The 57,671-nt window shown below is 42.2% G+C and carries 52 protein-coding genes, 1 tRNA gene and 1 pseudogene (1 of these 54 running past the window's edge); 32 read left to right on the top strand and 22 right to left on the bottom strand.

What is annotated here, in order from left to right; genetic code table 11:
* The 11 genes from AAEY75_RS07350 to AAEY75_RS07300 all read left to right on the top strand — a co-directional run.
* Positions 1–696, top strand: the 3' portion of a protein-coding gene (locus AAEY75_RS07350) for a porin (protein ID WP_201591867.1). The gene continues 354 nt to the left of window position 1, outside the view; 696 of the gene's 1,050 nt are visible here — the last part of the coding sequence; the start codon falls outside the window, past its left edge; the stop codon is at positions 694–696.
* 279 nt (positions 697–975) lie between these two features.
* Positions 976–2,019, top strand: a complete 1,044-nt coding sequence (locus AAEY75_RS07345; RefSeq protein WP_197216735.1) for a porin — start codon at positions 976–978, stop codon at positions 2,017–2,019.
* Positions 2,020–2,211: 192 nt separating this feature from the next.
* Positions 2,212–3,846 carry a CTP synthase gene (pyrG, locus tag AAEY75_RS07340; protein ID WP_197216736.1) on the top strand — a complete coding sequence of 545 codons (1,635 nt, stop codon included), beginning with the start codon at positions 2,212–2,214 and terminating at the stop codon, positions 3,844–3,846.
* Between the two features lie 339 nt (positions 3,847–4,185).
* On the top strand, positions 4,186–5,061 hold the full coding sequence (gene kdsA / locus AAEY75_RS07335; protein ID WP_197216737.1) for a 3-deoxy-8-phosphooctulonate synthase: 876 nt from the start codon (positions 4,186–4,188) through the stop codon (positions 5,059–5,061).
* Positions 5,062–5,100: 39 nt separating this feature from the next.
* Positions 5,101–5,355 (top strand): heavy-metal-associated domain-containing protein, encoded by a 255-nt coding sequence (locus AAEY75_RS07330; protein ID WP_197216738.1) that lies wholly within the window; start codon positions 5,101–5,103, stop codon positions 5,353–5,355.
* Between the two features lie 103 nt (positions 5,356–5,458).
* Positions 5,459–5,683 (top strand): heavy-metal-associated domain-containing protein, encoded by a 225-nt coding sequence (locus AAEY75_RS07325; protein WP_197216739.1) that lies wholly within the window; start codon positions 5,459–5,461, stop codon positions 5,681–5,683.
* A 227-nt stretch (positions 5,684–5,910) separates the two neighbouring features.
* Entirely contained in the window at positions 5,911–8,271 is a 2,361-nt protein-coding gene (locus AAEY75_RS07320) for a heavy metal translocating P-type ATPase (protein ID WP_352259245.1), read from the top strand.
* Positions 8,272–8,592: 321 nt separating this feature from the next.
* Entirely contained in the window at positions 8,593–9,909 is a 1,317-nt protein-coding gene (eno, locus tag AAEY75_RS07315; RefSeq protein WP_352259244.1) for a phosphopyruvate hydratase, read from the top strand.
* A gap of 125 nt (positions 9,910–10,034) precedes the next feature.
* Positions 10,035–10,343, top strand: a complete 309-nt coding sequence (locus AAEY75_RS07310; RefSeq protein ID WP_194197808.1) for an FtsB family cell division protein — start codon at positions 10,035–10,037, stop codon at positions 10,341–10,343.
* Positions 10,344–10,494: 151 nt separating this feature from the next.
* On the top strand, positions 10,495–11,253 hold the full coding sequence (gene ispD, locus AAEY75_RS07305; RefSeq protein WP_352259243.1) for a 2-C-methyl-D-erythritol 4-phosphate cytidylyltransferase: 759 nt from the start codon (positions 10,495–10,497) through the stop codon (positions 11,251–11,253).
* Positions 11,254–11,635: 382 nt separating this feature from the next.
* Complete coding sequence (locus AAEY75_RS07300; protein ID WP_197216742.1) at positions 11,636–12,259, top strand: BLUF domain-containing protein; 624 nt, start codon at positions 11,636–11,638, stop codon at positions 12,257–12,259.
* A gap of 311 nt (positions 12,260–12,570) precedes the next feature.
* Here the strand turns inward: AAEY75_RS07300 and AAEY75_RS07295 are convergent.
* The 4 genes from AAEY75_RS07295 to pyrC all read right to left on the bottom strand — a co-directional run bounded on the left by AAEY75_RS07295 (position 12,571) and on the right by pyrC (position 15,195).
* Positions 12,571–12,646: transfer RNA gene (locus AAEY75_RS07295), tRNA-Glu, on the bottom strand.
* A 54-nt stretch (positions 12,647–12,700) separates the two neighbouring features.
* The gene (locus AAEY75_RS07290; RefSeq protein ID WP_197102895.1) at positions 12,701–12,898 is read right to left on the bottom strand and encodes a hypothetical protein; all 198 of its coding nucleotides are present in this window, start codon (positions 12,896–12,898) and stop codon (positions 12,701–12,703) included.
* 294 nt (positions 12,899–13,192) lie between these two features.
* Positions 13,193–13,912, bottom strand: a complete 720-nt coding sequence (gene rnt / locus AAEY75_RS07285) for a ribonuclease T (RefSeq protein WP_110923139.1) — start codon at positions 13,910–13,912, stop codon at positions 13,193–13,195.
* Positions 13,913–14,124: 212 nt separating this feature from the next.
* A complete protein-coding gene (pyrC, locus tag AAEY75_RS07280; RefSeq protein ID WP_352259242.1) occupies positions 14,125–15,195 on the bottom strand; it encodes a dihydroorotase in 1,071 nt (356 codons plus the stop codon).
* A gap of 393 nt (positions 15,196–15,588) precedes the next feature.
* Between pyrC and AAEY75_RS07275 the strand changes: the two genes are divergently transcribed.
* On the top strand, positions 15,589–16,827 hold the full coding sequence (locus AAEY75_RS07275; protein WP_352259241.1) for an argininosuccinate synthase: 1,239 nt from the start codon (positions 15,589–15,591) through the stop codon (positions 16,825–16,827).
* A 136-nt stretch (positions 16,828–16,963) separates the two neighbouring features.
* On the opposite strand, the gene AAEY75_RS07270 is transcribed toward AAEY75_RS07275, so the two are convergent.
* The gene (locus AAEY75_RS07270) at positions 16,964–18,226 is read right to left on the bottom strand and encodes a hypothetical protein (protein WP_352259240.1); all 1,263 of its coding nucleotides are present in this window, start codon (positions 18,224–18,226) and stop codon (positions 16,964–16,966) included.
* Positions 18,227–18,431: 205 nt separating this feature from the next.
* Between AAEY75_RS07270 and AAEY75_RS07265 the strand changes: the two genes are divergently transcribed.
* Entirely contained in the window at positions 18,432–18,947 is a 516-nt protein-coding gene (locus AAEY75_RS07265; protein ID WP_352259239.1) for a L,D-transpeptidase family protein, read from the top strand.
* A 258-nt stretch (positions 18,948–19,205) separates the two neighbouring features.
* Here AAEY75_RS07265 and AAEY75_RS07260 read toward each other — a convergent pair whose 3' ends face one another.
* Positions 19,206–20,849 carry a CYTH and CHAD domain-containing protein gene (locus AAEY75_RS07260; protein ID WP_352259238.1) on the bottom strand — a complete coding sequence of 548 codons (1,644 nt, stop codon included), beginning with the start codon at positions 20,847–20,849 and terminating at the stop codon, positions 19,206–19,208.
* 295 nt (positions 20,850–21,144) lie between these two features.
* Here AAEY75_RS07260 and AAEY75_RS07255 point away from each other — a divergent pair, with 295 nt between their 5' ends.
* Positions 21,145–22,419: a DUF4349 domain-containing protein gene (locus tag AAEY75_RS07255; RefSeq protein ID WP_352259237.1), complete on the top strand. Its 1,275-nt coding sequence runs from the start codon at positions 21,145–21,147 to the stop codon at positions 22,417–22,419.
* A gap of 284 nt (positions 22,420–22,703) precedes the next feature.
* On the opposite strand, the gene AAEY75_RS07250 is transcribed toward AAEY75_RS07255, so the two are convergent.
* On the bottom strand, positions 22,704–24,290 hold the full coding sequence (locus AAEY75_RS07250; protein WP_201550189.1) for an isocitrate lyase: 1,587 nt from the start codon (positions 24,288–24,290) through the stop codon (positions 22,704–22,706).
* Positions 24,291–25,045: 755 nt separating this feature from the next.
* On the opposite strand from AAEY75_RS07250, the gene AAEY75_RS07245 reads away from it, so the two are divergent.
* Positions 25,046–26,035: a LysR family transcriptional regulator gene (locus tag AAEY75_RS07245; protein ID WP_110923131.1), complete on the top strand. Its 990-nt coding sequence runs from the start codon at positions 25,046–25,048 to the stop codon at positions 26,033–26,035.
* A 397-nt stretch (positions 26,036–26,432) separates the two neighbouring features.
* Positions 26,433–27,806, top strand: coding sequence for an NAD-dependent succinate-semialdehyde dehydrogenase (locus AAEY75_RS07240; RefSeq protein WP_352259236.1), 1,374 nt, complete (start codon positions 26,433–26,435; stop codon positions 27,804–27,806).
* Between the two features lie 163 nt (positions 27,807–27,969).
* Here AAEY75_RS07240 and purN read toward each other — a convergent pair whose 3' ends face one another.
* Entirely contained in the window at positions 27,970–28,656 is a 687-nt protein-coding gene (gene purN / locus AAEY75_RS07235) for a phosphoribosylglycinamide formyltransferase (protein ID WP_352259235.1), read from the bottom strand.
* Positions 28,656–29,705, bottom strand: a complete 1,050-nt coding sequence (gene purM, locus AAEY75_RS07230) for a phosphoribosylformylglycinamidine cyclo-ligase (protein ID WP_352259234.1) — start codon at positions 29,703–29,705, stop codon at positions 28,656–28,658. Before purM ends, purN begins: the two co-directional genes overlap by 1 nt.
* A gap of 340 nt (positions 29,706–30,045) precedes the next feature.
* Between purM and AAEY75_RS07225 the strand changes: the two genes are divergently transcribed.
* The 3 genes from AAEY75_RS07225 (at position 30,046) to AAEY75_RS07215 (ending at position 33,025) form a co-directional block, all read left to right on the top strand.
* Entirely contained in the window at positions 30,046–31,152 is a 1,107-nt protein-coding gene (locus AAEY75_RS07225; protein WP_352259233.1) for an AI-2E family transporter, read from the top strand.
* A 329-nt stretch (positions 31,153–31,481) separates the two neighbouring features.
* Positions 31,482–32,285 carry a DnaA regulatory inactivator Hda gene (gene hda, locus AAEY75_RS07220; RefSeq protein ID WP_197216760.1) on the top strand — a complete coding sequence of 268 codons (804 nt, stop codon included), beginning with the start codon at positions 31,482–31,484 and terminating at the stop codon, positions 32,283–32,285.
* Positions 32,286–32,341: 56 nt separating this feature from the next.
* Positions 32,342–33,025 (top strand): DUF2057 family protein, encoded by a 684-nt coding sequence (locus AAEY75_RS07215; RefSeq protein WP_197216762.1) that lies wholly within the window; start codon positions 32,342–32,344, stop codon positions 33,023–33,025.
* A 101-nt stretch (positions 33,026–33,126) separates the two neighbouring features.
* Here the strand turns inward: AAEY75_RS07215 and AAEY75_RS07210 are convergent, their stop codons facing one another.
* Both AAEY75_RS07210 and AAEY75_RS07205 read right to left on the bottom strand, forming a co-directional pair.
* Positions 33,127–33,606 carry a Dps family protein gene (locus AAEY75_RS07210; RefSeq protein ID WP_110923124.1) on the bottom strand — a complete coding sequence of 160 codons (480 nt, stop codon included), beginning with the start codon at positions 33,604–33,606 and terminating at the stop codon, positions 33,127–33,129.
* A 230-nt stretch (positions 33,607–33,836) separates the two neighbouring features.
* Entirely contained in the window at positions 33,837–34,496 is a 660-nt protein-coding gene (locus AAEY75_RS07205) for a YcxB family protein (RefSeq protein WP_197216764.1), read from the bottom strand.
* A gap of 209 nt (positions 34,497–34,705) precedes the next feature.
* Here AAEY75_RS07205 and AAEY75_RS07200 point away from each other — a divergent pair, with 209 nt between their 5' ends.
* From AAEY75_RS07200 to AAEY75_RS07150, 11 genes and pseudogenes are all read left to right on the top strand, one after another.
* Positions 34,706–34,900, top strand: coding sequence for a hypothetical protein (locus tag AAEY75_RS07200; RefSeq protein ID WP_197216766.1), 195 nt, complete (start codon positions 34,706–34,708; stop codon positions 34,898–34,900).
* 17 nt (positions 34,901–34,917) lie between these two features.
* Complete coding sequence (serS, locus tag AAEY75_RS07195; RefSeq protein WP_197216768.1) at positions 34,918–36,204, top strand: serine--tRNA ligase; 1,287 nt, start codon at positions 34,918–34,920, stop codon at positions 36,202–36,204.
* A 36-nt stretch (positions 36,205–36,240) separates the two neighbouring features.
* A complete protein-coding gene (locus AAEY75_RS07190) occupies positions 36,241–36,657 on the top strand; it encodes a hypothetical protein (protein WP_352259232.1) in 417 nt (138 codons plus the stop codon).
* A 32-nt stretch (positions 36,658–36,689) separates the two neighbouring features.
* The gene (locus AAEY75_RS07185) at positions 36,690–37,040 is read left to right on the top strand and encodes a hypothetical protein (protein WP_197216772.1); all 351 of its coding nucleotides are present in this window, start codon (positions 36,690–36,692) and stop codon (positions 37,038–37,040) included.
* Between the two features lie 246 nt (positions 37,041–37,286).
* Entirely contained in the window at positions 37,287–39,284 is a 1,998-nt protein-coding gene (gene tkt / locus AAEY75_RS07180; RefSeq protein ID WP_352259231.1) for a transketolase, read from the top strand.
* Between the two features lie 284 nt (positions 39,285–39,568).
* Positions 39,569–40,090: a hypothetical protein gene (locus AAEY75_RS07175; protein ID WP_194197828.1), complete on the top strand. Its 522-nt coding sequence runs from the start codon at positions 39,569–39,571 to the stop codon at positions 40,088–40,090.
* Between the two features lie 274 nt (positions 40,091–40,364).
* On the top strand, positions 40,365–41,882 hold the full coding sequence (locus AAEY75_RS07170; RefSeq protein ID WP_352259230.1) for a hypothetical protein: 1,518 nt from the start codon (positions 40,365–40,367) through the stop codon (positions 41,880–41,882).
* Between the two features lie 164 nt (positions 41,883–42,046).
* On the top strand, positions 42,047–42,463 hold the full coding sequence (locus tag AAEY75_RS07165) for a hypothetical protein (protein ID WP_352259229.1): 417 nt from the start codon (positions 42,047–42,049) through the stop codon (positions 42,461–42,463).
* 36 nt (positions 42,464–42,499) lie between these two features.
* Positions 42,500–42,685, top strand: a pseudogene (locus AAEY75_RS07160) (transketolase-like TK C-terminal-containing protein); the annotation flags it as partial.
* A gap of 281 nt (positions 42,686–42,966) precedes the next feature.
* A complete protein-coding gene (locus AAEY75_RS07155; protein WP_352259228.1) occupies positions 42,967–43,509 on the top strand; it encodes a hypothetical protein in 543 nt (180 codons plus the stop codon).
* 60 nt (positions 43,510–43,569) lie between these two features.
* On the top strand, positions 43,570–44,649 hold the full coding sequence (locus AAEY75_RS07150; RefSeq protein ID WP_352259227.1) for an NERD domain-containing protein: 1,080 nt from the start codon (positions 43,570–43,572) through the stop codon (positions 44,647–44,649).
* Between the two features lie 56 nt (positions 44,650–44,705).
* On the opposite strand, the gene AAEY75_RS07145 is transcribed toward AAEY75_RS07150, so the two are convergent.
* Complete coding sequence (locus tag AAEY75_RS07145) at positions 44,706–45,644, bottom strand: LysR family transcriptional regulator (RefSeq protein ID WP_352259226.1); 939 nt, start codon at positions 45,642–45,644, stop codon at positions 44,706–44,708.
* 161 nt (positions 45,645–45,805) lie between these two features.
* On the opposite strand from AAEY75_RS07145, the gene AAEY75_RS07140 reads away from it, so the two are divergent.
* Both AAEY75_RS07140 and AAEY75_RS07135 read left to right on the top strand, forming a co-directional pair.
* Positions 45,806–46,225 carry a nuclear transport factor 2 family protein gene (locus AAEY75_RS07140; protein ID WP_352259225.1) on the top strand — a complete coding sequence of 140 codons (420 nt, stop codon included), beginning with the start codon at positions 45,806–45,808 and terminating at the stop codon, positions 46,223–46,225.
* A 45-nt stretch (positions 46,226–46,270) separates the two neighbouring features.
* On the top strand, positions 46,271–46,498 hold the full coding sequence (locus AAEY75_RS07135; RefSeq protein ID WP_352259224.1) for a DUF2798 domain-containing protein: 228 nt from the start codon (positions 46,271–46,273) through the stop codon (positions 46,496–46,498).
* Positions 46,499–46,598: 100 nt separating this feature from the next.
* Here AAEY75_RS07135 and AAEY75_RS07130 read toward each other — a convergent pair whose 3' ends face one another.
* From AAEY75_RS07130 to AAEY75_RS17535, 10 genes are all read right to left on the bottom strand, one after another.
* Positions 46,599–47,570, bottom strand: coding sequence for a DUF4424 family protein (locus tag AAEY75_RS07130; protein ID WP_352259223.1), 972 nt, complete (start codon positions 47,568–47,570; stop codon positions 46,599–46,601).
* Positions 47,563–48,534 (bottom strand): peptide ABC transporter ATP-binding protein, encoded by a 972-nt coding sequence (locus tag AAEY75_RS07125; protein ID WP_352259222.1) that lies wholly within the window; start codon positions 48,532–48,534, stop codon positions 47,563–47,565. The genes AAEY75_RS07130 and AAEY75_RS07125 overlap by 8 nt, the downstream gene beginning before the upstream one ends.
* Positions 48,531–49,598: an ABC transporter ATP-binding protein gene (locus AAEY75_RS07120; protein WP_352259221.1), complete on the bottom strand. Its 1,068-nt coding sequence runs from the start codon at positions 49,596–49,598 to the stop codon at positions 48,531–48,533. The genes AAEY75_RS07125 and AAEY75_RS07120 overlap by 4 nt, the downstream gene beginning before the upstream one ends.
* 1 nt (position 49,599) lies before the next feature.
* Entirely contained in the window at positions 49,600–50,514 is a 915-nt protein-coding gene (locus AAEY75_RS07115) for an ABC transporter permease (protein WP_197216786.1), read from the bottom strand.
* 156 nt (positions 50,515–50,670) lie between these two features.
* Positions 50,671–51,687 (bottom strand): ABC transporter permease, encoded by a 1,017-nt coding sequence (locus tag AAEY75_RS07110; RefSeq protein ID WP_110923113.1) that lies wholly within the window; start codon positions 51,685–51,687, stop codon positions 50,671–50,673.
* Between the two features lie 164 nt (positions 51,688–51,851).
* Positions 51,852–53,492, bottom strand: a complete 1,641-nt coding sequence (locus AAEY75_RS07105; RefSeq protein WP_352259220.1) for an ABC transporter substrate-binding protein — start codon at positions 53,490–53,492, stop codon at positions 51,852–51,854.
* Between the two features lie 469 nt (positions 53,493–53,961).
* The gene (locus AAEY75_RS07100; RefSeq protein WP_352259219.1) at positions 53,962–55,605 is read right to left on the bottom strand and encodes a GMC family oxidoreductase; all 1,644 of its coding nucleotides are present in this window, start codon (positions 55,603–55,605) and stop codon (positions 53,962–53,964) included.
* A gap of 218 nt (positions 55,606–55,823) precedes the next feature.
* Positions 55,824–56,150, bottom strand: coding sequence for a DUF779 domain-containing protein (locus AAEY75_RS07095; protein WP_110923110.1), 327 nt, complete (start codon positions 56,148–56,150; stop codon positions 55,824–55,826).
* A 319-nt stretch (positions 56,151–56,469) separates the two neighbouring features.
* The gene (gene adhP / locus AAEY75_RS07090) at positions 56,470–57,498 is read right to left on the bottom strand and encodes an alcohol dehydrogenase AdhP (protein WP_110923109.1); all 1,029 of its coding nucleotides are present in this window, start codon (positions 57,496–57,498) and stop codon (positions 56,470–56,472) included.
* A gap of 96 nt (positions 57,499–57,594) precedes the next feature.
* Positions 57,595–57,671: hypothetical protein (locus AAEY75_RS17535; protein WP_502944368.1), on the bottom strand; the 77-nt coding region annotated here is incomplete at its 5' end.

The following is a 57,671-nucleotide window of genomic DNA, read 5'->3' as shown; positions in this document are numbered from 1 at the left end:
TACTCAGTGACTGACTACATCAATAACGTAACTGTTACTGAAGGTTTTTGGGATAATCTAGGTGTTAGTAACCTTGACATGGAAGACGATATCCTTGATGCAGTAACCATGGCTGATGGTGGTCGTGTTAATAACTCAATCGTATGGATTGCACCTAAATACAATGGTCTACCATTAGAACTTGCACTTCAGTATGGTGCTGATGAATCTTTTGTATCTGATGATGATGACCGTGACAGTGGTTTTGGTGCATCGTTGATGTTTGACCAAGGTACTGGCTTCACTGCTGGTGTTGCTTATGATAAAGACATGAGCCAAGCAGGCGAGCTTTTACGTGGTAGTGCAACGGTTGATCTAGGTAAATACATGGCGGCGCCAGTTACTTTAGGTGCAATGTATCAAGTAGCTGATTTTGATGGCGGCGAAAAAGACGAAAAAGGCTTGGTTGTTAGTGCTGAAATGGGTCTAACTAACTTTGCTCGTCCAGCATCTGTTTATGTTCAATATAACGGCACTAAAAACCTAGCTGGTTTCGAAGACCGTGATTCAGACCAAGTTGTTCTAGGTGGTAAATACAACTTCAAAGACAACATGATTGCTCATGCTTATATTGGTGACAACTCTGCTGACGATAAAGCTACTAATACTGATCTTGATGTATTCGCAATTGGTGGCGGTCTAGAATACTTATTCTAGTATCAGCTGCTAATAGCTAATATATAAAAACTCACCCTTCGGGGTGGGTTTTTTTATGATAAAAATAAAATATTAAATACAAAGAATAGTAATATTGAATAATCACAGTCATGTAAATTTTGTTTTTTCACCTTACTGTAATATTTGTTCGGTAAAGTAGTGTTTAAGCAGTTTTCATGACTCGTTATATATAGTGGTTTTGAGTATCTTTGGATACACCATTATATACATCAACTACTTAGCCAACTTATCACTCAAATCGTAAAGTGGAGATATCCTTTGAAAAAATTACTTTTAGCTACAGCAGTTGCCGCTTTATCTGTATCTGCAGCCAATGCAGCACCTACCTTATATGGTAAAGCATTCGTTACTACTGACTATGTAAATGCTGAACGTGATGGTACATTGTATGACGTCGACAGCGACTCAGTGCAAATCAACTCAAACAGTTCACGCCTTGGTTTCAAAGGCTCTGAAGCAATGACTGCTAACACTGATGTGATTTATCAATTAGAATATGGCATTGCTGTCGATGACAGTGGTGATGAGAATATTGCTTTAAAGAGCCGTGATACTTACCTTGGTCTGGATAACAAAAACTTAGGTCAGTTCCGTTTTGGCCGTAATTATTCAGTGACTGATTACATCAATAATGTAAGCGTTACTGAAGGCTTTTGGGATAACCTAGGCTCTAGTAATCTTGACATGGAAGGCGATGTTTTAGATGCGGTAACTATGGCTGATGGTGGTCGTGTTAATAATTCTATCGTATGGATTGCACCTAAATATAATGATCTACCACTAGAGCTCTCACTTCAGTATAGTGCTGATGAAGCTTTTGTATCTGATGATAATGACCGTGACAGTGGTTTTGGCGCTTCGTTGATGTTTGACCAAGGTACTGGCGTTACTGCTGGTGTTGCTTATGATAAAGACATGAGCCAAGCAGGCGAGCTTTTACGTGGTAGTGCAACGGTCGATCTAGGCAAATACATGGCAGCGCCAGTTACTTTAGGTGCAATGTATCAAGTAGCTGATTTTGACGAAGGTACTAAAGACGAAAAAGGTTTGGTCGTCAGTGCTGAGATGGGTCTAGCTAACTTTGCTCGTCCAGCTGCTGTTTACCTTCAATATAACGGTACTAGAAACTTAGCTGGTGTTGAAGATCGTGATTCAGACCAAGTCGTTCTAGGTGGTAAATACATGTATAAAGACAACATCATTGCTCACGCTTATGTTGGTAACAACTCTGCTGAAGATGGTGCTACTGGTGCTGATCTTGATGTATTCGCACTTGGTGGTGGTCTAGAGTACAAATTCTAATCTAAGCATTAGAATCTGATTATAAAAACTCATCCTTCGGGGTGGGTTTTTTGTTGGTTAGCATTTAAATTGCAGAAAAATGTTGATTACCAACACAAAAACAGAAGAGTTTCTGACAGTTTGCATTTTTGCCCTATATTTTATGGCGTATTTTTAGTAAAATCCTTCTTTACCAATTACCGAAAGAGTACTATGACCAAGTTTATATTTGTGACCGGTGGGGTAGTGTCCTCACTAGGAAAAGGTATCACCGCAGCATCTCTTGCCGCTATCTTAGAAGCACGTGGCGTAACAGTCACGATGACCAAGATGGATCCGTACATCAATGTCGATCCAGGTACGATGAGCCCATTCCAACATGGCGAAGTTTTCGTTACCGAAGACGGCGCAGAGACAGATTTAGATTTGGGCTACTACGAGCGCTTTTTACGTCATTCAAAAATGAGTAAAAGCAATAACTTCACCAGTGGTCGCATCTACCAAAACGTTTTAAACAAAGAGCGTCGTGGTGAGTATCTCGGCGGTACAGTACAGGTTATCCCGCACATCACTGATGAAATCAAGAGTAAAATCTTGGCCAGTGGTGAAGGCTATGATATCGCTATTATCGAGATTGGTGGTACAGTCGGTGACATCGAGTCACTGCCTTTCATGGAAGCCGTACGCCAAATGCAAGTAGAGCTTGGCCGTAACAGAGCCATGTTGATGCATTTAACGCTAGTACCTTATATTGCTAGTGCTGGTGAAACCAAAACCAAGCCTACCCAACATTCTGTAAAAGAGCTGCGTTCTATTGGTTTGCAGCCTGACATATTGATTTGCCGTTCTGAACATCATATCTCACAAGACAATCGCCGTAAGATTGCGCTATTCACTAATGTGGAAGAGCGTGCAGTCATTATGTGTGAAGATGCCCAAAGTATTTATCAAATACCGCGCACTTTGCATGAGCAAGACCTTGATGACTTGATTTGTGAGCGTTTCGGCATTGATGTACCTGAAGCAGACTTGAGCGATTGGGATAAAGTTGTTGAAGCGCAGCTCAATCCTGAGACGACTGTGACCGTAGCGATGGTTGGCAAGTATGTCGAACTGCCTGATGCGTATAAGTCTATCAATGAAGCATTGCTCCATGCTGGTATCACACATAAAGCAGACGTAAAGATTGATTATATCGATGCCGAGCGTTTGGAGAGTGATGATAGTTTATTCGCGCAGCTAAATAACGCTGATGCTATCTTAGTACCAGGCGGTTTCGGAGAGCGTGGTACTAATGGCAAAATGAAAGCCATTACTTATGCACGTGAAAACAGCGTACCTTATCTAGGTATCTGCCTCGGTATGCAGTTGGCAGTGATTGAGTATGCTCGTAATGTGCTTAATATTGATGCTAACTCTTCTGAGTTTGATCGCAAGACTGCTGAGCCGATCATCGGTCTCATCACTGAGTGGCTAGATGAGCGCGGTGAGCTACAGATTCGTAGTGATGATTCAGATCTTGGTGGCACTATGCGTCTAGGTGCACAGCAAGCCGAATTAGTTGCTGGCAGCAAATTAAGCCAAATCTATGGCGCGAGCAATATTACGGAGCGTCATCGTCATCGCTATGAGATGAATAACCGTTATATCGAGCCACTAGAGCAAGCAGGTATGACCATATCTGGTTATTCAGCCAAGCAGCATTTGGTTGAGTCAGTTGAGATTTCTGAGCATCCATGGTTCGTTGCTGTACAGTTCCATCCTGAATTTACTAGCTCGCCACGCGGTGGTCATCCACTGTTCAACAGCTTTGTAAAAGCGGCGAAAAACTATAACGAAGCCAGATAGTTCAAACCAAGTCGTTATAAACGCCTGACATATTTACATGTATAAAAAAGACTGATTTTCGAATCGGTCTTTTTTTGAGCCTATATTTTAGAATTAGAGAACATGGTTATCGCAATATAATTGTCCATTACACCTTAATTACGGATAACACCAAACCCAAAAAATATCATTAACCACGTGAAAAGTGATTAGTCTAATAAATGAGGCAGTTGCACTCATTTCTCGGACTATTCTGATTTTTAGGAATGGTATGATTACGCTTGGATACTTTTATTAATTGGGCTATCGGTTACAATATGCGATAGAACCACTGATAACAATAAAGAGGATAGTTGTTTAATGGAAAATTTATTAAAAGCACAATCACATATTCAGCTTAATACGCCTAACAATAACACTATTAATATTGGTAACGATCAGCCGTTTGTATTGTTCGGCGGTATGAATGTTTTGGAATCTAAAGAGTTAGCGTTTGAGATTGTTGAACAGTATATTGATATATGCCAACGTTTGGGCATCGATTATGTCTTCAAGGCCAGTTTTGACAAGGCCAACCGTTCAAGCCTGCACTCTTATCGAGGCCCAGGATTGGCGAAAGGCATTGACTGGCTTGGTCAAATCAAAGAGAAGTTCCAAGTACCTATCATTACTGACATTCATGAGCCTCATCAAGCAGCACCTGTCGCTGAAGTAGCTGACATCATCCAGTTGCCTGCATTTTTGTCACGTCAGACTGATTTGGTCCATGCAATGGCGAAGACAGATGCCATTATTAATATTAAAAAAGCCCAGTTTTTAGCCCCTCATGAGATGCGTCATATCGTCAATAAATGCTTGGAAGGTGGCAATGACAAACTGATATTGTGTGAGCGTGGCAGTGCTTTTGGTTATAACAATTTGGTCGTCGATATGCTTGGTTTTGATACGATGAAGCAGATGGATATTCCTGTATTTTTTGATGTGACACATAGTTTGCAACAGCCGGGTGGGCGTAGCGATAGTGCGGGTGGTCGCCGCGAGCAAATCACGACGCTTGCACGTTCAGGTATGGCAGCAGGGTTGGCAGGGTTGTTTTTAGAAGCACACCCAAGCCCAGAAACAGCCAAATGTGACGGTCCTTGTGCACTACGTATGAGCCAGTTAGAGCCGTTTTTACGCCAACTTAAGCAGATTGATGACTTGGTCAAAGGTTTCGAAACGTTAGACACTCATTAGTAGTACTAGCTAATAGGTCAAAGATAGGAGGATAATGTAATGGCGATTCAAACCGCACAAGTAAGTATCGAAAATATCGATGACGCGGCAGGACTAAATAGCGTGATGACGGCATTGAAGAATATCACTGGCGTAACAGCTATTGATTTAGATACCACTCGCCATGTTGCTAGTGTGCGTTATGAAGATACCGATACGAGTATCCATGCTCTGACGGCGGCAATCAGTATGGTTGATTATGTTACTCAGCCGTTTCCTATCGATGCACCACAAAACTCACATCATGATGATTAATCTTTGATATCGGGTATTATTCCTCGAATGATCCTCAGATAGTATCTGCGCATCATTTATTTAAAACAGTATTATATTAATAAATAAAAAAAAGGAGTCTCATATGACAGACCAAACTCGTGTTATAAAAATCGACGGCATGACTTGCGGTGGCTGCGTAGCCAGTATATATAACGCTACTACTGATATTGATGGCCTAGATGATATCAGTATCGAGCTGATAGACAATCAAGCAACCGTTACTTTTGACGATAGTAAAACGAATATAGAAGCCATTGTTTCAGCGATTGATGATGCTGGCTTTGATGCGACTGTCGCTAACTCATAAGTACCGTCTCTCATTTGAAAAAACCAGCTATTATGGCTGGTTTTTTAATGGTTGAAGAGTAGTGATATTAGGTTGCTTCCCAGATGGCTATAAATGAATTGAATTGATTTGAATGGATAGTAATCTGGAATGTTTTTTAATTTAGATTCATCCATCCACTGATATTTTTATGGCTCATCCAATTTTACAAACGCTATAACGAATAAATGCCATACCGAGTTTTCTTTATGAATGATATTACCCGCAGCACTAATGACAAATCCTACGATGTTGAAACTGACGTTCAGTCAAATACATCACTTACGCCGCAGCGTGCGCATCTACAACTGGCGATTGATGGTATGACATGTCAGGCTTGTGCCTCACGAATCGAAAAGGTACTTAACAAAAAGCCATCGGTATACGATGTGAGTGTGAATTTTGCAGGTGAGACTGCCAATGTCGATTATGATCCGACTCAGACCACACCTGAGCAGGTCACAGAATGGGTGAATAAAACTGGTTTTGTGGCTAATTTACGAGTAGGTGAGAGCTTATTTGAGAAAACGGACAAGAATACAGCAATTGAGTATCCTTGGCGCTTGATTGGGCTATGGGTTTGCTTAATCCCATTTTTAGTCGGTATGGCAGGCATGCTGACAGGTTTTGGTATGGCGTGGATGCCACCGGTTTGGATACAGTTCCTCATAGCGACAGTGGTACAGTTTGGCTTGGCGTTACCGTTTTATAAGAGCGCATGGGCATCGATTAGAGGTGGTCTTGCCAATATGGACGTATTGGTCGTTATCGGTACGGTCACCATTTGGGCATATTCAACTTATCTGTGGCTGACAAATGGCGATGGGACGCTAAATAGCTTGCTGCAAGATGGTCTCATGGGTGGTCATGGTGCAGGTAATAGTCCTGCAGTGTATTTTGAAGCAGGAGTGATGGTTATTGCTTTTGTTCGTACGGGTAAGTATTTAGAAGAGCGTACCAAAAAGCACAGCTTAAATAGTATTGATTTATTGTTATCACTGATACCTGACCAAGTTGAGCAGCAGCAGTCGAATGGTGATTTTCATAATGTTGCACTCCAAGATGTACAGGTTGGTGATATTTTGCGCGCTAAGCAAGGTAGCCGAGTAGCCACCGATGGCATGGTTATAGGTGGTAGTGGCTGGTGTGTGGAGAGTCATTTAACGGGTGAGTCCGTACCGCTCAAAAAAGAAGAGGGCGATGTTCTATTGGCAGGTGCTCTAGTCGAAAATGGCAGTTTGCTATATCGCGTCAGTGCTAAAGGTAGCGATACTAAGCTAGGTGATATGGTACAAGCACTCAGCGATGCGCAAGGCTCAAAAGCCAACTTAGCGCGTCTGGCTGATAGAGTGACAGCTATTTTTGTTCCCATCGTTGTTACGATTGCATTGGTTACTTTTGTCGTCACGTGGTGGCTGACAGGTATGGTGGATACGGCGCTAATGCACGCCGTATCGGTTTTGGTCATTGCCTGCCCTTGTGCGCTTGGCTTGGCCACACCCGCTGCAATTATGGCGGGTATGGGCGTTGCTGCTCGTCATGGCGTTTGGTTCAAAGACGCACAAAGCCTCGAAGCAGCGGGCGACATCGATACCGTTGTCTTGGATAAGACGGGCACACTGACCATTGGCAAACCGACTATCGTTGACCATGTCATGGTGGATAAATCGCTTGCTGTTGATGAGGTATTGCAGATTGCCGCCAGTGTCGAGGCGCATGCCAGTCATCCACTAGCAACCGCTCTGGTCAACACGGCCAAAGACCGTCAACTGCCTTTATTTAATGTGACCGATATCAGCGTGATAAAAGGCGCAGGTATACAAGCAAGCATTGATGGCCTTGGGCTTATTAAGGTTGGTACGGCAGATTTTGCTAACTTGACGCTGCCAAAATTGATGCCAAAAGCATGGCAAGTGGCCAGTACGGTTGCAGTTAGTATTAACGATGAACCTTTAGGCGCTTTTGCTTTAGCGGATGACCTAAAAGGGGACACTCCACAAGCGATTACTGCACTACAAAATGCTGGCATTAACGTGATTTTGATGAGTGGTGATAAGCAGTCCGTCGTCGATTATGTCGCAGGAAAACTGGGTATCAAGGCGGCTTATGGCAAAATGAGTCCGAGAGATAAGGCGAGCCAGATTGCTAAATTACAAACAGCGGGTCATAAAGTTGCCATGGCAGGTGATGGTGTTAATGATGCACCAGCGATGGCAACTGCCGATGCCAGTTTTGCCATGTTTGAAGGGACCGACGTGGCCCAGCACAGTGCCTCAGCGAGACTGATGGGTGAGTCATTGATGCATATCGATGCGGCACAAAAAATCGCCCAAGCAACACTGCGTAATATTAAGCAAAATTTGTTTTTTGCCTTTATTTATAATTGCATTGGCATTCCACTCGCTGCTTTTGGGTTTTTAAACCCTATGATTGCAGCTGCTGCCATGGCGCTTAGTTCCATCTCAGTATTAATGAATGCACTGCGATTGACACGATTTAAGACAGAGGTTGAGCTGGACAATACAGTCTCGAACACTAATATTGAAGCAGAGCGTTTGTCTAAAGCATAGACATCCATTCGTTTTTTACATCGTCGTCGATAAAACGATTCGATAATGGCTGACATTGCTGCTCATATTTCATTTTATGGGCGCAAGTTGGTGTAAGATAAGGGAAGTTTGGTAAAATTTATGCTATGATGCCAAGCACTATAGCCAGCTGTCGATACGCCAAATAAACCTTTAATCGTACTGAAAATTGACCGATTTTACAAATAGGCAAAGCTGTTTTAGGCGCACGTGCTATACGATAATTTGCTTTATCTTTTTTGTATTCTAGCTGCCGTTATTTACCCCATAGACTTGGCATGACCAAAGGAATTAACAGACATTATGTACGCTGAAGAAACCAACAACGTCACCGCAATTAAAGACATTCGCGCTCGTGAGATATTAGACTCGCGCGGTAACCCAACGATTGAAGCCGATGTTATCTTGGCTGATGGTACGATTGGCCGTGCTGCAGCACCAAGTGGCGCGTCAACTGGCTCACGTGAAGCGCTTGAGCTGCGTGATGGCGACAAAGATCGCTACATGGGTAAAGGCGTGAAAAAAGCCGTTGCCAATGTGAATAGCCAAATCCGTAGCGCTTTGATGGATAAAGACGTTACAGAGCAGCAAGGCATCGATGATGCAATGATTGCGCTAGATGGTACAGAAAACAAAGACAGCCTTGGTGCCAACGCCATGCTAGCGGTGTCACTTGCCACGGCTAAAGCGGCTGCCAAATCAAAGAACTTGCCATTACACCAATATATTGCCAACTTGCGCAATCAGACGTCGCTCACGATGCCTGTGCCAATGATGAATATCTTAAACGGTGGCGAGCATGCGGATAACACTGTAGATATCCAAGAGTTCATGATTGAGCCAGTTGGGTTTTCGAGCTTCTCTGAAGCATTGCGTGCTGGTACAGAGATTTTCCACAGCTTAAAATCTGTCCTAAAATCACAAGGCTTGAATACAGCGGTCGGCGATGAAGGCGGTTTTGCACCAAACCTACGTAGCAACGAAGAAGCCATCACTGTCATTATGCAAGCGATTGAGCAAGTCGGCTATAAAGCTGGTGAAGATATTCATCTTGCGTTAGATTGTGCGGCAAGTGAGTTCTATAAAGATGGTCAGTATATCTTGGCAGGCGAAGGTAACAAATCTTTTGATAGCCAAGGCTTCTCAGACTATTTAGTTGGTTTAGCACGTCAATATCCTATTATCTCTATCGAAGATGGTCTTGATGAGTCAGATTGGGATGGTTGGAAGTATTTAACTGAGCAAATTGGTGATAAAGTTCAGTTGGTCGGTGATGATTTATTCGTAACCAATCCTGCTATCTTGCAAGAAGGTATTGATAAGAAAATTGCCAACGCAATTTTGATCAAGTTTAACCAGATTGGTACTTTATCAGAAACGCTAGATGCGATTTATCTGGCGAAGAAGAACGGTTATGCGACGATTATTTCGCATCGTTCAGGTGAAACTGAAGACAGTACTATTGCAGATTTAGCGGTTGGTACTGCTGCTGGTCAGATCAAGACTGGCTCGCTATGCCGCTCAGATCGCGTCGCAAAATACAATCAACTGCTTCGTATCGAGCAGCAAGTACGTGCAAGCTATCGTGGCCGTGAAGAGTTCATCGGTCTACGTGGTTAATAAGTCCAAGTTAATCAGGACTTAACGTTAAAGCTGGGCAGTATGTAATCATTATTGTGTTTATATATTGCCTAGCTGCTTTAGCTAATTTTTACTATATCTTTGTCGTTTGGCGTTATCCTCTTATGAAATATTTTAGCCAATTTATGTTACTCGCGTTAGCCGTTGCCGTTCTGTTAGGGCTGCAATATCAGTATTGGCTAGGCGAAAATGGTCGTTTCGAGCACAACGAACTGATGACTCAGACAGAAGAGCAACAGCGCTTGAATGAGAGCCAAGTAGCCGCAAATAATTTATTACGTACCGACGTATATGATTTAAAAAATGGTCTTGAAGCAGTAGAAGAGCATGCTCGTTTAGATTTGGGTTTGATTAAACCAAACGAGACATTCGTGCAAGTATCTACGGCACCTACTACACACAGCAATTATTAATTGTTCTTGATTTTCGAAAAAGTACTATCTATTAGTATCTAGAATAGATATTCGGTTCACCTCGTTCTCTTTACCTCTCTTAGCACTTACTTTTCCTTAGCCATATTGTCATGGGTCTCAACCATGAGAGCTGTTTGATGAGTACTATCTTATGAATACCACACCTCGTATACATGCCATGATCGTCGCTGCTGGTCGCGGCAGTCGTTTTGGTGCGTCTGTTGCCAAGCAATACACGATGCTACAAGGACAGACACTGCTACAGCATAGTGTAGCAAGGCTCGCCTGTAGTGATTATATTGATAAGTGCTTGTTGGTCATTGCAGCAGATGACACCACTGCTGAAATGCTCGATTTCGCACTTCCTATAGATTATGCCATTGGCGGCGCTGAGCGTTGGCAGTCAGTACAGGCAGGTGTAGGGGCAATCAGTCATTCAGGCGCTGACGATTCAGACTTAGTGTTGATTCATGATGCTGCGCGTCCTGCTGTACCCAGTAATGATATTAATCAAGTGATCGAAGCGGCGATGACAGAGCCTTATGGCGCTATCCTAGCAACACCTGTGGCTGATACGCTAAAAGAGTCGTACGTCTATTCTACTGCCCAATCTGAGCTTACGCATGAGACTGTTAGTAGTAACCATAACCACGCACATTCTTATGCTAAATGCACTATCGACCGCAGCAATATGTGGCAAGCGCAAACCCCACAAGTATTTCGATTAGGTGAGTTGAAGAGGGTGTTGGCTTATGTTCTTACCCATAACCTTTCTATCACGGATGAAGCCAGTGCCTTTGAATACTTAGATTTCCCTATTCGTCTAGTGACGGGCAGTCGCCAAAACATAAAACTCACTTATCCAGATGATGCTATCTTACTTGCAGCTATTCTGACTGCACAATCGTGATTATCATAAAGTATTTCCAATAGCTGTTCCTCATTAGTTTGCTACTACCTGTATCGTATCAAATAAGTCTATTTAATGGAGATGTAGGTGTGCCTATATCTCACATATTTCAGCCAGCACCTATTTAAAAATAAAAAATAGGCTACTTCATTCATTTGAAGTCTTCTCAGTTATGAAATACAAACAGTATTGTCAAACATAGATTGCTTTGATGACTAAACTAGCCTATGATGTAACCAACTTAATACAATTAGTATAAACATTTATAAAATCAATAATATACCAGACCAATTTGATGCTTCTAAAAGTCTTGTCTCTATGTTTTTTCTAAAGTTAGTATGGTTGTTTTAGCTCCATTTATCTAAAAATAGGGAGAATCGAATTGTCAAAAATTAATGATTCGACAAATCCAGTCACAATAGATCTCTGCCAGCTTGTATATATCAGCCAAATCACTTCGACTGGTCTGTCAGGCTCTAGTACGCTTAACGACATTTCAGAGATTTCGATTGAGCAGAACCAAGCCGATAACGTCACGGGTATTCTTTGCTATGGCAATGGTTACTTCTTACAGTGTGTAGAAGGGTCAGAACAAGCGCTCACTAATTTAAAAAATAGATTACTAGTAGATGACCGTCATAAAGAACTAAAAATTCTAGATTTTTCACAAATCTCCCAACGCCGTTTTACGAATTGGTCTCTACGTTCTGTCACACTTGAACGTTGGATGACAAAAGAGCCTGAGCTGAAAAACTTTATGCCGTTTAAGCCTTACGATTGGGATTCTAGTGAATGGCCAAGGTTTGTAGATATCCTACAAGGGTATTATGAAGAGCAGGCAAGAACAGGTAATATAGATACACCACCTATTAAGTACAGTACATTAGGGGTGACCTTAAGTAAGGTGGTCGGTCAGCATCAAGCATTCTTTTTGATTCAAACCGTACTTGGTGTGATGGTTATCATGACATTGTTATGGTTGATGTTATCAGATAAAATCTGGTAGATTTTATAAAGAAATCGTATTCGATCTAAAAAGCCAACAGTCAATGTTGGCTTTTTTGTCAGTAAATTTTCGATAAAACTTTTAATATAGATGCAGCAGCAAATCAAGTTACGTATTCATAGTACACATTACTAGCTGCATTAAATTAATAGTGATATACATTTGAAGATCTTAGGTATCGTCTTTTTGAGACAGTTAAATGCACGCATAAAAAAAAGCCCAATCACGATGTGATTGGGCTTTTCAATGGTACGCTTGTTAGTCTTAATAGATGCTTTGCAGCAAACTTGCTAACGAGTGACGCCAAATAGTGGCGTCCCCAGGGGGATTCGAACCCCCGTTACCGCCGTGAAAGGGCGGTGTCCTAGGCCTCTAGACGATGGGGACTAGTAACACAACACCTCAGCTGCTTTCACCATTTATGCCGAAGTGGTGCGTATTCTAATGGTGTCTGCGCTTGCTGTCAAGCCTTTTTCTTCGTCTTTTTAAAATTAAGTATCTTTTTTTAATTGCACGGCGAGGATGTAAGTCTTTACGCTTTAAATGATAGCGAATCCACAAAGAAGTACAAGCGCTAATCGTCAAAGCTAGCAGCATATAGCCTATGATTGTTCCCCATAATTTGAGTTGTGGATCCATGATAAAGTCCCTCCTATCAAGCCTTATAGTATGAGCAATGTCATGCTATAAGGCAGTGTGGGCAACTTAAACCATCTACAGGATACGACAACACCGTTTCAGAGTGCATAATTACAGGTCGTCGACTCGTTTGTTGCTTTTGAATGATGGCCATACCATATTCAATAATTAAACGAGAGGCTTGTTGATCATGATATCAATCATATCCCTATTGATTGTAAAATCAAGATGCCAAAGTCATCAAGTATTAAAAGTAGCACTATTAGGAGACATGGGCAATATAGGATATGTGGCTTATTTATTATCGCTGTCAGGTAACTCATCTGTATTTGCTTCATTATGCATTGCATTAGCCAGCATGGGGTAATGGTTAAGAATATGACAAAACAGCTCAGCAGTCTTTTGCGTATCATATAGTGCTGAGTGAGCGTCTTTACCATCGAAATCTAGCCCTGCTGCCTTACAAGCCCGCGCCAGTACCGTCTGACCAAATGCGAGTGCTGATAGCGTGACGGTATCAAAAACTGAAAAGTTATGGAACGGATTGTGGCTCTTGTTATTGGTACGTAGCACAGCAGCATTCAAAAATGCCAAGTCAAAATGGGCGTTGTGTCCGATTAATACACATTGACGGCAGTCTTCCTCACGGCGTACTTCTTTTAAACCCTTAAAAATCCGGCGTAGGGCAGTTTTTTCATCTTCAGCAATGGCTTTACGCAGTGGGTTTTTAGGATCAATCCCTGTAAAGGCGAGGGCACTTGGCTCTAGATTTGCCCCTTCAAAAGGTTCGATATGAGCATTGAAAGCCTCTCCAGGATAAAACACACCTTGCTCATTAAGCAGCACAGGAATACAGGCAATTTCTAATAAAGCATCAGTTTGTGCATTAAAACCAGCTGTCTCAACATCGACGACCACAGGTAAAAACTTACGAAAGCGATCTTTTAGGCGTATTGGTGCTTGTTCATCTGTCACGGTATTGTCAGGCAAGGTGGCATCGTTTTGAGTGGTCATATCAGGTAAAATCGCTTTTATCAGTCGTACTGTTATATTGAATGAAAAATAAGTATGTGATGATATCTGTCACACCGCCTAAGATAGGGATATGACAGATATTATAGAATAAAATATAGAGGGCTTTATGTCAGGCACGTCATCAATTGGTTCACTTAGCACTTAGTACTTTTAAGTTTTACAATCTGAATAATGATATACCTTAGCGTGCTCTAGTCTCTAAGAGACCATGGTAGCGTTTCACCCGCCATAAGCGGGGTGAGAGAACTGCCATCGAAGTAAGGATAGGCAACAGGCACTTGCATAGGTGTATTGACAAGCGTAATCGTACTCTCATTTAATGGCATCCCGTAGAACTGGGCACCAAAACGACTGGCAAAACCTTCTAGCTTGTCTATTTTGCCAACGCTATCAAAGGCAGTGGCATACAACGGCAAGGCAGTCGCAGCGCTATAACAACCAGCACAGCCACAAGCAGCTTCTTTTTTATCCGTCGCATGTGGAGCAGAATCAGTACCTAGGAAGAACTTTGGATTGCCACTAGTTGCTACGTCTAATAATACTTTTTGATGGCTTTCACGCTTTAAAATAGGTAAGCAATAAAAGTGCGGTTTGATGCCACCGACCAATAAATGATTACGGTTAAACATCAAATGCTGAGGTGTAATAGTGGCGGCAACGTGATTGCCTTGAGCCAATACAAAGTCCGCAGCATCACTGGTAGTGATATGCTCGACTACGATTTTCAAGGTAGGGAACTTTACGATAATCTGTGCCAACACTTCATCTAAAAAGCGCTTTTCACGATCGAAAATATCAATATGATCTTGAGTGACTTCACCATGTATTAATAAGGGCAAGTCGTATTTTTCTAGTGCTTCAAAGACATCAACACAAGCATTGATATTGGTGACGCCGTCAGCAGAGTTGGTGGTTGCTCCAGCAGGATAGAGCTTAACGGCCTGTACGATACCTGATTTTGCTGCCATCTCGATGTCTTGTGCAGTCGTTTTATCCGTCAGATATAAGGTCATACGGGGGTCGAACGCCGTTTTGCGCTCTATGCTCAAATCGCTAGTTTCTAGATGTGACATGATACGCGCGCGGTAAGCACGTGCATCGTCGACATTTTTGACAGGCGGTACTAGGTTTGGCATGCAAATAACACGATTAAAGCTATTTGCGGCATGCGGTACTGTCGTACTCAATGCTGTGCTATCACGTAAGTGAATATGCCAGTCGTCTGGTTGAAGGATAGTCAATTCTCTAATCGAATCAGTCATAATGTCGTAGCGCTCTATGTCGTCATATATGGGAATAAAACGGAGTGGTGTTATGTGGCTATCATAACAGATTTGCCCACTTGACTAAATATGCGACTAACGCTCTGTACATAATTCATTGGTCGCACTGTAGAAGGTTTTGATTGTTCTGCTACCATTCTATGGAGAGTAATGATTTTTGACTGCACAAAACGATCTGGCTTATCGTTATTAGATAACAATCTCATATAGATAGCTTATATCCATTGCCGTACAATTCAACCAAAAGCTTACTCCTTATGGCAGTGGTACTTTTGCCTATAGTAAATATGATGTACACTGAGTCAGTAGTTTATCTTTCGATTGAATCTTAGCGCTTTTACCACAATTAAATTCTCATAATAGGAGTTATTCATGGCTCAACTTGATCCGAAAAATATTAATAAAATCGTATTGGCATATTCAGGTGGTCTTGATACCTCAATCATCGCTAAGTGGCTGCAAGAGACTTATGATGCAGAGGTTATTACCTTCACTGCAGATATCGGTCAAGGCGAAGAGGTTGAGCCAGCACGCGCCAAAGCAGAAGCCATGGGTATCAAACATATTCATATCGAAGACTTGCGCGAAGAGTTTGCCCGTGACTATGTATTCCCAATGTTCCGTGCCAATGCTATCTATGAAGGCGAATATTTACTCGGTACTTCTATCGCACGCCCGCTAATCGCCAAGCGTTTGGTGGAGATTGCTAAAGAACATAATGCTGATGCCATTAGCCATGGTGCTACGGGTAAAGGTAATGACCAAGTACGTTTTGAGCTAGGTGCTGTTGCCTTATCACCAGATGTAGTGACCATTGCCCCTTGGCGTGAGTGGGACTTGTCTAGCCGCGAAAGCTTGATGGAATATGCAAAAGAGCACAACATTGCGATTGATTATGCGGGTAATAAGAAAAAATCTCCATACTCAATGGATGCCAACCTGCTACATATCTCTTATGAAGGCGGAATCCTAGAAGATCCATATGCTGAAGCAGAAGATGATATGTGGCGCTGGTCAGTCAGCCCAGAAGAAGCGCCTGACGAAGCACAATATCTAGAGCTAGAATATCAAAAAGGTGACATCGTTGCTATCGATGGCGAAGCGCTTAAGCCTTTTGAAATTATGATCAAGCTCAATGAGATTGGTGGTAAACATGGTATCGGACGTTTAGATATCGTAGAAAACCGTTATGTTGGCATGAAGTCACGTGGTTGCTACGAGACGCCAGCAGGTACGATTATGCTAAAAGCACATCGCGGTATTGAGTCATTGACCTTAGATCGTGAAGCCGCACATCTAAAAGATGAGCTAATGCCACGCTACGCTAAAACCATCTACAACGGCTACTGGTTCAGTCCTGAGCGTATGATGTTGCAAGCGTTGATTGACAAATCACAAGAATATGTCAACGGTACGGTTCGCATGAAGCTATATAAAGGTGCAGTGAGCGTGGTTGGACGTAAGTCAGATGATTCGTTATTTGACGAAAAGATCGCAACTTTTGAAGATGATGCAGGCGCTTATGATCAAAAAGATGCTGAAGGTTTCATCCGTCTTAATGGTCTACGTCTAGCTATCGAAGCCAGCCGTGGTCGCGATTTATCGAAGTAAGATTGTTAGATTACTCGTAATCAATTAGAAAATTAAATCGTAAAAAAAGAGGCTCTATACAGAGCCTCTTTTTTATTGCTAATAGTCTGTGCTTAAATACTTATGACAACAGCTACGTTTAAATGGTTGTTTGCGTCTACTCAGCTTCAGCTGTTTCTACAACATCTTCATCGTCTACCATCACTATTGCTACATCTTGCTGCTGGCGTTCTTCAAGAGTCTTTTGTTCCAGTAGTACCTCTTCTGTTGCTAACATAGCACCGTCAGACTTTTGCATTTGATATTTGAGGGTTGCCAATCCACCCAGTATACTAATGACCAAAATGATAATGAGAATAACGGGGTTTTTCCAAAGTGGTGTGGCAGCCTCGTATTCAATCGGTTTTTCACTGATCGTTGCCGGCGTGTTGTCGCTATTGCCACTGATTAGACCTAAGCTAACCAAAGGCGGCTTGGGCGGGGTAGTAGGTTCAGAATTTACGCGCAGTCGATTGCGACTGAGATAGATGTCTGATATTTTTGCGAGCTGTAGTAACCAACGTTGATGTGGCAATGCAATATCATGCATTTCAGCAAACACCAGCATGTCGTTATGGCGTCCTTGTTGCAAGTTATCAGGTGAGCGGCCAATGGCTTTCAAATAGTTACCTGTAGCCAGTTGCATGTCTTGAACAGGCTCATAGCTTTCAGGTTTGAATGCCGTCAGTTCGTACCAGTAAGGATCGAAAGGTGGTGGGGTGCTTGAGAGCTGCTCAGCACTTAATAGACCAGTCTCTGATGGATTTTCAGCTCCCGTGTCCACTGTATTTTCGGCTGCTAAAACAGGCGCTTCGTCGTTGTTATTAGCCAGTTCGGCTGATAGGGTTTCCGGTTCACTGACTGTAAAACGTGCTAATGACAAAAACTGTGGTTGTAGCGCAAACCATTTATTAATCTCGTTATTATCGAGTTGACTGTATTCTGCCAATATAGCCAGCTCACGGAGTACAATCACGCATAAAGAGGTCAATAAAATTTGGACTTGTTGCGTCGTTGTGTCAATTTGACTGGCAATATGATCGCTTGCTTTTATGACCCGAGCGTTATCAGAGAATATGGCATCTGCCGCATCGTGACGGTGATATAACGTCGCACTGATGGTCGCAAAATTCATAGAGTTGTATTGACGGAGCTCTTTGACAGCACCACGCCCAAATAGCTTCTTACTCACGGCTTGACCATCATAACGTTGCTGATAAGCGAGAAGGGCACTAATAATTGCCTGCAAACTGGCATCCATTGCTAAGCGGGCTTGTGGTAATGAAAGCTTTGCGGCATCTGCCAATAAAGACACCATTGGTATGGTATCTTGATATAGAAAATCATACATCGACACACGTGTCGGTGAAATAGTCGTCATAATCTGCTAGCATCAAAAAGTGTGCCCCTATATTACGGTGCCCAATGCCTTGATACAATCCCTTGATAATAGAAATTTTCAATCATTTTACGTGGACGTGTTGAATAATCTTAATATAGTCACTGTGAGTGCCCTAGTTGAAAGTTCAATATGTCCTAATTACCCTAACAGTATTTTTACAAATAACTGATAGTTGGAAGCATTTATGACAAACAGCAATAATCTTGATATACAGATAATCATCAACATCGCTCATCAATATTTAACGGTACACCAGCAGAATAAAGAAATAGCAGGATACTCGATATCGACTGCTAAAAACGGCATCGGTAGTCAGCAAGATAGTGGCTGTACACCACTTGGTAAACATGTCATTGCCGAAAAAATAGGGGGTAGTGTCCCTAGCAACGCTGTGTTTATAGGCCGTGTGCCCACAGGTGAGATATATAATGCGGAGCTCGGCATGTCTCATCCTGAACGCGATTGGATATTGAGCCGTATCCTTTGGCTAAGTGGTCTCGAGGAAGAAGTGAATAAAGGTCGTAACAGCCAAGGTGGCTGCGATACTTATGAGCGCTATATCTATATACACGGCACACCAGATACTGAGCCAATGGGCGCACCATTTTCACATGGCTGTATACGTATGCGTAACGCGGATATCATTCAGTTATTTGAGCAAGTCAGCGAGGGGACGTTTGTGACTATTATAGCTGAATAGTATAGTCAACCCTCTATAAATTGGATACGGTGCCAGTCTCGCTTAGTCTACTACTTGTAGTACTTTCAATCGCCTTCCTTGTCTCCAAATTATATTGAACCGACTGTGGGATAGATGAATAAAATAGAGTGACAGTACAAACATATTGATACCATAATCTATAGCAATTTGCTTGAGTTAAAAGTTATAAAAAAGACAGCCCTCATAGAGTGAGCTGTCTTTTTTATTCTAATTTTTTGCTATTTCACTATGAACGTTTTACCAAAATATCGAACGATCTCTCACTTTGGCTAAGCGTTTTTCGCTGTGTTTCGTGTCTTTTTTGAGTGCGGCTGCAAACCAACCTGCACCATATAATGCATTATTATCTACAGCTGATTTTATCTGATAACGCTGTTGATATTGTGCATAGCTATGATGTTTATCTAGTGATTTTTGCGCTTTGATCAAATATTTTAGCTGGTGTTTGGTGTGTTTCTTAGATGCTTTCTTACTTAATAGAGGCGCACAAAACTCAGTAATATAAAGCAAATCTGTTAGCTGATGCAATTCAAAGCCTGCTTGCTCATCAGTATCAAGATTTGAGTCCGTACTCTCTAAATCAACATCCTCTAAATCAATATTTTTTAAATCAATGTCTTCTAAATCCATACTATCGTTTTCAACATTGTCTTCCTCACCAAGCTCGTCATTGGTTTGGAGCAGATTTTCATGTTGCTTGGATAGGATTTTTACGATTTTATCGATAGCAAGCTTGTTGTTTTGAGGCTCAAGGCTTGGATCACTCATGGTAAAAGCAATGAGTTCTAATAAGGTCAGCTGAAAATCAGGGACGCTGATGGCGTCGATAGGCTTGATTTTGAGAGCATCAATATCCGTCGTCCAGTTAGTCTCAGGTGCGCCATATTCTTGCAGCTTAGGTTCGATATAATTTGCTAGGTAATCCAGCTCCTGATAATCGCCAAGTAAGGTGGCCGTTTGGTTTAGTATTGGCTGCCAATAAGGATTGATTTCATCAGAGAAGCTAGCAAACGCATCTAGGGCAGCACATAAGCGGCGAATGCCTATCTGTAACTGCAAGATGTGGCCACTGTCAGTGCTACTAGCCACGATAGCACTGCTGTTCGGTAGTATTTGCAGCAGACAGTTATGTACGGCAGCCCTTACAAAGGAAGGCATGCTAGTTTTTTTATTGATGTTTAGCTGGCTAAGATCAGCGCTAACGGCTGGGCTATGATTCTGTCCGTTGATGAGCAATCCACCGCGTTCAGCCTTGGTTACAGTAGATAAGCATAGCTTATAGCGCTGACACCAAGTTTTGGCTGTCATAAACAGAAAATCTAAATCTCCTGATACCAGTTCGAACTCTATCTCTTGAATAACTTCTCGCTGGGCATCATCGTTACCATGAATAATCTCTCCATGATCGTAGGCAATCTCGATGCTATTATTTACTTGATTATCTATTTGATCGCTACTGTCTTCTACCAGTAATCGAGTGGTGCGCTGTACATCAGTGACATATAGTCGCGTCAGTGTTTTTGCCAGCTTTTTGAGCTTAAAGTCAGACAATGCAGGAGCGATTGGTGTGTCTTTATAAATGGTCAAATCAGGCATAAGGGAGTTGGTATCGAGCATTGCTTGTACTTGTTCGTTATCTAACACCGCATTGTGCTCTAAGCGCGCTGCAATACCATCACCGCCAGCTTTGATAGTCTGTACCCACGAATCGCCTTCTTTACGAATACGCAAGCCAATACCTGACTGTGCCAACTGTTGGTCAGGCGTATCGTAATAATGGGCAGCCAGTTGCGTCAGCTGTGAGGATTTGACTTGAGCTTGACGCATCAAGCCTTTTAGCCGTGATTCTGGCACCAAAAACTTCAGTTCTATCTCTTGCATGGTGGCTCCCAATTATTTTAATAAACGTTAAGTGAGTACTTTAGTCAATCTATAGTCGGCTCAATATAATTTGGATACAAGGAAGTCGAGTGAAAGTACTACACATCTGTACTCGGCTACTTGGTACTTTTTTAGATTCAGTCAACGCTATCGTATGAAAGCTATCATCTAATAACAAGTAATATTCTATAGAACTATCTATGTGTTTTTCTATAAAAAATACACTTTTGTTTTATTGTCGTTATAATTGAGAAAATATTGAACAAAAGTATATTTAATAATGAGAGAAATCCTTATGGTATCTGAAAGCCATCTTTTGAAAAAGCAGGTTGGTTTTGATAGGCAGCACGACTCTATGATGAGTAAGCTTAAAACATCATCACAACCTAATCGTTTGTCATTAGCTATAGCAGCGGTAATGCTCGGATCTGTATTACTGATGAGTGGTTGTAGTCAATCTGAGGAATATGCAGAAAGTGCCTCAGAGGAGCCAAGCGATTATGCGAATGAACAAGACGTTAGTGCTGATATCAATACCGTGATGTCTGAACAATCAGTTGTTGCAGAGCCAGAGTCAGAGGCTGGCAATCAAGCCAATGAACTGACGGTTGAGAGCTTATCAGGAAGTAGTGAGCAGACACTTGCTAGTCAGGCCGCTAATATCCAGATACAAGGTAAAGAGCTGCTGATCAATGCCAGTGCAAATTTTACTGTCAAAGACGTGGTCAAGAGTAGTGCTGCTATTGAGACATTGACACGGCAGCAGGGTGGCTATGTGGCGCTCAGTAATATTAGCAACTATCCACGTAGTGATATAACCTTTCTCCAAGGTGATAAAAATATTACAATCACAACCTATAATCGCCAAGCTGAAATGACGGTTCGGGTTCCTCGTATCAACGTCAATAAGTTCTTGGAGCAAATGCAGCAGCAAGTGGCTTTTTTGAATGGTCAAGAGTTCACAGCACAAGACGTTACTTTGGATATTTATCGTGAACAGCTGGCAAGTCAGCTAAATAGCGATATGGCGGATGAGCTCAGTCAAGAGCGTCTCGATAGCAAAAATGATAAAGATCAGGGTAGTAATGTCGATGCTATCACCGCTACTTATGCAGCACGTCGCCAAAAAGAATTGGCAAAGCTTGAGCAAATGGATATCGCCGATAAAATTAAATATAGTACAATCAATCTGAGCTTTATGCAGCCAGATGTCAGCTATAAAGAAACCACGCAAAACCTAGACGTTTTGATAGATGCTGAGCGGCCGAGTTTTGGCACCGAAGTCAACAAATCATTCAAAGATGGTTGGAGTATGCTCAGGTCATTTGCACTTGGCATTATACAATTGTGGTGGCTAGTGGTGCTTGGTGGTGTTTTTTATCTCATTTATAGAATGATAAAAGCGATCTATCGTAAGTTTTTTAAACACAGCCCTCGTGTAGAACACTTACGACGTAATCTGATGGGTGAAAACCAAGACGTCCATCATTCAGAGGGTATAAAGAGCAATCAGGTAGATGATAATACCGACAGTGCTAAAGAGACTGATAGCAAGGATGCTAAGCATTAGGGCGTGTTCTCAATTCAAACGAGTGTCCTCTAAATGAGCTAAAAATAGCTAAATTTTGCCAAAAGTCGTCAAATAGCTGGTTAATATCCTGATATTATCTGCGCTATTTTCCTCGTTTGACGACAACTTATCTCATTCTTATCATCATTTTTAAAATGAGGACACGCCCTAGAATTGAAGCTTAAAAAGCTCACAATGACAGAGTATCAATAAACAGCCATAAAAAAGCCGCCCTACATAATGTAGGGCGGCTTTTTTAGCAATTATTTATAGAGAGTCGGTTATTAGAACTGGTTCATTGTGTTCTTGCCGCCGCCAGCTTTAAGTGCGTTGTCACCAGAGAAGATTTCTTTGTGATCATCGCCTAGGTCAGAACCCGCCATTGCTTGGTGCTTAACACAAGCGATGCCTTCACGGATTTCTTTACGTTGTACGCCAGCTGCATAAGCAAGCATGCCTTCTTCACCGAAGTAGCCTTTAGCAAGTTCATGAACGCTAAGTGCAGTCGTGTGATAAGTCGGTAGGGTGATTAAGTGATGGAATACACCCGCTTCACGTGACGCATCACGTTGGAAGTTCTTAGCGGCTACGTCAGCTGCTGCATCAAGCTCAGTACCGTCGTAATCAGCACTCATCAAGTCATCTTTATTGTATGCAGAGAGGTCTTTGCCTTCTTCTTCCCACTGAGCGATAACTTGCTTACGGAAGTTAAGCGTCCAGTTGAATGATGGGCTGTTGTTGTATACAAGCTTCGCTTTAGGCTGTTGCTCTTTAATACGGTCAACCATCATTTTGATGTGTTCTACGTCTGGCGTTGGTGTCTCAATCCATAGTAGATCGGCACCGTTTTCTAGAGCGGTCACACAGTCAAGTACAACGCGGTCAATGTTTGTGTCTTCGCGGAACTGATATAGGCCATTTTGCAGACGAACTGGACGTACTAGTTTGCCGTTGTGCTTAAGCAAGCTGTCGTTTTCTTGAGCATTTTCTAAAGTAACTTCTTCCATTTCGATGAAGTCGATGTATTTAGAAGCTAGATCGCCTGGCTCATTTGATACTGGAATTTTTTGCGTGAGTGATGCACCTTCAGAATCGGTACGTGCAACGATAACGCCGTCTTCAACACCAAGTTCTAGGAATGCATAACGGATAGCGTTTAGCTTAGAGATGAAGTCTTCGTGCGGTACAGTTACTTTACCCGCCTGGTGACCACATTGCTTAGCATCAGATACTTGGTTTTCAACCTGAATGGCACAAGCACCTGCTTCGATCATTTGCTTAGTCAGTAGGTAAGTGGCTTCTTCGTTACCAAAACCTGCATCGATATCAGCAATGATTGGCACAACATGCGAATCAAAGTTTTCGATTTTTTCTACGATAGCTGAAGTATCTTGACCAGCTTCTTCAGCAGCGTTTAGCTCACGGAAGTAATCGTTCAATACTTTAGCATCGGCTTGACGTAGGAACGTGTAGATTTCTTCGATTAGCTTAGGTACTGAGGTTTTTTCATGCATAGATTGGTCAGGTAGTGGACCAAACTCAGAGCGTAGAGCTGCAACCATCCAACCTGATAAGTAAATATAAGTTTTAGAAGTAGTGCCAAAATATTTCTTTTTAGCGTACATAGTTTGTTGTGCAACAAAACCATGCCATGCACCTAGAGACTGTGTGTACTGAGACGTATCATTGTCATAGTCTTCCATGTCTTGACGCATGATTTTTGCAGTATATTTTGCGATATCCAAGCCCGTTTTGAAACGGTTTTGTGACATCATACGTGCCGCATCGGTTTCGCTGATATTCTGCCAGTTACCGTGCTTTTGCTTTAATTCACGTACTAGGTCGATCGCTGATTTATATGCAGTTGACATCTATGTCTCCTTGGTGGGGTGTAAAAACAAATAAGTTAAGTGCTAAAATAATGACGATTGTGTATGACTGAAAAGGTATACATTTAGACTTTATATTAGTGCTATTGACATCTTATAAGGTCAGACAGAATTACAAGCTATCAGTTAAAGCCTTATTTACCCTAAACAAACTTAGTCACTAGTACAAGAGAATTACTAGAACTTGGTAGTGAAAAAACAATAGGTAATGTATAAAAGGTTGCTGAGCTTATTCATATATTTCTAAGGCACTTGCTTTCTTTATTGAGTGGCGATGTCATTATCGGCAATAAGAAATGTTACAATAATAAACAGTTTGTGCGATAGATTTAGTCATTGTCTAATGACTATAACGGTCTTTTAAGTAGTCAATTCATCGTATGATGCTACCGATAAAGACCATCAATATACTATATAATTGTGTCGGTCAAATGAATGTAGCCAGTCTATAAAACTAAGCTGTATCGTTTGCGTTACAAGTCATCCTATGAGACTTACTATAACTGCCTTACCAAGATTTATCTAATTTATGATTATTATCTTGGGTATTTTCTTTAGTTATAATTCATATATAACAGTACCTTACATTAGACAGTTTAGGTTATACTTAGCAGATATCGCATAAAATCAGATAAAAAAATAGCAGAATTACACTGTTATAGACCATAAATTGTTAGAACAGCACCAAAAATGCCAAGCTTATAACGGCACTTATCCAAAGGCCAAGAGAACTATATATGAATTTGCAGCGGGTAGATTTAAACTTATTGGTACATCTAGATGTGTTGTTACGAGAGAAAAATGTCACTCGTGCAGCTGAGCAGCTTGGCATTACCCAACCTGCGATGAGTAACATTTTGCGCCGTCTGCGCAAATTGTTTAATGACCCTCTATTGGTTCGATCATCTGAAGGTATGACGCCAACGGAGCGGGCTTTAGAGTTGCAACCTCGTATTCGTGAGATACTGGCAGATTTGACGCAAGTGTTAGAGCCACGTACTGAATTCCGTCCTTATAGTACCTCTCGCGTCTTTCGTATTATGACGTCGGATTATGCAGAAGCGACTTTGGTGCCTAAACTGGTCAAAGCACTACGCTCAGAAGCACCTAATGTTATTTTGGACTTTTTGACACCATCAGACGTCTCTTACCGTGATATGGAGCAGGGGCGCGTTGACTTAGCGATTAACCGTTTCAATGAGATACCACAGAGCTTTCACCAAGTGTTGGTGTGGCGTGATACTTTTAGTTGTCTGTTGTCTTCCGACAGCCCTTATGCCAATCGTTTTAATTTAAAAAACTATCTAAAAGCGCAGCATGTTTGGGTCTCTAAAACTGGCATGGGTGTCGGCTTTGGGGTCAATCCTGAAAAATCAGGTGGTCTAGGGTCTATCGATCAAGCGCTACAACGCCTCGGTCAAAAACGTCAAATCAGTGTCTTTACTCGTCATTATCAGATGCCAGCCATGCTTGCTGCTAATAAAGATTTGGTAGCAACTTTGCCAACTCGTGTGGCAAAAATGCAGGCAAATAACGACAGTATTAAAATGGAAGAGCCACCATTTTTTATTCCTGAGTTCGAGCTAACCATGGCATGGTCGCCACTATTGCAACATCATCCAGCTCATCGTTGGTTACGCCAACTTATCATGCATGTGGCTCGTCAAATCGTTGACGAAGAAGAAAACCCACCGCAGGAGATACCTGTGATGAACCATCTATTTTAGATTGATTATTTTTTAAGACAGATAAATTTTTTATTAAACCAGCCGCAGGGCTGGTTTTTATTGGTCTAAATTTACTCAAATACCTCGTCCATAACTCAAACTACTTACAACTTAAGCGTAGTTAATAAGATAGCCACACTCTTAACATCTTACGCACACTTCTTTATATCTTGTAAACCTATCATCCAAATTACCTTGTTATGATGGCCACAGATAGAAAGTAGCGCACAAACAAGCTGCTACCTATTTGAGTGATTGGTTGCTATAAGAACTTACGATACAACAAGAACTTATTGCATAACGTTTGGCAAGTATGTTGAGCCAAAAAGCAGTACCGATGCTTATTTTATAAACTGAAAATACTAAACATAAAATAAAATATAACAAGGACAATAATATGTCAGATATCACTACTATCAACCCAACTACGGGTGAAGAGATCAAGAATTACGATTACATGAGCGTAGACGAAGTTAATAAAATTGTTGATGCTTCACATGAAGCATTTTTAGCATGGCGTACTGTTAGCCACGAAGAACGTGGCCGAGCGATTAAATCTATTGGTGATAAGCTAATCGAGTACAAAGAAGAGCTGGCTAAACTGATGACAGAAGAGCGCGGTAAGCTATATAGCCAAAGTTTAGAAGAGATTGATCTGTGTAAGGCAATCTGTGATTATACTGCTGAAAACGGTGTTGAATCACTGGCTGACGACGTACGTGACATTGAGGGCATGAGAAAAGGATTGGTCAGCTATCAACCTATTGGTATCATTTATGGTATGCAGCCTTGGAACTTCCCAGCGTATCAGGTATTCCGTTATACCATTGCCAATTTGATGGCAGGTAATAGTATCCTGCTAAAACACGCTTCTAACGTAACAGGCTCTGGTTTGTTAATCGAAAAAATACTTCATGAGTCTGAACTGCCAAATGATCTTTTCCGTACCATTATCATTGGTCATGACCAGTCAGAGAAATTAATTAACAACGACAAAGTACGCGGGGTCACACTAACTGGTAGCGATAAAGCAGGTGTCATCGTTGGTCAACAAGCGGCAAAAGCTATCAAAAAAGCGGTATTAGAGCTTGGCTCAAACGATGCTTTCATCGTATTAGAAGATGCTGATTTAGATATAGCAGTAGAAACTTGTACACAAGCACGTCTGATCAATAACGGTGAAACTTGTGTTGCCGCAAAACGCTTCATTGTAGTGGATAGTGTATATGACGAATTCCGCAAGCGTATTGTTGAGAAGTTCGAAGGTGCGAAATATGGCGATCCTATGGATGATAGCTCAGACATCGGACCATTGGCTCGCAAAGATCTACAAGAACAGTTACATGAGCAAGTAGAGCAAAGTGTGGCTAAAGGTGCAACGATTGCTGTTGGTGGTAAAGTTCCTGATAGCAAAGGCAGTTTTTATCCAGCCACTATCTTAGAAAACGTTGAAAAAGGTCAACCTGCCTATGATGATGAGTTGTTTGGCCCTGTGGCTTCCCTCATTCGCGCAAAAGACCAGGACGATGCCTTACGTATCGCTAACGACAGCCGTTATGGTTTAGGTGGTGCAATCTTCTCAAAAGATACAGACAAAGCAGTACGTCTAGCACGTGAGGAGTTTGATACGGGTATGGTCTATATCAATGGTTACGGTCTAGCCAACCCTGCATTACCATTTGGTGGTGTAAAAAATTCAGGTTATGGTCGTGAGCATGGCGGTTTTGGTATCAAAGAGTTTGTAAATATCAAGGCTGTGCATGTCTTCTAATGGCGGTTGATATTATTGCTAGATATTAATATGGTCGTCATTAGATGACCATTGAATAAAAAAAGCCCAGTCGCTCACTACGAGTTAACTGGGCTTTTTCATGTAAAAATGTTATACGTGCCAAAACTAGGTTCGAGCTAACTTATCATGCTCTAATGCCAATCTAAGCGTTCATAAAAAGCTGTAATGGCAAGGCTGGCAAGTAACTTGCTTTAGCTGTATTACTAGTATCAAGTGACAATACTTTATTTGCTAATAGCAAAATTGTCCAAGGCAGCAATTTATGCTCAAGTTTTTGTATACGTGCTTGTAGGCTATTAGCTGTCTCTGTTTGATTGATCTCTAGCAGCGCTTGAGTCAAAACAGCGCCCGCATCGAGCTCGGCAGTGACGACATGAATACTACAGCCGTGGTGACGTTCACCTGCTTGTATCGCCCGCTGATGGGTATCAAGCCCTTTATAAACAGGCAATAGAGAAGGGTGCAAGTTAATCATGGGCGCTGGCGCATTATCGATAAATGGGCCGCTTAATACACGCATAAAACCGGCTAATACTATTAAATCAGGTTGCCATTCAACAAGCTGTGCATTTGCATGAGTTTCAAAAGTTTTGATGCCCATGCGTTTGCCGTTAGCAACGTGTGACAGTACTGCGACTGGAATAGCAGCATCATTGGCACGAGTGACGGCATAAGCGTCATCACGATTGCTAATGACACCTACTATCTCAATCGGTAGTGCGCCAGCTTGCATGGCATCGATCAATACTTGCAAATTGCTACCACTGCCTGATACCAGAACAGCGATACGTAACGGCTTGTTGGCGCGACTGGTATTATTGGCTAGCATTAACGGTACACCACTGCATCCACTTCACGACTGACCATTTCGCCTAACTGCCATGCTTTTTCGCCAGCGTCATTCAATATATTGATAGCCGCTTCAGCTTTATCTTTAGGAACAACAATTACAAAGCCAACACCGCAGTTAAAGGTGCGGTACATTTCACTCTGCTCGATGTTACCTTGGGTTTGTAACCAAGTGAATAGTTCTGAAAACTGCCAGCTATTGGTATCGATGCTAGCGGCTATTGTTTCAGGCAATACACGCGGTAAGTTATCTGTTAAGCCACCACCTGTGATATGTGACATGGCATGAAGGGCTGAGCTACCAAGGGTGTCTTGCAAAGCTTTGATGGCTTTGACGTAAATTCGGGTAGGGGCCATTAGTGCATCTTGGATAGGCTGACCATCTAATTGTGCATCACTAGTGCTGACATCAACGCCACTCACTTCGATGACTTTACGAACCAATGAATAACCGTTTGAATGCGCGCCACTTGAGGCAAGGGCGATCAATACATCACCTTCTGCGACATTTTCACCAGTGATAACTTCTGCTTCTTCAACCACACCCACACAAAATCCTGCTAGGTCGTAATCGTCATCTTGATACATGCCTGGCATTTCAGCCGTTTCGCCACCGATTAGCGCACAGTTTGATAGTTTACAACCTTCGCCAATACCAGTTACGACAGTCGCCGCTACGTCAACATCAAGCTTGCCCGTTGCATAGTAATCTAAAAAGAATAATGGCTCAGCGCCGCAAACCAATAGGTCATTGACGCACATAGCGACCAAATCAATACCGATAGTGTCATGACGATTCAGTTGTAAGGCCAGTTTAAGCTTGGTACCTACGCCGTCAGTGCCTGAAACCAATAAAGGTGAGGTGTAACCGGTCGGAATACGACAAAGCGCGCCAAAACCGCCAAGTCCGCCCACAACCTCAGGACGAGAGGTGGCTTTTGCCACTGATTTAATACGTTGAACCAACGCATCGCCTGCATCAATATCAACGCCGGCATCTTTGTAGCTTAAAGAAGGCTTGTTACTCATGGTCATCTCACAAATTTTATAGGGAATGAAGGTCTATCGGTAGAAAAGCGAGTTGGTCGTGTTAATTCTGAATATAGTGGGCGCATTATACCCAAAAACGACCCTCACTCGCAAAGCAACTTGCGGATATTTGACTGATATTTAGTGAAGACTTGCTTTAAGTGGCAAATAAAGCGTCAAGAAACAAAAAATGACTGATTTTTAACGGTACTCTGCGATAATGGGAATCTAAATCTAATGTCAATAACTGTTTGCTATTAAGGTGTTGTTACTCAATAACACTTATTTCAAAGCAATCATATCGCAACTTTAAATCAGCCTACGCCTAGGATAACTTGTTATGATTAACCAACCAATCGACCTCTTTTTTCGACGCTTATTTATCGTCGTTGCTATGGTGGTGGTTGTCTTTTTATTGTATTTAATGATGCCTGTCATTATACCGTTTGTCTTTGCTTTCGTACTCGCTTACTTATTCAATCCGCTGGTCAAACGCCTATCGAAATATATCAAACGCTGGATAGCGATTATCATTGTCTATTCGACCATTACGTTAGGAATGGTGCTGCTGCTATGGTGGTTGATACCGACACTTTGGAATCAGTTGCAAGCGGCGTGGGACTACTTACCCAAAGTGTTGAACTGGTATAACCAAGTGGTGCGAGAATGGTTTGTTAATAACAGCCGTATTAGTTTGCCAGAGCTGGAGTCAAAAGGGTTTTCTGAGACGTTGGTCGATTACATGCAAACGAATTATAAATTCGAAGATGCCAGCACGATGATGAGCCATATCATTGCCTCAAGTATGAGCTTTATTAATAATGCAGGACTCATCGTATTAGTGCCTATTCTGACCTTTTATTTCTTATTTAATTGGGATCAGCGTTTGCATACGTGGAAAATGGCGGTTCCAGCGGCTTATAATGAAAAGTTTGTTCAGATTGCCAGAGAGTGTGATCGTGCATTGATGGCTTTTATTAAAGGTCAGTTATTGGTAATGGTGCTGTTGGGCATGATTTATGCGGTGCAGTTGCAGCTCATTGGTCTTGAACTTGGACTTATCATTGGTATGGTTGCGGGGGTTGCTAGCTTTGTTCCTTATTTGGGGTTTGGTATCGGTTTCATCGCTGCCATTACTGCATGCCTCTTCCAGTTTGGACTAGACTGGACTTATCTGTCATTAATCGCTGGTGCATTTTTGGTTGGGCAGGCCGCTGAGGGTTATGTACTGCAGCCGTTGCTATTAGGTGATAAGATTGGTCTGTCACCGCTATGGGTTATCTTTTCGGTATTGGCAGGAGCCAGCTTGTTAGGCTTCGTCGGTATGCTGATAGCCTTGCCTGTCTCAGCGGTGCTTAATGTATTGTTCCGCCATTTATACGCTTACTATCGTTCGACTGATTTTTATAAAGGCCGTAAGCAACTGGCTCTGTTTGAAAAGAATTAGATGGTTTACTGTCAAATTAACGTGTTTATCATAAATTGGCGGTAGAATTATGAGAGAGATAAAGGGCGGTTGATAAGGCTTAATAGGTAAAAGACTTGTCAGTCATTTTGCAAATATGTTATATATAGGCGCAGTGTTAGTAGTATCAGTGGTTATTCGTTGGCAAGAGCCATTTTTATAATGGTAGTCCTACGATATGTCCATAGCCAAGAACACGGCAGACCAACGCCACAAGTTTATATCAAGTCGTATTGAACACAGTAAAGTCAGTTCTACGACCGTTATGCCTCCTATTTTCCATTGTGTTACGTAAAACGAGTTGATGATTCATGGCAGAAGCACAGCTAAGTCTCAATCTGGACATTAAGCATGATGCAAGTCTAAGCGACTTTGCCGGTCCTGGTTGGATGTCGATTATTGATGCAGTGCGGCAGTTACATGTCGGCCTGATAGGACAGCTGTATCTATTTGGTAGTCCTGCTACTGGTAAGTCTCATTTGCTATCAGCAATCTGTGAGTCGTTTATTGAGATGGACAAATCTGCTATCTGTTTGTCACTCAACGAGTTGATTCATGCCGATGTCCACGTGCTTTCATCTTTAGAGAACTTTGATCTGATCGCAATCGACGATTTAGAAGTCCTTGAGCAAAGCAGTCAGTGGCAAGAAGCTTTATTCCATTTGATTAATCGTAGTCGGGAAGGTCAGCGTCAGTTATTGTTTGCAGCCAATAAACCTGCTGATGATTTACCTTTTCAGCTGAGAGATTTATTGACCCGTTTGGCACAAGCACCTACGTTTAAAGTACCGAATGGTCATGATCTGGCAGATCGTCAGGCATTATTGCAGTCTATCCTGCGTCGACGAGGCTGGCAGTTTGACGATAGGATTATTGACTATTTGCTTACGGAAGGCCCGCACCGTATCGGGGCGATGATGGACGTGCTCAACTATATTCAACCGATGTTTTCTAATCTTGGCCGCAACAATATATCCAAAGCAGTCATAAGTGATGCGTTACGTACTATTGATGAACAGACACTAGCGGCAGAGCTTGCTGATATTGCGCAAGAGACGCAAGTAGATCATGACTCTGCAGATCAAGATCAACATACTATGCCATTCGACTTTTAGCCCTAAAAATACGAATATTTTTATCCAAAACGTTTTTACTATTAATGGAATCACTTATGAAACTCAATGCTTCTTTGCTAAAAAAAATGACTATCGGTACGTTACTTATTGGTGCAAGCTCTGTCTCTATGTTGTCGCAAGCAGAGGTCACTCTGTTGGTTGATGACCATATCAAGGTCACTGCTATTAATGGGCAAGAACTTCAACAGAGTGCTTTTCAACCTCTAGTGAAAAAATTCACGCTTGAACCTGGACAACATGCCATCACTGCTAAGTATGACCGCTTGTATAACCTGCCTCGTGATGAGCATGATTACTTGCGTTCAGGTAACGTCAGTGTGACCGCACAATTGGCTGATAATCAAACCTATCGTTTGACTATGCCAAGTCAACCAGAAGAGTATAAAGCGGCTAGAGAATATGCCAAACGTCCAACGTTAGCTGTGCAGCAGGATAATACTGTGATCGCTAGCCAGCAAAGTATGGCGAATAACCAAGGCGGATTATTTTCAGGTTTGGGTAACGTAATAGGCGGTGTGTTTGGTGGCTCGGGTGATGCTGAGATGCAAAACCAACGTGTTATTGCATCATTAGACAAGCCAGCGGTTGCGAATCAAAACACTGTACAGCAAACGACAAGCGTTAATTCATCTAACAGTAATTTAGATCAGTTTATGCAAATCTGGCTACAAGCAACACCTGCTGAGCGTGAAAAAATGAGTCAATGGATTCAAAAATAAATTACCGTCTTTGTAAATATTTAACAATAAAAAAGCACCTATGTTAGGTGCTTTTTTTATTTGTACATTATAGCTTTTATCTCATTTTAGTCTGGCTACTATTAACCCAAAAAGGCGTTGTACATCCATACTAACTTTTCTTGCTCTTGTACATATGCATCGACAAGATCAGCTGACCCTTGGTCTTCGCTATCCGCTGCTAGAGTAGATACTTGACGCTGTTCTTCGATAAGCTCTTGTAAGCCTTTGACCACGCCTTTAACACAAGTCGTGCCGTCTTTAACGTTCTTATCTTCACTAATGCTTGTGTGCTGAGCAAAGTCGCTATAAGCATGGAGTGGTGTACCACCTAACGTTAGAATACGTTCAGCGATTTCATCAATTTGTATTTGTAGTGAGGTATACAGCTCTTCAAACTTTGGATGTAGAGTGAAGAAGTGCTCACCTTTAACGTTCCAGTGATAGCCACGTACATTAATATAAAACATATGGTAGCTTGATAATAGGCCATTTAACTTAGCAATGACTTCGCTCATGTCTGCTCTTTCTAGACCGATTTGGTTAGTCTCATTATTACTCATGATATTATCCTTATAGTGTGAGTGTTGATGTAAAAATTAAATGAAGAAAGTTATAACTTTAACTTATTTATATAATCCAGCGCTTCTACTACCTTTCTTCTGATGCCTATTATAATAACAAAGCATCATCGACAAGTTAAGTTTAATAAATACAATAATGCGATTGGTTTATCAAAAGAGCTAAACCCTTTATCGTTCAATGAATGAGCAATAAAGAGCTATCTAATGCTTTATGCTGGTGGTTGTAAGTTCTCAGGGTTTAATCCTTTAACAGCAATGAATTCCTCTAAATGCTGACGCACTGTGTCGATTGGGAATTTCTGTGCTTGCAGGCGTTTAGGTACAATTTGGCTGCCTTGCTGACCTTTCATCTCAAACATGATAAAAATGTAGTCATCAGTCTCATCCCAGCTTTTGACCGCAGACCATGGGATAACCGCTTGTTGAGTATTGCTCGCGCGCATTTGCATACCACGCATTTGCGAGTTTTTCATCAAATCAGGTTGATTGACGGGCATTGCCATCACTAAGCCATGCTTTTGTACACCCAGTTTCATCTGACGCATCTCATCTGGCATTTCTTGGTCGGCGACTTGTTTTTCGAATTCTCTTTTGACATACCATTTAAAACCAAGGGTACGAACCAGTAAGTAAACCACCACTGAAACCAACATCAACCAAAAAATAATGGTTGAGTAGCCTGTGACAAAGACCAACCCTGCAATCGCTAGTACCACGACTACTGCCATAATGATCCACTCTTTCATTTTGATGCTTTTTAGACCAAAAGAAGGGCTGGCACTAGAAAATAGCTCGTATTGTGCTTGGTGAAATTCTGCCTCAGTTAGGTTTAAGGCGACAGGTTGCAGCGTGTAGGGGTACAGGGCCATAAAGGTTTCTCAAATACTTGTGTTAAAAGTGTTGGGTTTAAATCACCAAAGTGAAGCAGCTACGCGGCACTTGGCTGAAAGTGAAAAAAGGTATGCACTTATCTTACCGAAAAGCGCTCTCAAATGAAACATATAAGCAGCACTGTTCACGGATAGACGCGATATTATAGCGATTAATTAATACGGATGATGATTATGGGGGCTTATGAATGCCCAAAGCATATTATCAAGTTAAAAATCGCATGCCATTAATCATCAAAGCGATGAATGAAAGTATCGCCAAAACATGGTCAAATGAGATGGGTCTTGGTATTATAGCGGCTACCACTTATTTTGATAAAATCAGCACCTTTAAAAACAGTACCTTTAAAAACAAAACCTTTAAACCTCTTATTCACTTCTAGCGTTACAGGCAACTATTATGATTGATCCGAAACTCTTACGCGGCGATTTAATCGACTTACAACAGCAGTTGGCCACTCGTGGTTATGCACTTGACATGGATTTTTGGCAAACAGTTGAGTCAGAACGTAAATCTTTGCAGATCAAAACTGAAGAGTTGCAGTCGCGCCGTAATGCTGGTGCTAAGCAAGTAGGTGCTCTAAAAAAATCAGGCGAAGACGCCAGTGAGCTATTGGCTGAGATGCAAAGCGTCAGTGGTGAGATTAAAGCGGCTGAAGATGAATTGCGCACTTTGCAAGAGCGTATCACCAAAGCTGGCATGCAAATCCCTAATATTCCAGCAGCCGATGTGCCAGTGGGTACGTCAGAAGATGATAACGTAGAAGTTCGCAAGTGGGGCACACCGCGTACGTTTGATTTTGAAATCCAAGATCATACCTATATTGGTGAGACACTTGGTATGCTTGATTTTGAAGCGGCGACCAAGCTGACTGGCAGTCGCTTTAATGTACTAAAAGGACAGTTGGCGCAGATGCATCGCGCACTGATTCAATTTATGCTCAATACCCATACCATGAAGTACGGCTATCTTGAGACCTATGTGCCTTATATTGTGAATTCAGACAGCCTCAAAGGTACAGGGCAGTTGCCAAAGTTTGAAGATGATTTGTTTAAGCTGAAAAATCACACAAACAATGAAGACATGGACTTTTATCTCATTCCAACCGCTGAAGTGCCCATGACCAACTTGGTACGTGGTGAGCGTTTGGATATTAGCGAGCTGCCACTTAAGTTTACCGCGCATACGCCTTGTTTCCGTAGTGAAGCGGGCTCTCATGGTCGTGATACTCGTGGTCTGATCCGTCAGCATCAGTTTGAAAAAGTTGAGATGGTCAATATTGCCACGGCTGAGCAGTCTGATGAATTGTTAGAAGCAATGACAGGACAAGCTGAATATATCTTGCAGCAGTTGAACCTACCGTACCGCACTGTGCAGCTATGTACGAGTGATATGGGTTTCGCAGCGCAAAAGACTTATGACATCGAAGTATGGTTACCGAGCCAAGACACCTATCGTGAAATCTCAAGCTGCTCTAACTGCGGTGATTTCCAAGCGCGCCGTATGGGTACGCGTGTCAAAGATGGCAAACAAACCAGCTTGGCTCATACTTTGAATGGTTCAGGCTTGGCCGTTGGTCGTACGCTACTGGCAGTCATGGAAAATCATCAAAACGCTGATGGTAGCATCACTATTCCAGAAGTATTGCGTCCGTTTATGGGCGGTGCTGAGACGATTTCAGTTTAATATAGGATTCACTATATAGTTGAATAAGGATAAGTAGTGGCATTATACGCAGATGGTTCAGGTCAATATCAGAGTGAGTATGACGCTCTGTGGCAAAGCCTTGTGCCGAAAAGTGGTCGTGCCGCTACACTTCAAGGTGAGCTCGTTCGCTTGATCGGTCGGTTGGCTAGCGAGTATTACCGAAATGGTAATATGAATTGGAGTGATGATTTTAACGGCATGGCTAAGTGCCTTGAGGCTGAACTAAGACATCATTTCGATGAACCGTCAGACCAACAAGCCATTCAAGTGTATTTGTATCAGATAATTAAAAATGGCGAGACAGGTATCTGCTATTACCTAGATGGTGAAGATATATACGATAAAATAACGGATTATGTTGTGATGTTCTGCCGACAGAACAAGTCGGCTGTGCTTAATCACTGCCTAGAGACTTATCATTACTTGTACTAATTCAGGCGACTCTTCTATTAGGTGATACTTCTATGACGCAGTTTTATTTAAGAACCGCAAATGATGAGTTGGCAACATTCGATTGGGTATCCATAAAGCGTTATATTATGGACTTGCCTTATTCAAATGAAGAGCATATCGTCTTAGGTAGCTTGCTTGATGATAATAGTTATACCCAGACTCGTATTAATATAGAAACCTATCGTACAGATGGGCTGTATGATTTAGAAGTGCGAATTCCTATAGCGAGTGGGTTTAAGCACTATCAGCGCTATACTAACGATACGTGCCAAGTGATAGATAGTTTTTATCTGTTTTACACCAACCAGCCAGTAGATATCAGCTTGTATCAAGATATAACGGCTGAATTTGATTTGTATTGATTTAAAGCTCATGTCATAAATCCCAAATTACTGACCAGTATTATTCATGATATGTATGAAGTCTGAGCAGTAATAAACTTGGCTGTCATGCCATTTTTTGGCGTGACTTGCATCAAATATGTTAATATTGCACTTTGATTTTATAGCCAACACGGTAAGGGCGCATTTTGCGTCCTTATTTTATTACCCTTTGAGTAAACTCTCCTCTTATCAGCCATACCCCTCATTTGAATATTAGGACACTCTATGCCAGCTCCAATTAGCGAACGTAAATTAGCCAATGCCATTCGTGTACTGTCGTTTGACGCGGTACAAAAAGCCAACTCTGGTCATCCAGGTGCTCCGATGGGCATGGCTGATATTGCTGAAGTTCTGTGGCGCAAGTTTTTGAAGCACAACCCAACCGATCCACAGTGGCATAACCGTGACCGCTTTGTCTTATCGAACGGCCATGGCTCAATGCTTATTTACTCATTGCTGCATTTATCTGGTTATGATTTGAGCATCGATGATCTGAAAGGTTTCCGCCAATTGCATTCAAAAACGCCAGGTCACCCTGAGCTTGGCTACACACCAGGTGTTGAGACAACTACTGGTCCACTAGGTCAAGGTATTGCTAATGCCGTTGGTTTTGCTATCGCTGAAAAAACTTTAGCGGCACAGTTCAATCGTGATGGCCATAACATCGTTGACCATAACACCTACGCGTTTTTAGGTGATGGTTGCTTGATGGAAGGTATCAGTCATGAAGTGTGCTCACTGGCTGGCACGTTAGGTCTTGGCAAGCTGGTCTTCTTCTATGATGACAACGGTATCTCAATCGATGGTAATGTTGAAGGTTGGTTCACTGATGATACGCAAGCGCGTTTTGAGTCTTATGGTTGGCAAGTTATCAAGGTCGATGGTCATGATGCTGATGCTATTACTCAAGCCACTGAACAAGCGCTTAAAGAGACTGCTAAACCAAGTCTTCTGATTTGCAAAACCACGATCGGTGCTGGTAGCCCGAACAAACAAGGTCTAGCAGCCAGTCATGGCGCACCATTGGGTGATGACGAAATCGCCTTGACTCGTGATGCACTGTCTTGGAAGCATGCTCCATTTGAATTAGATGATGAAATCTATGAAGCGTGGGATGCTAAAGCCAAAGGTGACGTACAACAGAAAAACTGGGATGCGGACTTTGACGCTTATAAGAAAGCCTATCCTGAACTGGCATCTGAGTTGTTACGCCGTCTAAATGGTGATTTGCCTGCTGACTTTGATAGCCAAGCACAAGCCTATATTCAGCAAACGCAAGAAGCGGGCGGCGATGTTGCTAGCCGTAAAGCCAGTCAAAACGCTATCAATACCTTACAGCCATTATTACCAGAATTGCTAGGCGGCTCAGCGGATCTAGCTGGCTCGAACCTGACACTATTCAAAGGCGCTAAAGGCATCGAAAAAGACGCTGACGGCAACTATATCTATTATGGTGTACGTGAGTTCGGTATGACCGCGATTGCCAATGGTATCGCACTCCATGGCGGCTTTATCCCTTACGTAGCGACGTTCCTGATGTTTATGGAATATGCTCGTAACGCAGTACGCATGGGCGCACTCATGAAGCAGCGCGTCATCCATGTCTATACGCATGACTCTATCGGTCTGGGTGAAGATGGCCCAACGCATCAGCCAGTTGAGCAATTGACTAGCCTACGTACCACGCCAAATCTACGCACATGGCGCCCGTGTGATGCAACTGAATCTGCTAGCGCTTGGGTAGAAGCAATCAAGTCAGAAAACAACCCGTCAGCGTTGATCTTTAGCCGTCAGAGCTTGCCACATCAAGCACGTGATAGCAAGCAAGTAGCGAACATCACCAAAGGTGGCTATGTACTTGCGAAAGAGCAAGGCGAGCTACAAGCTATTATCATCGCGACAGGTTCAGAAGTTGGCCTTGCGATGGAAGCGTATGAGACATTGAGCGCAAATGGCGTTGGCGTCCGTGTGGTCTCTATGCCATGTGCTGAGATTTTCGTCGAGCAAGATGCTAGCTATCGCGACGCGGTATTGCCTGCCAATATCCGTGCCCGCGTCGCAGTAGAAGCGGCACATGTGGATTACTGGTATAAGTTCGTTGGTCTAGATGGCAAGGTTATCGGTATGACCACTTATGGCGAATCTGCCCCTGCAGATCAGTTATACAAAGAGTTTGGTATTACGACTGATGCTGTGGTTGAAGCGGTAAATAGTTTGGTGTAATAAACCTAACTTAGTTAGTGTTTAAAGAAAAGAGCCATCAGAGAAATCTGGTGGCTCTTTTTTATATTTGGATTTTAGTTTTGGAGCAGTTCTTTTGATTCACCTGCATCAGTATTGGCATCGACAGGGTAATTGCTGCAATCAGTATGGAGCTGTATTTCAAATTGAGGATTTGATGGTAAATGTAATTTACACTGAAGTTACCGTTTTGATAGTGTGCTATGAGCACTCGAATGAATAAAATGGAATACAATATATTATTGCTAAGTGGATCAAGGAAAATTATGCAAACATTTATTCAAATCATATCTGAAAGTACAGAGTCAAATATTGAAAAATTTAATCGAGTTGAAGAGTTAACTCGTGATGAACTTGAAAATTTAGGCTCAACTAGGTTAGTGCTAACACTTCAAAAGATGCAGTGGGAGAGGAGTATTTTCGCTATAGGAATGTTTTCACTATTTGAGGCAGTAGTTCAAAAGGAACTCAAGATTGAGAAAGGTTCAGCCTTTAAGGAGTTAAAACAAAAGCTTAAAAGTCATAATAAGATAGAACTGCTTGAAAGTTTTGAAGAGTTCTATTGCGCAATTAATGTATTAAAGCATGGAAAAGGTATGTCCTATACAAAACTTTTAGAGAAACGAAATAGTCTACCGTTTGAAATCACACCAGCTAATTCAATATTTAGAAATGAAGGTGATGTATCAGAGATTGAAGCTCTGGTTTACGTGGATAACAATTTTTTAGAAAAATGTTTGGCAGTCATTTGTCAATGCTATGAGGAGCTATTCAGAATTTCATCGTAATTTTTATCTTATAGGTTCGCTGGGCGTACCCTGAAAACTAACATCTATTTCATAATAAAAATCAATATTAAAATCGTGGATTAGAGAGGAATTATTTACAGCTTAATCTAGATGTAATAATCATAACAAATGTTTATAATATCGCTATGCAAACGAAAGAGAAAATCAGCATATATAAAACGGTACGACAAATTAGCTAAATGCTATGATTTGTCGTGTTATTGCACTGGGATAAAATCATGTCACTCAATCTCACATCTTCTAAGACAACAACATGCTAAATTACACTGATTCTATTAACTCGCAAAAGCCATTCCTTAAGTCTAATCAACCGACTGTTGAAACAGTAAATGTGCTCTTAGCGTTAGATGATTTCTTTTCTGACATGTCAAAAAAGGTGGGTTCTAATGAGTTAGGTGATTTGACCAAGCATCATAACTTTATATATGAAAAAGAGCTTCGTGACTGCAATCTTGATTATTCACTAAATAGTCTCAAGCGAATTGATGAGTGGTTGCTAACGGTTAAAAAAAGACTGCCTGACTTTACAGAGCATCGAATATTTTCTTCAGAGTACTCGCTGCACAATAGCTCGACTATTGAGATATTGAGCTACTATTTAGGTGAAATCATTGGACGAGCTCGTAGAGAAGCCCCAGTTTGGTACCCTGATGCAAGGGATCATTGTATAGGGGATCAGACCGCATTGACTGAAAACATGTTTGTCGAGTTTGATAGTGATATCCAAGATTTGTGTGATTTTTTCGTTCCTAAGCAAATGATTTACCAAGCATTGATAATAGTTAGTGACGATGGGGCATTACAAGACCAAACAATTTGGCAAAGTGTGCTGGAGTTAGTTCCATCTACTATATTAAGTAATACAGATTTAAATCAGCCTTTGCCACCCGTACCCACTATGGAGTTGAAGTTTGATAGAGAGATTGAATTTGCTAATTTAGATCGAGCGGATTTAGCTTACTTACAGATGATGCCTCCAAAATGGATGAAAGACGACATCTTGTATGAACAGATCAACCAATTGGCCAAGTTATATAAAACAGGCAAAGTAGTATGGGCTCATGTCGTTCAAGCAAATAAAATGCTATGGTCTTCTGATCAGGCATACTCTTGTCCTGCTGGAATAGTATACGATCCGACAGGGCGAACACCAGTTTCTTATCTAGCAGAAATTGCACATGAACTTTATACTTTTAAAAATACCATTCCTGATACAGATGATATAGAAATATTAAAGTATGCTGAGCACATAACTGACGAACATACTAGAATGCTTGGTTTTGACATCCCTAATAGCATTACGCCTTTACCACTAAAGTCTACCAGTCTGTTCGTTTGGCGATTACATTTACCCAATGGTATTTTGCAAAGCTCATTTCCTATTTTAATCAGTGATGAAACAGCTGAGGTTACTGTACTTCCTGCCAAGTTTTGGGAGCAAGCTTATTATGATGAATGGATTCAAGACAGTTATTTTGAAGAAGATATGTATTACGGCGTACGAAAACTTTATGAGAGTGACAATTCTTGGAAAAAGTATGAGAAGCACCTTCGGCCACAAGTGACTGAGCTTATTGATGATATTCCGAGCTTAGCTAATAAAGCATCTTTTAACAGTTATAAGCCTACTTCAACCGATATGGACTTCGTTACAGAATCGATTCAACAGAATTTTGCAGAAGCAAAACAAGAAAGTACAAGCTTCATGAAAATTGTCATTGGCGTAATTATATTTATAGCTGTCTTATATGGGTTTAAGTTCTTTACTTAATAGATATCAACCTAATGAATTATTTTTTGAGAAAGCCACCATGTCCCTAAAATCTAGCTTCAAAGGATTCTTAGGCAAGACCGTTATCAACGTTACCATGTGGCTAAAGCTTGAAAAAGACATCTATAATCCGAAATCAAAAAGTATAAAGGCTGGACACAAAGATGAATATCGTGCATCAAAAAGTAGCTATCTATAACAATAAAATTAAAGAAAGTGCTGAGTTAATATTTGAAAGCTATTCGGCTTCTTCTGAAAATGTTGGACTAACTCTTGTATTGGCTGGACTTGGTAGGTATCAATTTCAAGATAGTGATTTTTATAAGGCTTTATTCGGACTAAGGGCGCTATTAGAGCCTAAAAACATTGTTATATGTATTAATGGATGTAGATTAGATTTTGTCTGCTCAAGTATGGGTCAGCAAATGTCACGAGGACAAGTTGGCTATATAATTGAAATGGGAAAGCGAGGCACTAACAGAGTTGGGACTTTTGACCATTGTGATGATCTAGATAAATTAACCACCGTAAATAAGCAAATCGACTGTATCAAACAATGGAGTGAGTCGTTAAAAGGTTAATTTATTGGTTATATTAAATGAATATTTGATGTAAGTGCCAATATCCGTGCCCGCGTAGCAGTCGAAGCGGCGCATGTAGATTACTGATATAAGTTCGTTGGTCTAAATGGCAAAATCATTGGTATGACCACTTATGGCGAATCTGCTCCTGCAGATCAATTATACAAAGAGTTTTGTATTACGACTGACGCTGTGGTTGAAGCTGTAAATAGTTTGGTGTAATAAATCTAACTTAGTTAGCGTTTAAAAAAAGAGCTACTAGAGAAATCTAGTGGCTTTTTTTTATGGCTTAATCTTTGGCTCTTCTTTCATTAATATGGCTCTTCTTTCATTAATATGGTTATTGGTAAAACAACTGCTGCAATCAGTACTAAATTCTGTGCCTCAACATAATGATTTAGTGGTAAATTAGAATGGACTGATTGCTCACAAAATTACATTTTACGTCTTGTGCAGCTCTCGTATAAAAATAAATTATATGACTATAGAACTGGAAAAATTAGATGGATAGTATCGAGCTGGCAAAAGTTATCACATGGCTAAAACAGATTGAACTAAGTGGAGGTTTGATAGCAGCCTGCATAATCGGAATATTTGGACTATGTGGTATTCTCATTACTCAGAAATCTAAACGCAAAAGGGAGTATGAAGCCTTTTTGAGAATAAAGTTTGAGGAAGTGGCTTTTAGACTGGTTGATTTTGCAGCCATTATTCAGGAAATTCAATCCAAAAGTTTTTCAAGCAATTGCGATGAAGTTTTAGATGTTGATGAATTTTACAGAGAAGGTGGCAAGATAGAAATATTGATAGCTTTATATTTTCCAGAGCTTGAGAAAAAATTTGAGTTGTTTTTAAATGCAGGTGGAAACCTGATAAATGCACAGCAGGAATATGAAACTAATCCTAGTGATAGTACTTTAGACGTACTTAAACAGTTTGATGAAGAGTATGATCGGGTTTATAAGAGTTTTTATAAACATATCAGATCATGCTCTTCTAATTACGCTAAGTCTTTAAAGCGTCGTAAGAGAGTGCTAGTTAATTAAATTTAAAGAGTTTCGTTAGTACGCCTAGCATATTCTATAACCATTCTAAAGATCGCTATTATGTCCCTAAAATCTAGCTTCAAAGGTTTCCTAGGTGAAACCGTCATCAACGTCGCCATGTGGTTAAAACTAGAAAAAAACGTCTATCACCGATTAAACGGTATTACCTTGCCAAGAGCCAACGGTGGTAGTACCCAAATCGATCATATCATCGTCTCCGTATACGGCATCTTTGTCATTGAAACCAAAAACTATAAAGGCTGGATATATGGTAGCGAGAAGCAAAAGCAGTGGACACAAGCTTTCCCGAATGGAAGTAAATTCAAATTCCAGAACCCACTGCGTCAAAATTATCTGCATATCAAGACGCTCGCAGATTTATTAGGTTTGGAGCTGAGCTACTTCCATTCGATGATTGCTTTCATCGGTGAGTGCGAGCTGAAAACCCGTGATGAGCTACCCGAACACGTATTGACAGGTGGCATGGTGTCTTATGTGAAGAAAAAGCAAGATAAGATACTGACTGAAGACGAGGTTAAGTCCATCGTTGAGCAGATTAATAGTAATAGATTTAGCAAATCTTGGCGCACCAATCGAGAGCATAAAGCCTATTTAAAAGACAAGCATAGCCCCTCAAACAAGCAGCCTAGCGGTAACGCTAATGATAAACCAGTGGCTAAAACTACTAATAAGCCAATACCTGAGCCGATAGCAAAAGAGCCCGCTAAACGAGTTACGCTGAAAAGCAGAGAAGTGCTGCGATGGTCGGGTCAGACTGAGATTGAATCTAGCGAGTTACTAACGGACAGTCTGAATACTCAGCAGACAAATACACCACATGTCAGTATATCGCATGATATTGCCGATAAAGTGTTTCTTACACCGTTTGAAGTTATGGATCCTGAGTTATCGGGCAATGATTTTAAAACAGCTGAATGTGAGATTCTCACGTCTAATAGCACCAATCTTAAAGCTGTTGAGCAAATCAATCATATAGCTGTTACAGAGCAAGTACCCACCTGTCCAAGATGCAATGGCGAGATGATCAAACGTGTTGCCAAAAAAGGCGCACATCTTGGTCAGGAATTTTACGGTTGTTGTCAGTTTCCTAAGTGTCGCGGCGTGGTGAATATGAACTAGCGGTATTCTATATGAGCCTTATTCTATACAAGCTGTACTCTATACAGCTACTTTAGTTAAGCGCAACTGGCAATTAACCAATCAGCAACTGCTCTCACTCGTGCAGAGCGTCTGACATCGGGATGCATCACAAGATAGAGAGGGTAGTCTTGAGTGAGTGGAATGCTGGTATTTGAGATTGAATCCTGATTGTCTGAAACGAGTGTTGAAGAATGGATGTTCTCCAATGTTGGTTGTGTTCGAGCGGTCAGCGCTACTCGGTTAATTGGGTCAACTGCCGTCAGCTCTGGGTATTGGTGAGCCAAAAACTCTGGCAGTAACGCGATGCCTATTTTTTTACGAGCAGCATGACAGGCCATATATAAATCATTAGTGTTAAATGCAACCGTATAGGCATGCTGTTGCACTAAAGCCTGTGACCAAATCAGTACTCTAGCATTAGCTTGAAACTCTATTAATTGCCATCGATCAGAATGGGTGTTTTTGAGGTATTCATTATTAGCAAAGAAACCGTATCTTGTGGACCCAATTATACGAGCAACCAGATCTTCCTGTGTGGGACAACGCGTTCTTATGGCGATGTCTGCTTCTCTGTGATGTAAATTGCTCAAGCCAACTTCACCGCTCAACGCGACTAATATATCTGGGAACTGCTGGCGAAACTCAGTCAGAGCCGGTATCAGCACTTCATTTGCCCAGACAGGTGGTGCCGATATAACAACTTTTCCCTGCATTGCGTTCTGATCAATCGCCATTCTCTCAAATACAGCTATCTCTTTTTCGACCTCAATGGCTTGGCTGTAGAGCATCGACCCTTCTGGCGTCAGTGCATAGCGTTTGCCTAGTCGATCAAACAGATTTACCGCTAATGTTTGCTCAAGATGATCAATTCGCCTCGCCACGGTACTGTGTTGTACGCCCATTTCCTCAGCACAGGCAGTCAGAGTTTGTTTTTCCACCAAGCAAACAAAGTAAGCCAAATCATCCCACTGCATCTCATTATCACCTTTTAGTCTAAGCACTAATGTCAGTATAAATAATAAGTTTAGCAAATTTCACCGTGCATTTTTGCACAGTGAGTGCCTATCTATCATCTGTTTATCTTTACGCTACTATATTAGACTCGTTATCTACTTTATAAAATATTGAGAGACGTATGCAATCACCATCAAACACCCAAACACTCGATCAATTTTTGGGACACATCTTTATGGGTGAATATGAGCAAGCCATGCAGCGATGTGATGAAAACGTTAAATTCGTGGTTTTTCGAGAGGATGCAGACAGTCAGGTGCCTATTTATGGGACGCACAGTGGCAAAGATGAAGGCATTAATTTTTTTAAAAATCTTGCAAAAATGTTCGAGTTTGGCGAGTTTATAATGGAGGAGTCTATCGTCGCTGATAACTATGTGATCAGATTTGGCAAGCTTGCTCACACAGTCAAACACACGGGGAAAGTGTTTAATAGCCTGTGGTCAATGATTGTCCGTTTTAATGATGCTGGCGAGATTTGTCTGTACCGCATGCACGAGGACACAGCGGCATTAGAAGCGGCTATGCAAACCTCAAGATAGACGATAAATGAAAGGTTGAAACTGCTTGAGGTGTTTATGGATCAGATGAAGCGAAAAATTTATAAGTTCCGCATTGTTAATACTGCAATTATGGCAGTTTCATTATCAGGGGTGATGACGGTTTATATTACCTTTATCAATCTTGGTATGGTGGATAGGTTTGTTTATTACTGGTTTAAAGCTTGGATGCTGGCAGCGCCTGTCGCCTTTGTTTGTGTCATGATAATAGCCAATCCGGTGCAAAAACTGACTAAAAGGCTGCTAGACTCATAATTCATCAGAACGCTATTACTCAGAACGCTTGAATTTATTGCCACGACTGCTGTCGAAATAATTTTTATCGGTGTGCTAGGCAGACCCTACAAACTAATTGCTATTTCATAATAAAAGCGACGTCAAAATCATGGGTTGGCACAAAATTACTTTCTTTGATTTCAAACGTCGTTGGTCCAATCTTCTTAACGTTACCCTTGCCTTTCCAGCAGAATGAGACCAGTTCGTTAGGGTCGCGTTTTACAGTCAGTTTAAAGTTGGTGATAGGTTTGGCCCAATTTGCCCCCGTAGTTAGGATATAGCTTAAGGCATGATAGGGACGACCACCACCCTTGTGAAATCCTCTCTGAGTTGAACTGTCTACGCAAAAATTTGGAAACTCTTCCTCACCTAGATGCACCGAGCCACCCACTAACGGTTTATACGTGTGTTTGACCTTGGTGGTAGTATTGGCTTTGAAGGTTTGCTCCCAACTATAAATAATTTGTGAATCCCAAGGCATATAAAAGTACCCTTCATCATAGATAAATTTATCTAGTGCCTTATTATTACAATCTACAAGACGTTGATTGATGTCATCGGTATCAAATTTATAGGTCCAAGGTGACATCATTTCAGCATCACTAATATCGCACGCCTTAAAAATGTTGGTGGTATCAATAGGCGTTTCCCCATAGTGTCTATTACCATCTTTGGTGACAATCGGATGCATAAAAGTACGAACATGCTGATTAGGAATGATAGGCTTACCACTGGCCCAAACTTTAAAGTTATCATAAGTGGCACTTATATCAGCGTAATCTGAGTCCATAGAGCTAGGCACAGCCGGCATAGGAAAAAGAACCGTCTCAGTAATGTCTTTATTACTGAGATTTTTGAACTCATAATTGACGCGAATTTCATCTTTTGAGATGTATAAATCCTCACTATGCATGCTGATGTTTTTATTTTTCAGATACTCAACACCGCCTGCACCGACATAGCCCGTAGAGTCGTTTGCTTGGGCAGCAGTCATCGCTAGCAGTACAGCGTAAGCTAACGTACCGCTAAACATCAGATGGCGCTTAACCATATATTTCTTCCAAACGTAAACAAGCAACCAATCGACCGTCCCATTCGCGCAGTTGTGGCTCTATTTCGCTACATTGTGGTTTGGCATAGGGGCAGCGTTTATGCAGGGCGCAGCCACTTGGTGGATTGAGCGGACTTGGTAGCTCACCTTGTAGGGTCAAATCGTTTTTATGGCCATTTACCGTTGGGGCAGCAGCCAATAGTGCGATGGTATATGGATGTTTTGGCGCATTATAGATCGCTTCTTTGGGGCCGTGCTCAACCGCTTGACCTAAATACATGACCATCACATCATCAGCGACGTGGCGTACGACCGATAGGTTATGCGAGATAAAAATGTAAGCGGTACGATATTCATCCTGCAAATCCATAAATAGATTTAAGACTTGCGCCTGAATGGAGACATCGAGTGCGGAAGTCGGTTCATCAGCAACGACAATTTTAGGGTTGAGCATCATCGCGCGGGCGAGAGCAATCCGTTGGCGCTGACCACCCGAAAACATATGCGGATAACGACCAGCATGTTCGGGACGTAGACCAACATTTCTCATCATCTCGTTGATTTTTTCACGCTTTTCTTCTTTAGAGAGTTTCGTATGGATATCCAATGGTTCCGTCAACTGATAGCCAATAGTATGGCGTGGGTTCAAGCTCCCATAAGGGTTTTGGAATACCATTTGAATTTCGGTACGCAGCTCTTTGAGCGCCTTTCTACTATAGCCAGTGGTGCCTTCATCGTTGATAAACAGCTCACCGTGTGTAGGCGCTTCGATCAGCGTCAGCTGGCGGGCAAGCGTGGATTTACCGCAGCCCGATTCACCAACGACTGCCAATGTCTTGCCAGCTTCAAGCTCGAACGAGATACCATTGAGGGCTTTTACGTATGCTTTTGCTTTGCCCAGACCTTGTGATACTGGGTAGTGCTTGTGTAGGTTGTCTGCTTTTAAGACCACTTTGTTACTCATACTTGGGACTCCAAAGTAGCAGCGTGAGAGGGGCGAGAAGTAATATTAGAATCAATACAACGCACCTTACCATTGGGCGTATCTAAAATAGGTGGTGGTACTTCACAAGAAGGTTCTTTATATGGGCAACGCGGAGACAATAGGCAACCACTTGGACGATCATATTGACTTGGTACGACCCCTGGTAAACTGTTCAATCTATCTTGACCGATAGCTAGCTCTGGGATGGCTTGTAGCAACGCCTCAGTATAAGGGTGAGCAGGATGTTGAAAAATCTCTGGCACAGTACTGGTTTCAACCACTTGTCCGGCATACATGACCGCGACATCACGTGAGTTCTGTGCGACCAGTCCCAAGTCATGAGTGATCAATACCATCGCCATTTGCTTTTCGCGTTGTAATCGGCTCAGCAAATCCATGATTTGTGCTTGTACGGTGACATCCAGAGCAGTAGTTGGCTCATCTGCGATAAGTAGTTTTGGCTCACAAGCAATTGCCATCGCGATCATGACCCGTTGACTCATACCACCTGATAGTTGATGCGGATAGACTTTGAGTCGGTTTTTGGCATCGGGCATCTCGACCAATTCTAGTAGTTCTAATATGCGCGTCTGTACTGCGGCGCCTCGTAAACCAAGGTGCTTGCGTAGTACTTCGCCCAGTTGCATCTCAACGGTGAAGCTTGGATTTAGGCAAGACATGGCATTTTGAAAAATCATAGAGATGTCTTTACCAATGATGCCGCGCTTCTCTTTGGCAGGCATGCTGAGCATGTCTTTGTTATCAAACACTACTCGCTGTGCGCGGACTGTCGCAGAGGGTGGCAACAGTCCCATCAGTGCCATCATAGTGACAGACTTGCCTGAACCAGATTCACCGACGACGGCGATGACCTCACCTTGTGCGATTTTCAATGACACATCATCTACTGCACGGAAAGCACGTATCCCTTGACCGAACGTCACCGATAGATTTTCGATATCTAATAGCAATGGTGATTCTTTTGCTGATGCACCATTCATAGAGGTATGGTTGGTTGGCGTTTTAATTAATGGATCAGTCATGTTAGGTCACCTGCTTTAATTTGGGATCTAGTGCATCGCGTAAGCCATCACCAGTCAAGTTAATCGACAGGGCAGCCAAGAAAATAGCGACACCCGGCCAAATAGCGAGCCAAACATTACTCTGAATGTATTGACGTGCCGTACCTAACATCGCACCCCATTCTGCATCTGGTGGCTGTACGCCAAAGCCTAAGAAACCAATCGCGCCTGCTTCCAAAATAGCAGAAGAGAAAATCATCGTTGCCTGTACGATAAGCGGTGCCATGCAATTGGGTAAAATGGTGATAAACAATAAGCGCAGCACGCCAGCACCCATTACCTGCGAGGCGATAAAGTACTCACGTTGTAGCTCTACCATTGCAGTAGCACGAGTCAGACGAATAAAGGGTGGTGTACAGACCAAAGCGATGGTAATAATCGTATTGGTCATAGAAGGCCCTAAGATAGCGGCAATGATGATGGCCAATAGTAAGCTTGGATAGGACATCAAAATGTCATTGACCAGCATGACGGCCTTGCCCCAGACTTTTGGCCAAAATGCAGCGCTCAGCCCTAAAGAAATGCCAACGAGCATAGCCAGAGTTGTGGCGCTCAGACCGATAAACAGTGAATAACGCGCGCCATACATCACTCGAGACAGCGTATCTCGTCCAGCATCATCTGTACCTAGCCAAAACATGGTATTGCCGCCATCTAGAAAAGCAGGTGGTAGTTGCTCTTGACCGGTGAACAACTCATAAGGATCATGAGGGGCAATGGTAGGCGCGAGTATGGCGATAAGCACCATCAAAGCCAGTACAATAAAACCAAGTACCGCGCCTTTATTGCGACAAAACGTCGATAAAAATAGCTGCCAAGACGATGGCGGCGTGAGTGCCGCAAGCTTAAGATCAGAGGGAATAGCAGAAGGCTTCATGAGCATTTCCTATAGTGGCTAACGCGTTGCAAATATGTAGAGTCCCATTTCTAGCAATCATTCCTAGCAATCATTCAGGAATGTGCTGAAAACGACTAAAAACCATACAATCGCTATTCGTCACTACTTATAATATGAGTATTTATCAATGTTAGATTAAGAAGTATGTCGAATACGTGGGTTGATAAGACCATACAAAATATCAATAAATAAACTAACCAAAATCAAGGCAGTCGCGACCAGTAAGATACCGTTCTGTACAATCGGATAATCACGAGTGAAAAACCCATCAAGTAGCCAATTCCCAACGCCTGGCCAGCTAAAGATGGTCTCGGTAATAATCGCACCAGCCAATAATGTTGCCATCTGTAGACCAACGACAGTGACTACTGTAATTAAGGCATTACGCATCACGTGCACCATGATTACGCGGCTTGGTGATAAGCCTTTGGCACGTGCAGTACGCACGTAATCTTCATCCAGCACTTCTAGCATCGCCGAGCGCGTCATCCGTGCAATCATCGCAAGCGGAATAGTCGATAAAGCAATAGAAGGCAAGATAAAGTGTTTGACCACGTTCCAGAATGCGCCAGGTTCGCCCGAAGTGAGAGAGCCGAGTAGCCATGAGCCATATAACGGCTGCACATCTAAGAACTGCGCGACAGAGATTACCCCAGCGACAGGTAGTAGACCGAGGTAATGAGCAAATATTCCTGTGAGGATAGGCCCCAATAAATAGATAGGCATAGAGTACCCTGCCAACGCACCTGACATGAGGGTGTAATCAATCCAAGTACCACGTCGCAGCGCGGCAAAGATGCCTAAGCTCACGCCAATGACACTAGCAATGACAATGGCGCATAGAGCCAGCTCTAAGGTGGGGACGAAATGGGCAAAGAAATCTTGTAATACGGGGGTGCGAGTACGAAAAGACTCACCAAAATCACCCGTCAAGATGCCAGTCAGATAATCCCAATATTGGGCTACAAGAGGTTTGTCTAACCCCAGTCGCTCTAGGGCGCGAGCGTGTAGCTCTGGATCGACCATACGCTCGCCCATCATAATTTCAACCGCATCTCCAGGGACGAGACGAATCAGAGTGAAGGTCGATAGGGTCAAGCCAAGGTAGACAGGAATGAGAATAGCGATTCGACGCAGAATATAAAGTAGCATGGGCTGCTCAATAGTTGTGATTCAATGATAAGAGTGTTTGTGAGGGTAAGAGGGTCCGCGACAAAGCGTTTAATGCAGATGAATACGGCTGGTGCAGGAAGTCTGACCCAGCCGAATATAAATTAAACCATTATGTATGTCGTATCGGATCTAATCAGTGAAGATTATTCAACTTTCACACCATCGAAACGTATTGAGCCAAGCGGACTGATTTTATAATCGACCACGTTTGGTGCAGTAAATACGGTCACAACCGAATGCGCCATCGTTGTCCAAGGCAGTTGCTCTTTGAATATCTGCTGCGCTTGTACATATTCATTCACGCGCTCATCTTGATTATTAATCTGACGAGCATTGGTGACTAAATTATCGAAGTCTTTGTTACACCAGCGCGAGTAGTTATTTCCGCCGACAGCGTCACAAGACAATAATGAGCCAAGCCAGTTGTCCGGATCGCCATTGTCGCCGGTCCAACCCGCTAGAATGACATCAGGCTCGCCTTTAGCCGCGCGCTTCAGGTACTCACCCCATTCATAAGTCACAAGCTTGGTATTTACGCCAATCTTGGCCCAATCTGCTTGTAGCATTTCAGCCATGAGCTTGGCGTTAGGGTTATAAGGTCGTTGAACGGGCATATACCATAAGTCGATAGAAAGGTTGTCTGCCCCCGCTTCTTTGATAAGGGCTTTTGCTTTCTCAACGTCATAAGGCGCGTCTTTGAGAGACTCGTCATAACCCCACTGCGTTGGCGGCATCGGATTGGTGGCTTTTAAGCCTTCGCTTTGATAGACCGCATTGATGATGGCGTCTTTATTGATGGCCATGTCTAATGCTTGACGAACTCTCAGATCACTCAATTTGGGTTTTTCGACGTTATAACCGACATAACCGACGTTAAATCCAGGTTGGTCAAGTACCGTAGCCTTACCAGAGTTTTTAACTGCTTCAATCTCAGCAGGTTTTGGATAGGCGGATACATGACATTCGCCTGCTTGAACTTTTTGGGCACGAACGGCTGAATCTTTTGTGATGACAAAGACGAGATTGTCGATATAAATATCGTCTTTGTTCCAATAGTCTGGGTTTTTGGTATAACGAATTTGCGCGTCTTTTTGATAAGAAGTAAAGACGAAAGGTCCGGTACCCACTGGCTTAGTATTAATATCAGCGGCATTGCCATCAGCCATCAATTTGTTGGCGTATTCAGCAGAGTTGATATAAGCGAAAGGCATCGCTAGGTTCTGTAAAAACGGCGCGTTGGTTTCGCTGAGCGTGACTTTTACCGTATAGTCATCCACTTTTTCAATGTTAGAGATAATATCAGGTAACCCCATACCAACCGAATACGGGAATTCAGCAGGATAGGCTTTATTAAATTCAAACTCTGGGTTGGTAATACGCTCCAGGGTAAAGAGAATGTCGTCTGCGTTAAAATCTCGAGTCGCAGTAAAGTAATCAGTTGTACCGAATTTGACCCCTTTACGCAGATTAAAGGTATAGGTTTTACCATCTTCGCTCACATCCCAACTTTCGGCCAGTCCTGGTTGAATCTCGGTACCCGCTCTTTTGAATTCTACCAAGCCATTATAGATAGGGAAGGCGCTCGCATCAAAATCAGTACCTGAAGTATACTGCGCTGGATCGAAACCTGCAGGGCTACCTTCTGAACAATAAAGCAATGTTTTAGCCGCTTTAGCATCTGAGCTAGCAGCAGAATCGTCGGTGGTTTTATTGTCGCCGCCACAGGCACTAATAGCTAAGATAAGTGTCGTCAGCATGGTAAGTTTAAAGAGGGATTTTTGCATTATTACATCCTATGTAGTGATAGGTAGCTACTCGTATATCTACATGTTCGTACTCGATCATGAATATAATGAGCAAGCATTTAATAACCTTGAAAATATCTATGTATGTGATCTTTTATATGAATTTCCATATATACAAAAATAAACATATTAAAGGTTGTTATAACTTTAATTTATATCTATAGAAACTAATAATATAAACAACTCGTTCGAGTATACTCTCTTAATCTGCAATAACGCAAGATATAATTAAACTAATTTCGATAAAAAATACATTAATGTGCCACTTACAGCACAAATTTAATAGAATATGCGGAATTTTACTATTTTATCTATTTATTTAAGGTAGGAAGTTAGATGATTACGAAATAACTTGAGTATGGTTTTATAACGAATTACAGACGAAAAGAAATAATCTGGTTACGTGTACTTGACGTAACCAGTTATAAAATGCTTTTATGATGGTTATTTATGTGACAGTGTTTTCGACATGGTTATGAGTTGCCTTGATAATATCTGCCAGTTTTTCAGCAATCATAATCGTCGGCGCATTAGTATTGGCGCTAATCAGCGTTGGCATGATTGACGCATCAATGACTCGCAGTCCGCTCACGCCGCGTACCTTTAACTCTAAATCCACTACAGAGCGTTCATCTGAACCCATGCGGCAAGTACCGACAGGATGATAGATGGTATCGGATTTATTGCGAATATAGCCGAGCATGCCGTCTTTTTCTATGTAAGGGGCAGGGTAGTCTTCCGTAATGTATTCGGCGAGAGGAGATTCTTGCATGATGGCTCTAGTACGCTCAGCACCAGCCACCATGCACTCTACATCTTTTGGATGAGATAGGTAGTTTGGATCAATCAGGACTGCATCAGAGGGATTGGCAGAATCTAGTCTAACGGTGCCGCGACTCTCAGGACGCAGGTAGCAACTATGGCAAGAGATGGCAAAGCCACGTCTGAGATCGCGACCGTGTTCAATCACACGAGATATGACGAAGTGTAGCTGAGTATTTGGCCACTCTTTTGGGGCATCGCCGACACTGAAGAACGCACCTGCTTCGGCATAGTTGGTAGACAGCAATCCCGTGCCATCTTTTCTCCATTGTCGAATGCTTTTGGTCAAACGGGAAATCGTTGCCATACCAATGCCAATGACATCAGTGGTATTTACTTCGTAATCAAAGACCACGTCTAGGTGATCTTGCAGGTTGCCACCGACATCAGGTGAATCTACCACAACCTCGATACCATGTGATTGCAAATGCTCGGCTGGGCCAATACCTGATAACATTAACACTTTAGGCGAGCCGAAAGCGCCACCTGATAGGATGACTTCACGATGTGCCATGACGGTATGTTTGACACCATCCTTTTCATAAACCACACCAGTCGCTTGTTTGTCTTCAATGATGACGCGATTGGCTTGTGCGTGAGTAATAACGGTTAAGTTTGGGCGGCTTTGGACAGGATGTAGATAGGCGGCAGCAGCAGAACAACGCTGACCTTGCTTTTCTCCATGAAAATGGGTGACTTGATATAACCCTGTACCATCTTGTTTTTCGCCATTAAAGTCTGTGTTATGGTCGAGACCATTGGCAATAGCGGCTTCTACAAAGGCTTTTGAGATATCGCGTGGGCTGAGCAAATCGCTAACGTGCAGCGGTCCGCTGTCACCATGTAGTGCATCGCTACCATGGACGTTGTTTTCTGCTTTGATAAAGTAGGGTAGGACATCATCGAATCCCCAACCATCACAGCCTTCCTCTACCCAGCGCTCATAGTCTAGCGCACTGCCGCGTGTATAAATCATGGCATTGATAGCAGAGGAACCGCCTAGGCATTGGCCGCGTGGTTGGAAGCCGCGTCGGTCATTTAAGTGTTTTTGTGGGGTAGTGTGAAAGCACCAGTTATTTAACTTTAATGGCTTACCTGGCACCATCAGAATCAATCCAGCAGGCACACGAATGGCAAGGTCTTTGCCTTCGCCGCCAAACTCTAATAAGCAGACACTGATTTCTGGATTTTCGGTGAGGCGGCTGGCGAGTACACAGCCGGCAGAGCCGCCGCCCACGATGACGTAATCAAACGTTTTATCAAATTCCATTTTATCTTCCTTATAGCATCCATGCTAATCAAAACGAGCTTTTTAAAGTAAGCTACTCTTTACAATATCTATTATTTTGCCAGAATAATAAAATAAAAATGACTAGAGCGTGTAGATAGAGAAAATAGACTATCAATAGGAGCCTATTGATAGGTTTTTTGAGGGTATTTGGCAGTATTTAGCACCATTTCGAAATAAGGGCACGCTCTAACAGCCATTTATATTGAGCAAATTTCTGAACGTACAATAAAACGTTTGCCTTCAGGAATTTCTAGCGAAAAGCTGGCGCCACGCCCGTCAACCACATCAATGGTCAAATCCGTATTTTGCCATAATTTGTGCTGCGCTTTGCCCATATAGAATGGACAACCAGCAATCTCACCGACCAATACATCTTGGCCGCCTACCTTAAACTCACCTAGCGGATAACACATGGGGGAGCTACCATCACAGCAGCCACCAGACTGATGAAACATAAGCTCACCGTGCTTGGATTTAAGTAGTTCGATTAGGTCTATGCAGGACTCTGTCGCTTTGACTTTCATGATGATTTCCTTATCATAAGAATGTGATTGTAGAAAACGTCTCATTAGCTATGAGCGTCTTATTAAGTATAAGTGTCATACTGGATGAGAATATAAAAAGCCGTATCGTTTTCACTCACATCATTTATAGCATGTGAATGAAGACGATACGACTGATGGTTTGTGATTAAATGTGTGAAGCATTAAGACAATGTCAGAATCTCACAAGCAATATAGTCAATCCTCTATAAAAGAGTGACAGCGTTAACCTCACTTGAGGTATCACATATATATCTGCGCTCGGTTGCCTTTTATCTCTTTTAAACTGAATCAACTATAACTACATACTGTAGTCAATTACAATGCGACCTTCGATTTTGCCGTTACGCATACGCTCAAAGATATCGTTGATGTTTTCCAACGGCTCAGCGCTAACAGTGGCTTTTACTTTACCTGCTGCTGCCATGTCCAGCGACTCTTGTAAGTCGAGACGCGTACCGACGATAGAGCCACGAATGGTAATACCGTTGAGCACTGTATCAAAGATAGAAACAGGGAAGTCACCCGTTGGTAAGCCGTTAAAGACCACCGTGCCACCACGTCTGACCATGCTCAACGCTTGATCGAACGCGATAGCAGATACGGCTGTTACTAACACGCCATGAGCACCGCCAATTTCTTCTTTTAGATACTCGCCAGGATCGGTATTTTTTGCATTAACGGTAATGGTCGCGCCTAGTTTTTTGGCAAATGCGAGCTTTTCGTCATCGATATCGACTGCCGCAACGTTCAGTCCCATTGCAATGGCGTACTGTACGGCCATATGACCGAGACCACCGATACCAGAAATAACAACCCAATCACCAGGCTTGGTGTCGGTCATTTTAAGGCCTTTGTACACGGTGACGCCTGCGCATAAAACGGGTGCAATTTCAATCGAGTCAACACTTTCAGGGATAATACCGACGTAGTTGGCATTGGCCAGTACATATTCCGAAAAGCTACCATTAACTGAATAGCCTGCGTTTTGTTGACGCTCGCACAAGGTTTCCCAGCCGCCTAAACAATGGGTACAGTGACCACAAGCAGAGTAAAGCCAAGGTACACCGACGCGGTCGCCTTCTTTCACATGGGTAACACCTTCGCCGACCGCGGTGATCAGGCCTACACCTTCATGTCCAGGGATAAATGGTGGACTTGGTTTTACGGGCCAATCGCCTTCGATAGCATGCAAGTCAGTATGACAGACACCAGATGCTTGCATCTTGACAACAATCTCACCCGCGCCTGGCGTTGGAATATCAACTTCTTCGATCTGTAATGGTTGGTTAAACTCATGTAATACGGCGGCTTTCATTTTATTACTCATATAATTCTTCCTTGTTAGAGTTTTTGCATAAAAATGCTATATAAACATCACAAACACACTTTGCAACCTCGATTGCAAAGTGCTTCGAACTTTGGCTTAAAAGAACCCCATTTTTTTAGGATCGTAAGACACCAGCATGTTCTTGGTTTGCTGATAATGATCAAGCATCATCA

This window comes from Psychrobacter sp. TB55-MNA-CIBAN-0194, assembly GCF_040309505.1.
In the GTDB taxonomy this organism is placed as follows: domain Bacteria; phylum Pseudomonadota; class Gammaproteobacteria; order Pseudomonadales; family Moraxellaceae; genus Psychrobacter; species Psychrobacter fozii.
This window is presented reverse-complemented; position numbering and strand designations above follow the sequence as displayed.

Coding starts and splice junctions, on each gene's coding strand:
- pyrG (WP_197216736.1), top strand. CDS start 2,212: ATGACCAAGTTTATATTTGTGACCGGTGGGGTAGTGTCCTCACTAGGA.
- kdsA (WP_197216737.1), top strand. CDS start 4,186: ATGGAAAATTTATTAAAAGCACAATCACATATTCAGCTTAATACGCCT.
- AAEY75_RS07330 (WP_197216738.1), top strand. CDS start 5,101: ATGGCGATTCAAACCGCACAAGTAAGTATCGAAAATATCGATGACGCG.
- AAEY75_RS07325 (WP_197216739.1), top strand. CDS start 5,459: ATGACAGACCAAACTCGTGTTATAAAAATCGACGGCATGACTTGCGGT.
- AAEY75_RS07320 (WP_352259245.1), top strand. CDS start 5,911: ATGAATGATATTACCCGCAGCACTAATGACAAATCCTACGATGTTGAA.
- eno (WP_352259244.1), top strand. CDS start 8,593: ATGTACGCTGAAGAAACCAACAACGTCACCGCAATTAAAGACATTCGC.
- AAEY75_RS07310 (WP_194197808.1), top strand. CDS start 10,035: ATGAAATATTTTAGCCAATTTATGTTACTCGCGTTAGCCGTTGCCGTT.
- ispD (WP_352259243.1), top strand. CDS start 10,495: ATGAATACCACACCTCGTATACATGCCATGATCGTCGCTGCTGGTCGC.
- AAEY75_RS07290 (WP_197102895.1), bottom strand. CDS start 12,898: ATGGATCCACAACTCAAATTATGGGGAACAATCATAGGCTATATGCTG.
- rnt (WP_110923139.1), bottom strand. CDS start 13,912: ATGACCACTCAAAACGATGCCACCTTGCCTGACAATACCGTGACAGAT.
- pyrC (WP_352259242.1), bottom strand. CDS start 15,195: ATGACTGATTCGATTAGAGAATTGACTATCCTTCAACCAGACGACTGG.
- AAEY75_RS07275 (WP_352259241.1), top strand. CDS start 15,589: ATGGCTCAACTTGATCCGAAAAATATTAATAAAATCGTATTGGCATAT.
- AAEY75_RS07270 (WP_352259240.1), bottom strand. CDS start 18,226: ATGACGACTATTTCACCGACACGTGTGTCGATGTATGATTTTCTATAT.
- AAEY75_RS07265 (WP_352259239.1), top strand. CDS start 18,432: ATGACAAACAGCAATAATCTTGATATACAGATAATCATCAACATCGCT.
- AAEY75_RS07260 (WP_352259238.1), bottom strand. CDS start 20,849: ATGCAAGAGATAGAACTGAAGTTTTTGGTGCCAGAATCACGGCTAAAA.
- AAEY75_RS07255 (WP_352259237.1), top strand. CDS start 21,145: ATGGTATCTGAAAGCCATCTTTTGAAAAAGCAGGTTGGTTTTGATAGG.
- AAEY75_RS07250 (WP_201550189.1), bottom strand. CDS start 24,290: ATGTCAACTGCATATAAATCAGCGATCGACCTAGTACGTGAATTAAAG.
- AAEY75_RS07245 (WP_110923131.1), top strand. CDS start 25,046: ATGAATTTGCAGCGGGTAGATTTAAACTTATTGGTACATCTAGATGTG.
- AAEY75_RS07240 (WP_352259236.1), top strand. CDS start 26,433: ATGTCAGATATCACTACTATCAACCCAACTACGGGTGAAGAGATCAAG.
- purN (WP_352259235.1), bottom strand. CDS start 28,656: ATGCTAGCCAATAATACCAGTCGCGCCAACAAGCCGTTACGTATCGCT.
- purM (WP_352259234.1), bottom strand. CDS start 29,705: ATGAGTAACAAGCCTTCTTTAAGCTACAAAGATGCCGGCGTTGATATT.
- AAEY75_RS07225 (WP_352259233.1), top strand. CDS start 30,046: ATGATTAACCAACCAATCGACCTCTTTTTTCGACGCTTATTTATCGTC.
- hda (WP_197216760.1), top strand. CDS start 31,482: ATGGCAGAAGCACAGCTAAGTCTCAATCTGGACATTAAGCATGATGCA.
- AAEY75_RS07215 (WP_197216762.1), top strand. CDS start 32,342: ATGAAACTCAATGCTTCTTTGCTAAAAAAAATGACTATCGGTACGTTA.
- AAEY75_RS07210 (WP_110923124.1), bottom strand. CDS start 33,606: ATGAGTAATAATGAGACTAACCAAATCGGTCTAGAAAGAGCAGACATG.
- AAEY75_RS07205 (WP_197216764.1), bottom strand. CDS start 34,496: ATGGCCCTGTACCCCTACACGCTGCAACCTGTCGCCTTAAACCTAACT.
- AAEY75_RS07200 (WP_197216766.1), top strand. CDS start 34,706: ATGCCCAAAGCATATTATCAAGTTAAAAATCGCATGCCATTAATCATC.
- serS (WP_197216768.1), top strand. CDS start 34,918: ATGATTGATCCGAAACTCTTACGCGGCGATTTAATCGACTTACAACAG.
- AAEY75_RS07185 (WP_197216772.1), top strand. CDS start 36,690: ATGACGCAGTTTTATTTAAGAACCGCAAATGATGAGTTGGCAACATTC.
- tkt (WP_352259231.1), top strand. CDS start 37,287: ATGCCAGCTCCAATTAGCGAACGTAAATTAGCCAATGCCATTCGTGTA.
- AAEY75_RS07175 (WP_194197828.1), top strand. CDS start 39,569: ATGCAAACATTTATTCAAATCATATCTGAAAGTACAGAGTCAAATATT.
- AAEY75_RS07170 (WP_352259230.1), top strand. CDS start 40,365: ATGCTAAATTACACTGATTCTATTAACTCGCAAAAGCCATTCCTTAAG.
- AAEY75_RS07165 (WP_352259229.1), top strand. CDS start 42,047: ATGAATATCGTGCATCAAAAAGTAGCTATCTATAACAATAAAATTAAA.
- AAEY75_RS07155 (WP_352259228.1), top strand. CDS start 42,967: ATGGATAGTATCGAGCTGGCAAAAGTTATCACATGGCTAAAACAGATT.
- AAEY75_RS07150 (WP_352259227.1), top strand. CDS start 43,570: ATGTCCCTAAAATCTAGCTTCAAAGGTTTCCTAGGTGAAACCGTCATC.
- AAEY75_RS07145 (WP_352259226.1), bottom strand. CDS start 45,644: ATGCAGTGGGATGATTTGGCTTACTTTGTTTGCTTGGTGGAAAAACAA.
- AAEY75_RS07140 (WP_352259225.1), top strand. CDS start 45,806: ATGCAATCACCATCAAACACCCAAACACTCGATCAATTTTTGGGACAC.
- AAEY75_RS07135 (WP_352259224.1), top strand. CDS start 46,271: ATGAAGCGAAAAATTTATAAGTTCCGCATTGTTAATACTGCAATTATG.
- AAEY75_RS07130 (WP_352259223.1), bottom strand. CDS start 47,570: ATGGTTAAGCGCCATCTGATGTTTAGCGGTACGTTAGCTTACGCTGTA.
- AAEY75_RS07125 (WP_352259222.1), bottom strand. CDS start 48,534: ATGAGTAACAAAGTGGTCTTAAAAGCAGACAACCTACACAAGCACTAC.
- AAEY75_RS07120 (WP_352259221.1), bottom strand. CDS start 49,598: ATGACTGATCCATTAATTAAAACGCCAACCAACCATACCTCTATGAAT.
- AAEY75_RS07115 (WP_197216786.1), bottom strand. CDS start 50,514: ATGAAGCCTTCTGCTATTCCCTCTGATCTTAAGCTTGCGGCACTCACG.
- AAEY75_RS07110 (WP_110923113.1), bottom strand. CDS start 51,687: ATGCTACTTTATATTCTGCGTCGAATCGCTATTCTCATTCCTGTCTAC.
- AAEY75_RS07105 (WP_352259220.1), bottom strand. CDS start 53,492: ATGCAAAAATCCCTCTTTAAACTTACCATGCTGACGACACTTATCTTA.
- AAEY75_RS07100 (WP_352259219.1), bottom strand. CDS start 55,605: ATGGAATTTGATAAAACGTTTGATTACGTCATCGTGGGCGGCGGCTCT.
- AAEY75_RS07095 (WP_110923110.1), bottom strand. CDS start 56,150: ATGAAAGTCAAAGCGACAGAGTCCTGCATAGACCTAATCGAACTACTT.
- adhP (WP_110923109.1), bottom strand. CDS start 57,498: ATGAGTAATAAAATGAAAGCCGCCGTATTACATGAGTTTAACCAACCA.